The sequence below is a fragment of the Pseudomonas sp. SIMBA_041 genome, from assembly GCF_046535095.1.
Lineage (GTDB): Bacteria > Pseudomonadota > Gammaproteobacteria > Pseudomonadales > Pseudomonadaceae > Aquipseudomonas > Aquipseudomonas mucoides.
Genome location: NZ_JAWRXJ010000010.1, coordinates 115,343 through 173,013, shown reverse-complemented (window position 1 = coordinate 173,013; position 57,671 = coordinate 115,343). Strand labels below are relative to the sequence as shown.

At 58.8% G+C, this 57,671-nt stretch carries 49 protein-coding genes and 3 tRNA genes (2 of these 52 running past the window's edge); 21 read left to right on the top strand and 31 right to left on the bottom strand.

The window, feature by feature from the left end; genetic code table 11:
- The 6 genes from SB725_RS23525 to SB725_RS23500 all read left to right on the top strand — a co-directional run.
- Nucleotides 1–289, top strand: the final stretch of a protein-coding gene (locus SB725_RS23525) for an OprD family porin (protein ID WP_027924496.1). 1,124 nt of this gene lie to the left of the window's left edge; 289 of the gene's 1,413 nt are visible here — the last part of the coding sequence; the start codon falls outside the window, past its left edge; its stop codon occupies nt 287–289.
- Nucleotides 290–367: 78 nt separating this feature from the next.
- Nucleotides 368–1,963, top strand: a complete 1,596-nt coding sequence (locus tag SB725_RS23520) for an ABC transporter substrate-binding protein (protein ID WP_194940811.1) — start codon at nt 368–370, stop codon at nt 1,961–1,963.
- Between the two features lie 74 nt (nt 1,964–2,037).
- Entirely contained in the window at nt 2,038–3,048 is a 1,011-nt protein-coding gene (locus SB725_RS23515; RefSeq protein WP_027924494.1) for an ABC transporter permease subunit, read from the top strand.
- Nucleotides 3,049–3,058: 10 nt separating this feature from the next.
- The gene (locus SB725_RS23510; protein ID WP_027924493.1) at nt 3,059–3,982 is read left to right on the top strand and encodes an ABC transporter permease subunit; all 924 of its coding nucleotides are present in this window, start codon (nt 3,059–3,061) and stop codon (nt 3,980–3,982) included.
- Nucleotides 3,983–3,992: 10 nt separating this feature from the next.
- Nucleotides 3,993–4,961, top strand: coding sequence for an ABC transporter ATP-binding protein (locus tag SB725_RS23505; protein ID WP_027924492.1), 969 nt, complete (start codon nt 3,993–3,995; stop codon nt 4,959–4,961).
- Nucleotides 4,961–5,941 carry a peptide ABC transporter ATP-binding protein gene (locus SB725_RS23500; protein WP_059181621.1) on the top strand — a complete coding sequence of 327 codons (981 nt, stop codon included), beginning with the start codon at nt 4,961–4,963 and terminating at the stop codon, nt 5,939–5,941. The genes SB725_RS23505 and SB725_RS23500 overlap by 1 nt, the downstream gene beginning before the upstream one ends.
- 97 nt (nt 5,942–6,038) lie before the next feature.
- Here the strand turns inward: SB725_RS23500 and SB725_RS23495 are convergent, their stop codons facing one another.
- Nucleotides 6,039–6,293 carry a hypothetical protein gene (locus tag SB725_RS23495; protein ID WP_027924490.1) on the bottom strand — a complete coding sequence of 85 codons (255 nt, stop codon included), beginning with the start codon at nt 6,291–6,293 and terminating at the stop codon, nt 6,039–6,041.
- Nucleotides 6,294–6,541: 248 nt separating this feature from the next.
- Nucleotides 6,542–8,125 carry a peptide chain release factor 3 gene (locus SB725_RS23490; protein WP_027924489.1) on the bottom strand — a complete coding sequence of 528 codons (1,584 nt, stop codon included), beginning with the start codon at nt 8,123–8,125 and terminating at the stop codon, nt 6,542–6,544.
- A 490-nt stretch (nt 8,126–8,615) separates the two neighbouring features.
- On the opposite strand from SB725_RS23490, the gene SB725_RS23485 reads away from it, so the two are divergent.
- The 7 genes from SB725_RS23485 (at nt 8,616) to SB725_RS23455 (ending at nt 16,280) form a co-directional block, all read left to right on the top strand.
- Nucleotides 8,616–9,332, top strand: a complete 717-nt coding sequence (locus tag SB725_RS23485) for an ABC transporter permease (protein ID WP_027924488.1) — start codon at nt 8,616–8,618, stop codon at nt 9,330–9,332.
- Between the two features lie 20 nt (nt 9,333–9,352).
- Nucleotides 9,353–10,246, top strand: coding sequence for a glycine betaine ABC transporter substrate-binding protein (locus SB725_RS23480; protein ID WP_194940812.1), 894 nt, complete (start codon nt 9,353–9,355; stop codon nt 10,244–10,246).
- Nucleotides 10,247–10,258: 12 nt separating this feature from the next.
- Nucleotides 10,259–10,912 (top strand): ABC transporter permease, encoded by a 654-nt coding sequence (locus SB725_RS23475; RefSeq protein WP_007942812.1) that lies wholly within the window; start codon nt 10,259–10,261, stop codon nt 10,910–10,912.
- Nucleotides 10,909–12,066: a betaine/proline/choline family ABC transporter ATP-binding protein gene (locus tag SB725_RS23470; RefSeq protein ID WP_008148962.1), complete on the top strand. Its 1,158-nt coding sequence runs from the start codon at nt 10,909–10,911 to the stop codon at nt 12,064–12,066. The genes SB725_RS23475 and SB725_RS23470 overlap by 4 nt, the downstream gene beginning before the upstream one ends.
- Before the next feature lie 733 nt (nt 12,067–12,799).
- A complete protein-coding gene (locus tag SB725_RS23465) occupies nt 12,800–13,963 on the top strand; it encodes a type III PLP-dependent enzyme (RefSeq protein WP_027924486.1) in 1,164 nt (387 codons plus the stop codon).
- A 166-nt stretch (nt 13,964–14,129) separates the two neighbouring features.
- Nucleotides 14,130–15,239: an alpha-xenorhabdolysin family binary toxin subunit A gene (locus SB725_RS23460; protein ID WP_410922645.1), complete on the top strand. Its 1,110-nt coding sequence runs from the start codon at nt 14,130–14,132 to the stop codon at nt 15,237–15,239.
- Between the two features lie 39 nt (nt 15,240–15,278).
- Entirely contained in the window at nt 15,279–16,280 is a 1,002-nt protein-coding gene (locus SB725_RS23455) for an alpha-xenorhabdolysin family binary toxin subunit B (protein ID WP_410922644.1), read from the top strand.
- On the opposite strand, the gene SB725_RS23450 is transcribed toward SB725_RS23455, so the two are convergent.
- Together SB725_RS23450 and SB725_RS23445 are read right to left on the bottom strand one after the other, a co-directional pair.
- Nucleotides 16,277–17,038, bottom strand: a complete 762-nt coding sequence (locus SB725_RS23450) for a tetratricopeptide repeat protein (RefSeq protein ID WP_027924483.1) — start codon at nt 17,036–17,038, stop codon at nt 16,277–16,279. The genes SB725_RS23455 and SB725_RS23450 overlap by 4 nt on opposite strands.
- Nucleotides 17,035–17,715 carry a Fe2+-dependent dioxygenase gene (locus SB725_RS23445; RefSeq protein WP_027924482.1) on the bottom strand — a complete coding sequence of 227 codons (681 nt, stop codon included), beginning with the start codon at nt 17,713–17,715 and terminating at the stop codon, nt 17,035–17,037. Before SB725_RS23445 ends, SB725_RS23450 begins: the two co-directional genes overlap by 4 nt.
- Before the next feature lie 206 nt (nt 17,716–17,921).
- On the opposite strand from SB725_RS23445, the gene SB725_RS23440 reads away from it, so the two are divergent.
- A complete protein-coding gene (locus SB725_RS23440; protein WP_410922643.1) occupies nt 17,922–20,240 on the top strand; it encodes a TonB-dependent receptor in 2,319 nt (772 codons plus the stop codon).
- A 193-nt stretch (nt 20,241–20,433) separates the two neighbouring features.
- Complete coding sequence (locus SB725_RS23435; protein WP_027924480.1) at nt 20,434–22,962, top strand: PepSY domain-containing protein; 2,529 nt, start codon at nt 20,434–20,436, stop codon at nt 22,960–22,962.
- 126 nt (nt 22,963–23,088) lie between these two features.
- Here SB725_RS23435 and SB725_RS23430 read toward each other — a convergent pair whose 3' ends face one another.
- The 4 genes from SB725_RS23430 to ptsP all read right to left on the bottom strand — a co-directional run bounded on the left by SB725_RS23430 (nt 23,089) and on the right by ptsP (nt 30,286).
- Nucleotides 23,089–24,630, bottom strand: a complete 1,542-nt coding sequence (locus SB725_RS23430; RefSeq protein ID WP_194940814.1) for an alkaline phosphatase D family protein — start codon at nt 24,628–24,630, stop codon at nt 23,089–23,091.
- A 102-nt stretch (nt 24,631–24,732) separates the two neighbouring features.
- A complete protein-coding gene (locus SB725_RS23425) occupies nt 24,733–26,472 on the bottom strand; it encodes a PTS fructose-like transporter subunit IIB (RefSeq protein WP_059181629.1) in 1,740 nt (579 codons plus the stop codon).
- Between the two features lie 11 nt (nt 26,473–26,483).
- Nucleotides 26,484–27,425, bottom strand: a complete 942-nt coding sequence (gene pfkB / locus SB725_RS23420; RefSeq protein WP_410922642.1) for a 1-phosphofructokinase — start codon at nt 27,423–27,425, stop codon at nt 26,484–26,486.
- Nucleotides 27,425–30,286: a phosphoenolpyruvate--protein phosphotransferase gene (gene ptsP / locus SB725_RS23415; RefSeq protein ID WP_410922641.1), complete on the bottom strand. Its 2,862-nt coding sequence runs from the start codon at nt 30,284–30,286 to the stop codon at nt 27,425–27,427. The genes pfkB and ptsP overlap by 1 nt, the downstream gene beginning before the upstream one ends.
- Before the next feature lie 44 nt (nt 30,287–30,330).
- Between ptsP and SB725_RS23410 the strand changes: the two genes are divergently transcribed.
- The 3 genes from SB725_RS23410 to SB725_RS23400 all read left to right on the top strand — a co-directional run bounded on the left by SB725_RS23410 (nt 30,331) and on the right by SB725_RS23400 (nt 32,343).
- Nucleotides 30,331–30,474: a hypothetical protein gene (locus tag SB725_RS23410; protein ID WP_155953736.1), complete on the top strand. Its 144-nt coding sequence runs from the start codon at nt 30,331–30,333 to the stop codon at nt 30,472–30,474.
- 93 nt (nt 30,475–30,567) lie between these two features.
- Nucleotides 30,568–31,563 carry a catabolite repressor/activator gene (cra, locus tag SB725_RS23405; protein ID WP_027924475.1) on the top strand — a complete coding sequence of 332 codons (996 nt, stop codon included), beginning with the start codon at nt 30,568–30,570 and terminating at the stop codon, nt 31,561–31,563.
- Between the two features lie 3 nt (nt 31,564–31,566).
- Entirely contained in the window at nt 31,567–32,343 is a 777-nt protein-coding gene (locus SB725_RS23400; RefSeq protein ID WP_410922640.1) for a TatD family hydrolase, read from the top strand.
- Here SB725_RS23400 and SB725_RS23395 read toward each other — a convergent pair whose 3' ends face one another.
- The 5 genes from SB725_RS23395 to SB725_RS23375 form a co-directional block, all read right to left on the bottom strand.
- On the bottom strand, nt 32,344–32,733 hold the full coding sequence (locus SB725_RS23395) for a hypothetical protein (protein WP_027924473.1): 390 nt from the start codon (nt 32,731–32,733) through the stop codon (nt 32,344–32,346).
- Between the two features lie 228 nt (nt 32,734–32,961).
- Nucleotides 32,962–33,666 carry a methyl-accepting chemotaxis protein gene (locus tag SB725_RS23390; RefSeq protein ID WP_371258952.1) on the bottom strand — a complete coding sequence of 235 codons (705 nt, stop codon included), beginning with the start codon at nt 33,664–33,666 and terminating at the stop codon, nt 32,962–32,964.
- 1,621 nt (nt 33,667–35,287) lie between these two features.
- Complete coding sequence (ampE, locus tag SB725_RS23385; protein WP_027924471.1) at nt 35,288–36,124, bottom strand: regulatory signaling modulator protein AmpE; 837 nt, start codon at nt 36,122–36,124, stop codon at nt 35,288–35,290.
- Nucleotides 36,121–36,681, bottom strand: coding sequence for a 1,6-anhydro-N-acetylmuramyl-L-alanine amidase AmpD (ampD, locus tag SB725_RS23380; protein WP_410922639.1), 561 nt, complete (start codon nt 36,679–36,681; stop codon nt 36,121–36,123). Before ampD ends, ampE begins: the two co-directional genes overlap by 4 nt.
- Nucleotides 36,682–36,745: 64 nt before the next feature.
- On the bottom strand, nt 36,746–38,929 hold the full coding sequence (locus tag SB725_RS23375) for a DUF1631 domain-containing protein (RefSeq protein ID WP_410922638.1): 2,184 nt from the start codon (nt 38,927–38,929) through the stop codon (nt 36,746–36,748).
- Nucleotides 38,930–39,201: 272 nt separating this feature from the next.
- Between SB725_RS23375 and nadC the strand changes: the two genes are divergently transcribed.
- Nucleotides 39,202–40,050 (top strand): carboxylating nicotinate-nucleotide diphosphorylase, encoded by an 849-nt coding sequence (gene nadC / locus SB725_RS23370; RefSeq protein WP_027924468.1) that lies wholly within the window; start codon nt 39,202–39,204, stop codon nt 40,048–40,050.
- Nucleotides 40,051–40,133: 83 nt separating this feature from the next.
- Here the strand turns inward: nadC and SB725_RS23365 are convergent, their stop codons facing one another.
- Nucleotides 40,134–40,439 (bottom strand): DUF6388 family protein, encoded by a 306-nt coding sequence (locus tag SB725_RS23365; RefSeq protein ID WP_027924467.1) that lies wholly within the window; start codon nt 40,437–40,439, stop codon nt 40,134–40,136.
- Nucleotides 40,440–40,755: 316 nt separating this feature from the next.
- On the opposite strand from SB725_RS23365, the gene SB725_RS23360 reads away from it, so the two are divergent.
- Nucleotides 40,756–41,430 (top strand): hypothetical protein, encoded by a 675-nt coding sequence (locus SB725_RS23360; RefSeq protein ID WP_027924466.1) that lies wholly within the window; start codon nt 40,756–40,758, stop codon nt 41,428–41,430.
- Nucleotides 41,431–41,439: 9 nt separating this feature from the next.
- Here the strand turns inward: SB725_RS23360 and SB725_RS23355 are convergent.
- The 16 genes from SB725_RS23355 to rlmE all read right to left on the bottom strand — a co-directional run bounded on the left by SB725_RS23355 (nt 41,440) and on the right by rlmE (nt 56,946).
- A tRNA-Thr gene (locus SB725_RS23355) sits at nt 41,440–41,515 on the bottom strand.
- A gap of 131 nt (nt 41,516–41,646) precedes the next feature.
- Complete coding sequence (gene pnp, locus SB725_RS23350; RefSeq protein ID WP_027924465.1) at nt 41,647–43,752, bottom strand: polyribonucleotide nucleotidyltransferase; 2,106 nt, start codon at nt 43,750–43,752, stop codon at nt 41,647–41,649.
- Nucleotides 43,753–43,947: 195 nt separating this feature from the next.
- Nucleotides 43,948–44,217 (bottom strand): 30S ribosomal protein S15, encoded by a 270-nt coding sequence (gene rpsO / locus SB725_RS23345; protein ID WP_003176135.1) that lies wholly within the window; start codon nt 44,215–44,217, stop codon nt 43,948–43,950.
- A 117-nt stretch (nt 44,218–44,334) separates the two neighbouring features.
- On the bottom strand, nt 44,335–45,252 hold the full coding sequence (truB, locus tag SB725_RS23340) for a tRNA pseudouridine(55) synthase TruB (protein ID WP_027924464.1): 918 nt from the start codon (nt 45,250–45,252) through the stop codon (nt 44,335–44,337).
- Between the two features lie 3 nt (nt 45,253–45,255).
- A complete protein-coding gene (gene rbfA, locus SB725_RS23335; RefSeq protein ID WP_007942872.1) occupies nt 45,256–45,657 on the bottom strand; it encodes a 30S ribosome-binding factor RbfA in 402 nt (133 codons plus the stop codon).
- A 159-nt stretch (nt 45,658–45,816) separates the two neighbouring features.
- Complete coding sequence (gene infB, locus SB725_RS23330) at nt 45,817–48,345, bottom strand: translation initiation factor IF-2 (protein WP_027924463.1); 2,529 nt, start codon at nt 48,343–48,345, stop codon at nt 45,817–45,819.
- A gap of 27 nt (nt 48,346–48,372) precedes the next feature.
- Nucleotides 48,373–49,854 carry a transcription termination factor NusA gene (nusA, locus tag SB725_RS23325; RefSeq protein ID WP_007900474.1) on the bottom strand — a complete coding sequence of 494 codons (1,482 nt, stop codon included), beginning with the start codon at nt 49,852–49,854 and terminating at the stop codon, nt 48,373–48,375.
- Nucleotides 49,855–49,901: 47 nt separating this feature from the next.
- Complete coding sequence (gene rimP, locus SB725_RS23320; RefSeq protein WP_010463487.1) at nt 49,902–50,360, bottom strand: ribosome maturation factor RimP; 459 nt, start codon at nt 50,358–50,360, stop codon at nt 49,902–49,904.
- Nucleotides 50,361–50,498: 138 nt separating this feature from the next.
- Nucleotides 50,499–50,575, bottom strand: a tRNA-Met gene (locus tag SB725_RS23315).
- A 96-nt stretch (nt 50,576–50,671) separates the two neighbouring features.
- Nucleotides 50,672–50,757, bottom strand: a tRNA-Leu gene (locus SB725_RS23310).
- A gap of 22 nt (nt 50,758–50,779) precedes the next feature.
- Nucleotides 50,780–51,163 carry a preprotein translocase subunit SecG gene (secG, locus tag SB725_RS23305; protein WP_017336473.1) on the bottom strand — a complete coding sequence of 128 codons (384 nt, stop codon included), beginning with the start codon at nt 51,161–51,163 and terminating at the stop codon, nt 50,780–50,782.
- 4 nt (nt 51,164–51,167) lie between these two features.
- Complete coding sequence (gene tpiA / locus SB725_RS23300; RefSeq protein WP_027924462.1) at nt 51,168–51,923, bottom strand: triose-phosphate isomerase; 756 nt, start codon at nt 51,921–51,923, stop codon at nt 51,168–51,170.
- A gap of 66 nt (nt 51,924–51,989) precedes the next feature.
- Nucleotides 51,990–53,327 carry a phosphoglucosamine mutase gene (gene glmM, locus SB725_RS23295; RefSeq protein ID WP_027924461.1) on the bottom strand — a complete coding sequence of 446 codons (1,338 nt, stop codon included), beginning with the start codon at nt 53,325–53,327 and terminating at the stop codon, nt 51,990–51,992.
- Nucleotides 53,328–53,343: 16 nt separating this feature from the next.
- Nucleotides 53,344–54,195 (bottom strand): dihydropteroate synthase, encoded by an 852-nt coding sequence (gene folP, locus SB725_RS23290; RefSeq protein ID WP_059181636.1) that lies wholly within the window; start codon nt 54,193–54,195, stop codon nt 53,344–53,346.
- 8 nt (nt 54,196–54,203) lie between these two features.
- A complete protein-coding gene (gene ftsH, locus SB725_RS23285; protein ID WP_032833566.1) occupies nt 54,204–56,114 on the bottom strand; it encodes an ATP-dependent zinc metalloprotease FtsH in 1,911 nt (636 codons plus the stop codon).
- A gap of 202 nt (nt 56,115–56,316) precedes the next feature.
- Nucleotides 56,317–56,946: a 23S rRNA (uridine(2552)-2'-O)-methyltransferase RlmE gene (rlmE, locus tag SB725_RS23280; protein ID WP_027924458.1), complete on the bottom strand. Its 630-nt coding sequence runs from the start codon at nt 56,944–56,946 to the stop codon at nt 56,317–56,319.
- A gap of 101 nt (nt 56,947–57,047) precedes the next feature.
- Between rlmE and SB725_RS23275 the strand changes: the two genes are divergently transcribed.
- A complete protein-coding gene (locus tag SB725_RS23275; RefSeq protein WP_007942889.1) occupies nt 57,048–57,356 on the top strand; it encodes a YhbY family RNA-binding protein in 309 nt (102 codons plus the stop codon).
- Between the two features lie 9 nt (nt 57,357–57,365).
- On the opposite strand, the gene SB725_RS23270 is transcribed toward SB725_RS23275, so the two are convergent.
- Nucleotides 57,366–57,671: the 3' portion of an MFS transporter gene (locus tag SB725_RS23270; protein ID WP_410922660.1), read on the bottom strand. The gene runs 99 nt beyond the window's last position; only the last 306 of its 405 coding nucleotides appear in the window; its start codon lies beyond the right edge, outside the window; it ends in the stop codon at nt 57,366–57,368.

Genomic DNA, 57,671 nt, shown 5'->3' with positions numbered 1-57,671 from the left:
GAACATGGCTGAATACGGCGTGCCAGGCCTGAAGTTCAACATCTACCAGGCGCGTGGCTGGGGCATCGACGGTACTCACTACACCGGTACCGCCTATGACGTGAAAAACATGGACGGCGAAACCCACTACGAATACGGCATCGGTTCGACGTACGCCATTCAGAGCGGCCCACTCAAGGCCACCACTGTTCGCGCGACCTACACCGCTCACCGCGCCAGTGAAAACCAGGGCGATGGCAGCATCAACGAGTTCCGTCTCGTGACCACCATTCCGTTCAACATCCTGTAATGCACCTGCCTAACAGCTGATTCAGTGACGAATCAGCTGTTAGGCATTAGTCCTTTAACTGATTGCAGAGGGTTCTTGATGAAAATGCTTCCCCTACGTGCGGCCATCGCTGCCGCGTTGCTGAGTGTCGCTGTTGGCGTCGCTGCCAAACCCCTGGTGGTCTGCACCGAAGCCAGTCCGGAAGGCTTCGATATGGTCCAGTACACGACTGCAGTCACAGCCGACGCCGTGGCTGAAACCATCTTCAACCGTCTGGCGGACTTCAAGCCGGGCACCACTGAAGTGATTCCGGCACTGGCCGATTCCTGGGACATCAGCGAAGACGGTCTGAGCTACACGTTCCACCTGCGCAAAGGCGTCAAGTTTCACACCACCGATTACTTCAAGCCGACGCGCGACATGAACGCCGACGACGTGGTCTGGAGCTTCCAGCGTCAGCTGGACCCGAACCACCCATGGCACAAACTGTCCAGCGTGGGCTTCCCGTACTTTGAAAGCATGGGCTTCAAGGAACTGCTCAAAAGCGTCGAGAAAGTCGACGACAACACGGTCAAGTTCACCCTGACCCGTCGTGAAGCGCCGTTCCTGGCCGACATCGCCATGGCCTTCTCCTCGATCTACTCCGCCGAATACGCCGACCAGTTGCTCAAGGCGAACAAGGCCGGCGACTTGAACAACAAGCCAATTGGCACCGGTCCATTCGTGTTCCAGCGCTACAACAAGGACGCTCAGGTTCGCTTCAAGGCCAACCCGGAGTACTTCCGTGGCAAGCCACCGGCTGACGCGTTGATTCTGGCAATTGCCACCGACAACAACGTGCGCCTGCAAAAGCTCAAGGCCAACGAGTGCCAGATCGCGCTCTATCCGAAACCGGATGACATCCCGAGCATCAAGAAAGACACCAACCTCAAGGTTGATGAGATGAACGCGATGACCGTTTCGTACATCGCCATGAACACCTCGCACAAATACATGAGCGATGTGCGCGTGCGCAAAGCCATCGACATCGCGTTCGACAAGGCGGCCTATGTCAACGCGCTGTTCGGCAAAGGCAATGCGACTGTCGCGGTCAACCCGTACCCGGACACTCTGCTGGGCTACAACCACAAGCTGACCAACCCGCCGCGAGACCTGGACAAGGCCCGCGCCTTGCTCAAGGAAGCAGGCGTACCGGAAGGCACAACGTTTACACTGTTCACCCGTAACGGCGGCGGGCCGACCAACCCGAACCCGATGCTGGGCGCGCAGATGATGCAGGCTGACCTGGCCAAGGTCGGCATCAAGATCGACATTCGCGTCATGGAATGGGGCGAAATGCTCAAACGTGCGAAAAACGGCGAGCACGACATGGTTTCCGCCGGATGGGCGGGTGATAACGGCGATCCGGATAACTTCCTGACGCCTATGCTGAGTTGCGAAGCAGCCAAGAACGGCGAAAACTACGCGCGCTGGTGCAACGAGAAATTCCAGACGCTGATCGATGAAGCCCGAGCTAAAGTGAACCCGACGGAACGTGCGGCGCTCTACGAGCAAGCCCAGGAGGTTTTCAATCAGGACCAGCCATGGATCAGCATGGCGCACACCCGTATGTTTACTGCAATGCGCAACAACGTAGAGGGCTATCACATTAGCCCGCTTACCACGAATAACTTCGCCACCACCCAGGTGAAGTAAATAAGAAAACTCCCGGTGTCCCTGACTCCAGGGACACCAGGCACGCCTAACCGGCTGATGAGGTACACCACAAGATGTTTAGTTTTATTGCCCGCCGATTGGGGTTATTGATCCCCACGTTCTTCGGCATCACCTTGCTGACTTTCGCGTTGATTCGCATGATTCCAGGCGACCCCGTGGAAGTAATGATGGGCGAACGCCGAGTCGACCCCGAAATGCATGCTCAGGCAATGGAACGCCTTGGTCTGAACAAACCGCTGTATGCCCAATACCTGGACTACGTCGGCAAACTGGCTCACGGCGACCTCGGCGAATCGCTGCGTACCCGTGAAAGCGTGTGGAGCGAGTTCACCTCTCTATTCCCAGCGACCCTGGAACTGTCCATGGCCGCCCTGCTGTTCGCCGGCATCCTGGGCCTCCTGGCCGGGGTGATCGCGGCACTCAAGCGAGGATCCCTGTTCGACCATGGGGTGATGGGCATCTCCCTGGCGGGATATTCGATGCCGATCTTCTGGTGGGGCCTGATCCTGATCATGTTCTTCTCGGTGAGCCTGGGCTGGACCCCGGTGTCCGGGCGGATCGACTTGCTCTATGACATCGAGCCGCGCACCGGCTTCATGCTCATCGACACGCTGCTGGCCGATGACGTCGGTGCGTTCTTCGATGCCCTGCATCACCTGATCCTGCCGGCCATCGTGCTGGGTACCATCCCGCTGGCCGTTATTGCGCGGATGACCCGTTCTTCGATGCTCGAAGTACTGCGTGAAGACTACATCCGTACCGCCCGCGCCAAAGGCCTGTCGCCTTCTCGCGTGGTGTTCGTGCACGGCCTGCGCAACGCGCTGATTCCGGTCCTGACCGTGGTCGGCCTGCAAGTCGGCACATTGCTGGCCGGTGCGGTCCTGACCGAAACCATCTTCTCGTGGCCCGGCATCGGTAAATGGCTGATCGAAGCCATTGGCGCCCGAGACTATCCAGTCGTGCAAAACGGCATCCTGTTAATCGCCTGCCTGGTGATTCTGGTCAACTTCGTGGTGGACATCCTCTACGGCTTTGCCAACCCACGCATCCGTCACCAGCGCTGAGATCATGACCATGACCACTCCAGCTACAACGCCAAATCAAGCGGTAACAGTCGATCAAAGCCTGTTGTATCCGTCCCCGTACAAAGAATTCTGGCACGCGTTTTCCCGCAACAAGGGCGCCGTCGCCGGCCTGATGTTCATGATCCTGGTGATTTTCTGCGCGATCTTCGCGCCGTGGGTTGCCCCGCATAACCCGAGCGAGCAATACCGTGACTTCCTGCTGACCCCGCCAGCCTGGCTGGAAGGTGGGCAGATCCAGTTCCTGCTCGGCACCGATGAACTGGGTCGCGACCTGCTGTCGCGCCTGATCACCGGTTCGCGTCTGTCGTTGATGATCGGTTTGTCGTCGGTGGTGATGTCGCTGATTCCGGGGATCCTGCTGGGTCTGTTCGCCGGTTTCTTCCCGCGCTTGCTCGGCCCGACCATCATGCGTCTGATGGACATCATGCTGGCCCTGCCGTCCCTGCTGCTGGCCGTGGCGATTGTCGCCATCCTCGGCCCTGGCCTGATCAACACCGTGATCGCCATCGCCGTGGTGTCCCTGCCGTCCTATGTCCGTCTGACCCGCGCTGCGGTGATGGGCGAACTGAACCGCGACTACGTGACCGCTGCGCGCCTGGCCGGTGCCACGCTGCCCCGCCTGATGTTCATCACCGTGCTGCCTAACTGCATGGCGCCGCTGATCGTTCAGGCGACCTTGAGCTTCTCCTCGGCGATTCTCGATGCCGCCGCACTGGGCTTCCTCGGCCTTGGCGTACAACCGCCAACCCCTGAGTGGGGCACCATGCTGGCTTCGGCTCGCGACTACATCGAACGCGCCTGGTGGGTAGTCAGCCTGCCTGGCTTGACCATTTTGCTCAGCGTGCTGGCAATCAACTTGATGGGCGACGGCCTGCGCGATGCGCTGGACCCGAAACTCAAGAACGCCGCCTGAGGAGATTCAAATGTCACTGTTAGAAATCAAGAATCTCAACGTTCGCTTCGGCGACAAGAACGCCGTTCCGGTGGTCGACGGGCTCGACATCACCGTGGAAAAAGGCGAAGTCCTGGCCATCGTTGGCGAGTCGGGTTCGGGTAAATCCGTGACCATGATGGCGCTGATGGGCCTGATCGAGCATCCAGGGATCGTCACTGCCGACGCCCTGAATTTCGACGGCAAGAACATGCTCAAGCTCAGCAACCGTCAGCGTCGACAAATCGTCGGCAAAGACCTGGCCATGGTCTTCCAGGACCCGATGACCGCGCTGAACCCGAGCTACACCGTCGGTTTCCAGATCGAGGAAGTGCTGCGCCTGCACCTGAAAATGTCCGGCAAGCAAGCGCGCAAGCGTGCCATCGAACTATTGGAAAAAGTGGAAATCCCGGGCGCTGCCAGTCGTATGGACGCCTACCCGCACCAACTGTCCGGCGGTATGAGCCAGCGTGTTGCAATCGCCATGGCGATTGCCGGCGAACCGAAACTGCTGATCGCTGACGAACCGACTACGGCACTCGACGTCACGATTCAGGCGCAGATCATGGACCTGCTGCTGGCGTTGCAGAAAGAGCAGAACATGGGCCTGGTGCTGATCACTCACGACCTCGCGGTCGTGGCTGAAACCGCCCAGCGTGTGTGCGTGATGTACGCCGGCCAGGCGGTTGAGGTCGGTCAGGTGCCGCAGCTGTTCGACATTCCGGCGCACCCGTACAGCGAAGCGTTGCTCAAGGCGATTCCGGAACACAGCCTCGGCGCTACACGCCTGTCGACCCTGCCGGGCATCGTTCCCGGGCGCTACGACCGTCCGCAGGGTTGCCTGCTGTCGCCGCGTTGCCCGTATGTGCAAGACAGCTGCCGCGCCACGCGCCCGGCCCTGGACCCGAAAAGCCACAGCCTCGCCCGCTGCTTCTACCCGCTTAATCAGGAGGTGGCGTAATGGCCGTCGTACTTACCGCCCGCGACCTGACCCGTCACTACGAAGTGTCCCGCGGCCTGTTCAAGGGCCATGCGACCGTGCGCGCCCTCAACGGCGTGTCGTTTGAACTGCACGCCGGCAAGACCCTCGCCGTGGTTGGTGAATCGGGCTGCGGCAAATCCACCCTGGCCCGTGCGTTAACCCTGATCGAAGAGCCGTCCTCCGGCTCCTTGAAAATCGCCGGCCAGGAAGTCGCCGGTGCCGACAAGGCCCAGCGCAAGCAACTGCGCAAAGACGTGCAGATGGTGTTCCAGAGCCCGTACGCCTCGCTCAACCCACGGCAGAAAGTCGGTGACCAGCTCGGCGAACCGCTGCTGATCAACACCAACCTGTCGGCGGCCGAACGTCGCGAAAAAGTCCAGGCCATGATGAAGCAGGTGGGCTTGCGTCCCGAGCACTACCAGCGTTATCCGCACATGTTCTCCGGCGGTCAGCGCCAGCGGATCGCCTTGGCCCGCGCGATGATGCTGCAGCCTAAAGTGCTGGTAGCGGACGAACCGACCTCGGCGCTGGACGTGTCGATTCAGGCGCAGGTACTGAACCTGTTCATGGATTTGCAGCAAGAGTTCAACACCGCCTACGTGTTCATCTCCCACAACCTGGCCGTGGTGCAACACGTTGCCGATGACGTGATGGTGATGTACCTCGGTCGCCCGGTGGAAATGGGTCCGAAGAACGACATCTACGAGCGTCCGCTGCACCCTTACACCCAGGCGCTGTTGTCGGCCACACCGACCATTCACCCGGACCCGAACAAGCCGAAAATCAAGATCGTCGGCGAGTTGCCTAACCCGTTGAACCCGCCATCGGGTTGCGCTTTCCACAAGCGCTGCCCATACGCCACCGAGCGCTGCAGCACCGAAGAGCCAGCCCTGCGCCCTCTCGATAACCGCCAGGTGGCTTGCCACTACGCCGAGCAATTCCTCGACGGCGCGGCATAAAAATGTGGGAGCAGTTTTGCTCCCACAGCAATACCGGACCTCTTCTACAACGACTGCGCATCAGTTGGAGTAGAAGGGGTTTTCTTTTGCCTGCCGTTTAAGACTGGCTGTCGCCTTCATCCTCGTCGGTGTCGGGCTCTTCAGTGGTCGAGTCGTCATCGCCTTCACTACCGCCCTGATCTTTGTCCCCAGCCTCGGAGTCAGATTTGGCAATCATCATCCCGGCATGTATCACCTGCCCGCTCGACACCTGTTCGCCATGCTCCGGGCACTCCGCCCACGCCGCCGACATGCCCACGGACAACATCACTAAAACCTTAAGCAACAGCACAATACGTTGAACAATGCTCATAGCCGAATCCATCCTTTTTGGGGTGAAGCTTGGGTGCCTGACTGGCGCTGAATGAAATCTAGTTCCGATCAGTGTGGTTCACCAGACAGGACGCTAACGACGGGCTGGAAATGCCCGTGATCGGCAGATTGGTTTTGAATAACAGTTATCTCGAATCGTTATTGCTCGCCCCCACAAGGGGATTTGCGTCAGGCAATAAAAAACCCCGCTGCTTTCGCAACGGGGTTCTGTGGGTTTCGACTCAGCGCTTAGTGATGCTCGCGCGTCGCACGGAATTTCACGTCCGGCCAGCGCTCTTCCATCAGTGCCAGGTTGACCCGGGTCGGGGCCAGGTAGGTCAGGTGACCACCGCCGTCGATCGCGAGGTTTTCCACCGCCTTGTTGGAGAATTCCTCAAGCTTCTTCTTGTCGCTGCAATCGATCCAGCGCGCGGAATAAACGGTGATCGGCTCGTAAGAGCACTCAACCTTGTATTCCTCTTTCAAGCGGCTGGCGACCACATCGAACTGCAGCACACCGACGGCGCCGAGGATGATGTCGTTGCTGCGCTCGGGGAAGAACACCTGGGTCGCGCCCTCTTCCGCCAACTGCTGCAAGCCTTGACGCAGCTGCTTGGATTTCAACGGATCACGCAGGCGTACGCGACGGAACAGTTCCGGGGCGAAGTGCGGGATACCGGTGAAGCCCAGGGTTTCGCCTTCGGTGAAGGTGTCGCCGATCTGGATGGTGCCGTGGTTGTGCAAACCGATGATGTCGCCGGCAAACGCTTCTTCCAGCTGCTCACGCTCGGAGGAGAAGAAGGTCAGCGCGTCACCGATCCGCACATCCTTGCCGGTGCGTACGTGGCGCATCTTCATGCCTTTTTCGTACTTGCCGGAGCAAATGCGCATGAAGGCGATACGGTCGCGGTGTTTCGGGTCCATGTTCGCCTGGATCTTGAACACGAAACCGGTGAACTTCTCTTCAACCGGCTCGACGGTGCGCTCGTTGGCGACACGGGCCAATGGCTTCGGCGCCCAGTTGACCACGGCGTCGAGCACGTGATCGACACCGAAGTTGCCCAGTGCAGTACCGAAGAACACCGGCGTCAGTTGGCCGTCGAGGAATTCCTGCTGGTTGAACTCGTGGCAGGCGCCCTGCACCAGCTCCAGCTGATCGACGAAGCGATCGTACTCGTCGCCCAAATGCGCGCGCGCTTCATCGGAATCGAGCTTCTCGATGATTTTCACATCGGTACGCTCGTGGCCGTGACCGGCGGTGTACACGATGATGTAGTCGTCGGCGAGGTGATACACGCCCTTGAAATCGCGGTAGCAACCGATCGGCCAGGTGATCGGCGCGGCCTTGATCTTCAGGACCGCTTCGATCTCGTCGAGCAGTTCAATCGGGTCGCGGATGTCACGGTCGAGTTTGTTGATGAAGCTGACGATCGGCGTGTCACGCAGACGGCAAACGTCCATCAGCGCGATGGTCCGTGGCTCTACACCCTTACCGCCGTCGAGAACCATCAAGGCCGAGTCCACCGCCGTCAGGGTGCGGTAGGTGTCTTCGGAGAAGTCTTCGTGGCCCGGGGTGTCGAGCAGATTGATCATGTGGTCGCGATACGGGAACTGCATGACCGACGTGGTAATGGAAATACCCCGTTGTTTTTCCATTTCCATCCAGTCGGAGGTGGCATGGCGGTCGGACTTGCGAGACTTCACCGTGCCCGCAATCGCAATCGCCTTGCCCATCAGCAAGAGCTTCTCGGTAATGGTGGTTTTACCGGCATCGGGGTGGGAAATAATGGCGAAAGTGCGGCGTTTCGCGACTTCGGCGGCCTGTTTGGTCATGGGAAATCGCCTGGCAGGTGATTCAAAAAAGGGCGGCGAGTATAGCTTAAAAAGTAACCTATGGACCACCGTTCACCTGTAGCCGCTGCCGAGCCCGCGAGGCTGCGTCCGGCGGCGCAGCCGTCGTAAAACCGGACGCTGCGGTGTATCAGACACACCGCGACAGGTGAGTCGACGACGACTTCGTCGCCGAACGCAGCCTCGCGGGCTCGGCAGCGGCTACAGGGGTAATACAAGATGCGGGGTGGCTAATTGCTGCTAAATATGGAACCTTTTAAAAGGTGGAGGCGTCCACTCCCCTGTTACAGCTCTCGTAGCAGGGTTCGAAAAACCTGCAAGTTAGCCTGACGAGGCTGCGCTTATGGCTCGATCTCATGCGGTTCCATCAGCATGAAGAGCTGCTTCTCGCGAACGTTGATGACCCGGCAGCCAGCAATGGCATTGCCACTCGGGACTGCGTTCGCCGACAAAAGAAAAAAGGAGTCCGCCTGTGGCTATTCGCTATGGCAAAGGGCTGATAGGAGGTGCGGTTGTCGTCGCCCTTCTGGCCCTGCTGGTCCATTGGATTGGCATCAACACGATCGAACATTACCGCGACGATTTGTTGTTTTACCTGCAAGCTCATCTGATTCTCGTCCTTGTTTCCATGCTGGCCGCCCTCGTTGTGGGCATTCCCGCCGGTATCTTCCTCAGCCGTCCGTCCATGGTGGACCGAGCTGAGCGCTTCATGCAGCTCTTCAACATCGGCAACACCGTGCCGCCGCTCGCCGTACTGGCCATCGCCCTGGGGATTCTGGGCATCGGCAGCGGCCCCGCGATCTTCGCCCTGTTCCTCGCCTCGCTGTTGCCGATTGTGCGCAACACCTATGAAGGCCTGAAAAACGTTCAGGGTTCACTGAAAGAAGCCGCTGTCGGCATCGGCATGACCCCGACCCAAGTGCTGTGGCGGGTCGAACTGCCAAACGCCGTGCCGATCATCGTTGGTGGCGTTCGCGTGGCCCTGGCGATCAACGTCGGGACGGCTCCGCTGGCGTTCCTGATCGGCGCCAACAGCCTGGGCAGCCTGATTTTCCCCGGCATCGCCCTGAACAATCAGCCGCAACTGCTGCTCGGCGCGGCCTGCACCGCCCTGCTGGCCTTGCTGCTCGACGGTCTGGTGACACTCGCCAGCCGCCTCTGGCTCGAACGCGGCCTACGCCCGTCTTAAGCCTCGGCAAAGGAATCAATATGAAAAAAGTATGCTTATTTCTAGGCTGCGCCCTGCTGTTCGCAGGATTTGCCCACGCCGCTGAAAAACCGGTCATCCGCATCGGCGCCCGGGTGTTCACCGAACAAACCCTCCTCGCTGAAATCACCTCCCAATACCTGCGCACCAAGGGTTACGACACCCAGGTGACTGGCGGCCTGGGCAGCAACCTCGCTCGCAGCGCCCACGAAAGTGGCCAGCTGGATTTGATGTGGGAATACACCGGCGTGTCGCTGGTGGCTTACAACCACATCACGGAAAAACTCGACAGCGCCCAGTCCTACGCCAAGGTGAAAGAACTCGACGCGAAAAAAGGCCTCGTCTGGCTGACCCCGTCGAAATTCAGCAACACCTATGCCCTGGCCCTGCCGGAAACCACCGCGAAGGCTTACCCGCAGATCAACACCATCAGCGAGCTGAACACGGTGCTGCAAGCTGAGCAAAAGGACAATCATCTGGTCGCGCTGGACACCGAGTTCGCCAACCGTTCCGACGGGTTGAACGGCATGGTCGACCTCTACGGCATGAACCTGACGCGCAAAAACATCCGGCAGATGGATGCTGGTTTGGTCTACACCGCCCTGCGCAATGGCCAGGTATTTGCCGGTCTGGTCTACACCACCGACGGTCGTCTTAACGCCTTCAAGCTGAAACTGCTCGAAGACGACAAGCACTACTTCCCGGACTACACCGCCGCGCCGGTGGTACGTCAGGTGTACCTCGACGCCCATCCGAAACTCGCCGAAGAACTCAAGCCGCTGGCTGAACTGTTCGACGACGAAACCATGCGCCAGCTCAACGCGCGGGTCGATGTCGATCACGAAAGCCCATCATCCGTTGCCGCCGATTTCCTGCGCCAACATCCCATCAAATAAGGAGGAAAAGACATGGAATTTCTGAACGCCTTTTCCCATCTCGACTGGCCATTGGTGCTGCACCTGACCTGGCAGCACATCACCCTGGTCGGCATCGCCGTGACCCTGGCGATTCTGGTCGGCGTGCCGCTGGGCATTCTGATGACGCGCTTTCCGACGCTCGCCGGCCCGCTGCAAGCCAGCGCCACGGTGCTGCTGACCGTGCCGTCGATTGCGCTGTTCGGCCTGCTGCTGCCGTTTTACTCCAAATTCGGCCAGGGCCTCGGTCCGATGCCGGCGATCACGGCCGTGTTTCTGTACTCGCTGCTGCCGATCATGCGTAACACCTACTTGGCGCTGACCGGCGTCGAACCGGGCATTCGCGAAGCCGCCCGCGGCATCGGCATGACCTTCGGCCAGCGCCTGCGCATGGTCGAACTGCCCATCGCAGTGCCGGTGATCCTCGCCGGCGTACGCACTGCCGTGGTCATGAACATCGGTGTCATGACCATCGCCGCGACCATCGGCGCCGGTGGCCTCGGTGTACTCATTCTCGCTTCCATCAGCCGCAGCGACATGTCGATGCTGATCGTCGGCGCCGTGCTGGTCAGTCTCCTGGCCATCTTCGCCGACCTGCTTCTGCAATGGCTGCAACGCACGCTGACTCCAAAAGGACTGCTCAAATGATCGAACTTCAAAACCTCAGCAAGACCTTCCAAAGCAACGGCAAAGATGTGAAAGCCGTGGACTCGGTAAGCCTGACCGTCAATGAAGGCGAGATCTGTGTGTTCCTCGGACCATCGGGCTGCGGCAAAAGCACCACGCTGAAGATGATCAACCGCTTGATCAAGCCGACCTCGGGCAAGATCCTGATCAACGGCGAAGACACCACCGACCTCGACGCAGTGACCCTGCGCCGCAACATCGGTTATGTGATCCAGCAGATTGGTTTGTTCCCGAACATGACCATCGAGGAAAACATCACCATCGTTCCGCGCCTGCTGGGCTGGGACAAACAGAAATGCCACGACCGTGCCCGCGAGTTGATGAGCATGATCAAGCTGGAACCCAAGCAATACCTGAATCGCTATCCGCGCGAGTTGTCCGGCGGTCAGCAGCAGCGGATCGGTGTGATTCGGGCACTGGCGGCGGATGCGCCATTGTTGCTGATGGACGAACCCTTCGGCGCGGTCGACCCGATCAACCGCGAGATGATCCAGAACGAGTTCTTCGAGATGCAGCGCGCGCTGAACAAGACCGTGATCATGGTCAGCCACGACATCGACGAAGCCATCAAGCTGGGCGACAAGATTGCAATTTTCCGCGCCGGCAAACTGCTGCAGATCGATCACCCGGACACGCTGCTGGCGCACCCTGCGGATGATTTCGTCAGCAACTTCGTCGGCCAGGACAGCACGCTCAAGCGTCTGTTGCTGGTGAAAGCCGAGGACGCGGCGGACAACGCGCCGTCGGTGAGCCCGGAAACACCGGTGGCTGAAGCGCTGGAGTTGATGGATGAACTCGACCGTCGCTATGTCGTGGTCACCTGCGCCGATAACAAGGCTCTGGGCTACGTGCGTCGTCGCGATCTGCACCGTCAAACCGGGACTTGCGCGCAGTACTTGCGTGAGTTCAACGCCACGGCGGCGTTTGACGAGCATTTGCGCATCCTGCTGTCGCGCATGTACGAGTTCAACCGCTCGTGGTTGCCAGTGATGGATGCGGAGCGGGTGTTCCTGGGTGAAGTGACTCAGGAATCGATTGCCGAGTACTTGAGCTCAGGCAAGTCCCGTGGGGGCAAGACCAGCATTGTTTCGCCGGCCGAGACTGCTGTCGCCTGATCTGACGCCTCGCGGGCAAGCCCGCTCCCACGGGGTTCTTGGCGTACACAAGATTTGTGTACGACAGAAATCACTGTGGGAGCGGGCTTGTCCGCGATTGGGGGCACCACAACTACCCGCTGAATCCCCTCAAATATCCCTCCACAGGGAACATCACACTGTCATGCAGGTCGGTTACATCAGTAGCTATCCAGGACCGCACGACGGATGTGTGCAAAAACGCGACATTTTTTGTTGATCTCAAGCCCCTCACGCCCTAAAGTTCGCGCCGAACGTCCATGCTGGAAACGATCCATCCGGCTCAAGTACTGACGACGAGACAGCAAGGCCAAGGGAACGCACCGCTTCCCATGGCCTTTTTGCTTTCGGCGACATGCCTTGGGAAGTAGGCGAACCAAAGTGGGGATACGGAGGACGTTCAGGAGGGTGTGTCATCAATGAGTTCACGAGTGCGCCGGAGTCTGCTTTTGCGCAGGGCAAGGCGCGAGGACCGAAGTTTGGTTGTTCCAAATAAGGGACGAGTAACGCAGCCCTGCGCAAAAGCAGGCCCGGCCCTTCGGGTTGTGCCTGAGCGCGCGCCATGCTGCGTTGCAGGCCTTGCGAAGGGAATGACCATTAGCGGCGGCCTGCGCCTTGCCTGGCACGCGCTCAGGCGACAACGCACTCGCGAACTCATTGATGACACACCCTCGCACCCATTGATTAATCTAGTTTGCCAGTAGGAGTTCCCAGCATGTCGATCAACGTCGAAGACTATTTCGCGCGCGATACCTTCAACAAAATGAAGGCCTTCGCCGACAAACAAGAAACCCCGTTCGTGGTGATCGACACCGCGATGATCAGCCAGGCCTATGACGACCTGCGCGCCGGTTTCGAATTCGCCAAGGTCTACTACGCCGTCAAGGCCAACCCGGCCGTCGAAATCATCGACCTGCTCAAAGAAAAAGGTTCGAACTTCGACATCGCGTCGATCTACGAGCTCGACAAAGTGATGAACCAGGGCGTTGGCCCGGATCGCATCAGCTACGGCAACACCATCAAGAAATCCAAGGACATTCGCTACTTCTACGAGAAGGGCGTGCGTCTGTATGCCACCGACTCCGAAGCCGACCTGCGCAACATCGCCAAGGCTGCACCGGGTTCGAAAGTCTACGTGCGCATCCTCACCGAGGGCTCGACCACGGCTGACTGGCCTTTGTCGCGCAAATTCGGCTGCCAGACCGACATGGCCATGGACCTGCTGATCCTCGCCCGTGACCTGGGCCTGGTGCCGTACGGCATCTCGTTCCACGTCGGCTCGCAACAGCGCGACATCAGCGTCTGGGACGCGGCGATCGCCAAGGTCAAAGTGATCTTCGAACGCCTGAAGGAAGAAGACGGCATTCACCTCAAGCTGATCAACATGGGCGGTGGCTTCCCGGCCAACTACATCACCCGCACCAACAGCCTGGAAACCTACGCTGAAGAAATCATCCGTTTCCTCAAGGAAGACTTCGGTGATGACCTGCCGGAAATTATCCTCGAGCCGGGCCGTTCGCTGATCGCCAACGCCGGCATTCTGGTCAGCGAAGTGGTACTGGTCGCGCGTAAATCCCGCACGGCGGTAGAACGCTGGGTGTACACGGATGTGGGCAAGTTCTCCGGCCTGATCGAAACCATGGACGAAGCCATCAAGTTCCCGATCTGGACCGAGAAGAAAGGCGAGATGGAAGAAGTGGTCATCGCCGGCCCGACCTGCGACAGCGCCGACATCATGTACGAAAACTACAAGTACGGTTTGCCGCTGAACCTGGCCATCGGTGATCGTTTGTACTGGTTGTCGACCGGTGCGTACACCACCAGTTACAGCGCCGTTGAATTCAATGGCTTTCCGCCGCTGAAGTCGTTTTACGTCTAATTAGTAAAGACCCACAAAAAACCCGTGACTCTTCACGGGTTTTTTTATTTCTGCGCAAACTAAAACATACCATTTCCAACACCATAAATAGTTACAGACCAAATAATCACAGACCATTTAATTGAAGTTATGCTGCACGCTCACCCATTTGAAAAGGATTTCAAACATGCAGCTTAATCAACCAATACTATTCGATACCGCACCCAACAACAAAAGTGACGCCTTTAATGCATCTCCGCCGATTGTGACCAAAGGGGATATCACACGAATTAAAAAATACATTTCCGAAGCAAAGAAACTTCCGGTCAACATCGACGATATTAAAAAGCTGTTGAAAAGCGAAAACACCGGCATTGCAGGACTGGAGCCTTATGATATTGCAAATACCTATGCAAAAATCGTCACCAATGCCAATCGCTGGAACGACATCGAACTGTCGATGAAACGAGTCGGCGGGAGCCTCCAGGCATTCTCCGAAGACCTGCGGCATTTCGGAGAGGACATTATCACGACCATTAAAACAATGCCCGGCTACATAAATTACATTGGCACAATCGAAAGTATGACCGATGAGGAAATTGCCAAACTTCCCGAGCTTAAAATTGGACGAGATGAGACAAACAGATTTCCGTCCATCAAAGAATCTCTCCATTTCATTGCCAGTTCCATCGAACAAAAAAAAACCAGTAGCACTGACATCCAGCTCCGCCTGAAACATTTCAAAACCGAGCTGACGGATGTGGTTGCGGTGTTGATTGGAGAAAAGCTGAAACAGGCCGGCAACCACGAATTGAATGCCGAGATCACTCGACTCAATGCTGAGATTGATGAGGCTCAGCGTCTGATCGATGAAAAAACCAGGGAAAATGAGCCCAACTTCTTCGAGTACTTTATGGCTTTTACCGATCCGCTTGGCTCCCAGTATCTAAAAGTCAAAGCAATGATGCGGGACGCCCGTGTAGCGCCATTGATCCGACGTCGGGATGAACTCACCGAGCAAGTCCGCAAGAAAAACGTTCTGACGGGCACCTTATTGATCCTTCACAACCGTTTGCAAAGCGTCGACTCTTACATCATCGGAGCTACGGAGAGTACCGCCCTACTGGAAACCCTGTGGATCACAATTTCGGAATTCATCGACTCTTCAAAAAACAAAATTGATGGCATTCATGAATTCCTCACGCTCAGAACTTTTGTTTCGAGCCTGGACACCGTACTCAACAACTGGAAAAAAATCGAATCCAACGCCAAAACACTCACCCAAGCATTCGACTGACACTAAAGCCGACCTAAACCATTATAAATAAGGATATTTATGACAACGCCATCGTATATCGCGCCAGCTATGTCGCTTATTCGCGACAGCCGAGAAACCATTCGTTACCAAGCCATTATCGGCTCTGCTGACTTGTATATTGAATCACTGCGAAATGAACTGATACAGCTGAATGCCGAAATCACTGCTACAGACCTGACCGCTTCCAAAACATTAACTTCTGCGATTATCAGCCTTGAAACCACGGCACTCAATGAGACGCTGGAAGCGCTGGACATACTGTCAGCAGGCGAAAAAAACCCGCCCACCAGAATCGCCATTGAGTCCTATACCGAAATAGCCAGGAAGTTAATCTCCCTGTGCACTGACAAGCTGGATGAGGTTCAAGCAGAACTTAGCCACGCCATCTACAGTGTCAGGTACTCCTCCATCAGTAATAACCGGTTCAGGATTGCCGAACTGGTGGAAGCTCGCGAAGTGCTGGCTGCAGAACTGGAAAAAGAAAACCCCCCTGTGGATTCGCTTCTCGAAGATGAAAGGGTCTTGAATGAAGCAATCCGCCTGTTTGAAAGCCTCAGCTTCATTGACCGCCTGAAACCTCTTTTTGAGCAATTGACCGGGATGATCGGTAATCGACCTGAAACACCTCAAGCCGCTGCATTGAAGGCCGGTCTGGTGGTGGCGAACAAGTTTCTTGATGAGGCAAACGAACTGATCAAATACCAGGGTTTGATTAAAGCTCGAACCACGCTTCGTGTTCGTCTAAAAGATCGGCAAGGTCGCCTGGACTCGCTAGTCACCCAAATGAGCGACAACGACAAGAAAGTCAAACAGCTGACCGATACGACAAAGGTGATCGAACCCCGCAATACATATGCGGATGAAACGAGCAACATTGTCGAAGCGTTGAGGCTGTTTCTTGAGGCTATCACCGAGGATGCCCAGAGCGATGTCGTCAAAAAGGGCCGGAAGCTGATAGCGCAAGCCAAGCCTTTCAAGCGCTACCTGGAAAACCTTAAAGGCCAGTGGCTGCGCGGTTAACCCATTGGCTGAGCGAGTTGGGACGCTCGTTGGTGATATTCCTGAGCCATCGCTCGAATCCTGGGGTGTAGGGCGTTGCTCAGCGCCTCCCCACTCACCCGCAAAAAGTTCTGGTTACCGGCGGCCAATGCCCGACGTAGCCAGGACAACGATTCGTCAACATGCCCGTCATCGGCCAGCAGGGCCGCATAACTGAACTGCCCCCGAAAATCTCCGCCTTCGGCAGATCGGCGATACCAGATTCGCGCCGCGAGTGTATCGGCGATGCATGCCTCGCCGTCTTCCAGATAGCGCCCCAACAGGTTCATGGATTTGGCGTGGCCCAACTCGGCGGCTCGGCGATACAACGCCAATGCTTGCGCCTGATCTTCGGCGACGCCGCGCCCAGTCGCCAGCAGATTGGCGTAGTTGTACATCGCCCAATCCAGCCCGGCTTCGGCAGCGATTCGGTAATGCCGCGCGGCAACCGAGGCATCCGCCGCGCGCCCCCAGCCGTGTTCGTGACAACGGCCAAGCATGTTGCGCGCCATCAGGTGCCCGCCACGGGCGGCGATTTCGAACCAGCGCAATGCCAACGGCTGATCCTGCGCGATGCCGTTGCCGTCCAGCAGGATTTGCCCGAGCAGCGCCTGAGCATCGAGTACGCCTTCGCGAGCCGCGATCAAAATTGCCTGGGCCGCGCGCGCCGGACTTTGCGCCAGCATGGCCTTGAGCGAATCACCGTTGAGAACTTCCTCCCTGCGCAGTTGATAAGTCATACCTCGACCCAACGACGCAACAGGTTGTGATACGTGCCGGTGAGGCGGATCAGCGAGGGGTGATCGGGCATGTCCTGGGTCAGCTGCTGGATCGCGCCGTCCATCTCGAACAGCAAGGCGCGCTGACTGTCTTCGCGCACCAGGCTTTGCGTCCAGAAAAAAGAGGCGTAACGCGTGCCACGGGTGACCGCGTTGACCTTGTGCAGACTGGTACCAGGATACAAAACCATATCGCCGGCGGGCAGCTTCACCCGTTGTGTGCCGAAGGTGTCCTGGATTTCCAGCTCACCGCCGTCGTAGTCCTCAGGCTCGCTGAAAAACAGCGTTGCCGACAGATCAGTGCGCACGCGCTCGATGCTGTTTTTGGGCTGGCGCACCGCGTTATCGATATGGAAATCGAAACTGCCGCCGGCCGTGTAACAGTTCAGTAACGGAGGAAAAACCTTGTGCGGTAACGCCGCTGACATAAACAGCGGATTTTTCCACAGCCGTTCCAACATCGCCGCGCCGACTTCCATGGCCAGCGGATGGCCTTCAGGCAGCTGCAAATTGTGCTTGGCCTTGGCCGACTGATAGCCGGCGGTGATCTTGCCGTCCGCCCAATCGGCCTGGGCCAGAGCCTCGCGGATGCGCTGCACTTCTTCTTTCGCGAACAAGCCGGGAATGTGCAGCAGCATGGCAAAGGCACCTGGGACCAAAGGGGTGCTAATGGTATTGATTCTTATTGCCAATGTAAAACCTTAACGACGGACGAAACAGCAAAAACCGTAAGGTTAAATTGTAAAGAATGTAAATTCTTCGCGAATAATAACGTTTCGCAATTGATACAAATACGCGTCTACCCTATATTCCGCGTCCTCAAATCCTTGGGAGGGGAATTCAAATGTCACGTCAACAACCACACGTACCGGTCAGTTCACCACGTTTGCTCGCATCGGCCATTGGCATGGCGATTACTGCCGGCTCCGCGGGCCATATGGTTTTCGCGGCGGAAAAAGCCGACGAAAAAGCACCGGGTAATGTGATTTCGCTGGGCGCGACCGCCATCACTGGCGAGGCCCAGGACGAGACTTCCTACAACGTCGAAAAAGCCTCCTCGCCCAAGTACACCGCGCCGCTGGTAGACACCCCGCGCTCGATCACTGTCATTCCGCAACAAGTCCTCAAGGACACCGGCGCCCTCAACATGCAGGACGCGCTGCGCACCGTGCCGGGCATCACCTTCGGTGCCGGTGAAGGCGGCAACCCGCAGGGCGACCGTCCGTTCATTCGTGGCTTCGACGCCCAGGGCGACACTTACCTGGACGGCGTGCGCGACACCGGTTCGCAGAGCCGCGAGATCTTCGCCGTCGAATCGATTGAAGTCAGCAAAGGCCCGAACTCGGCCATTGGCGGCCGTGGCGCTGCCGGCGGCAGCATCAACCTGGTGAGCAAAAAAGCCCACTTGGGCGACTCGAATGACGCGGGTTTTACCTGGGGTTCGGACCAGACCCAGCGTTTCACCCTGGACAGCAACTACCAGTTCACCGACACCGCCGCCGGCCGTCTGAACCTGATGAGCCACGAGAGCAACGTCGCTGGCCGTGACAGCGTCGACTACGACCGCTGGGGCATCGCGCCGTCGCTGGCCTTCGGCCTGGGCACCGACACCCGCGTGAACCTCGACTATTACCATCTGGAAAGTAACGACACCCCGGACTCGGGCATTCCGTACACCATCCCGGTGGCCGGTTCGGCTGCGCGCACCAAGTCCAATCCGGACAAACCGAACGATGGCGGCGACAGCTCAAACTTCTACGGCCTGAACGACCGTGACTTCCGCAAGGGCCGCACCGACACCGCAACCTTCGCCATCGAACACGACCTGAACGACGCGCTGACCTTCAAGAACACCCTGCGTCACGGCACCAGCATGCAGGATTACATCCTCACCCAGCCGGACGACAGCAAGGGCAACGTCAACAATGGCAGCGTCTGGCGTCGGGCCAACACCCGTGTCAGCAACACCGAGACCACGACCAACCAGACCGATCTGTTTGGTGACCTGTACATCGCCGGGTTCAAGAACAGCTTCGCCACCGGTATCGAGTTCACCCACGAGGAAAACCAGAAGTCCTCGTACAACGTCAACACCGACACCACCCCGCGAACAGCCGCAGCCACCACCAACTGCTCCCCGGCATTGATCGGCGCGCCAAGTGGTTACAACTGCACCTCGCTGTCCAACCCGAACCCGAAAGATCCTTGGAACGGTGCGATCTCGCGTAACTACGCCGGCACCGACACCAAGGCCAACACCTATGCGCTGTATGTGTTCGACACCCTGGAATTGTCCCAGCAGTGGCTGGTGAACATGGGGCTGCGCTACGACCATTTCGACACCGATTACAAAACCTTCAACAGTTCCAGCGTGACCACGTCCAAGGGCGATGACACCAGCGAGTTCGTCACCGGTCAGTTCGGTGTGGTGTACAAACCGGCGGAAAATGGCAGCATCTATGCGTCCTTCGCGACGTCGGCCACGCCACCGGGCAACACCCTGGGCGAAGGTTCGGAAGGCAACCCGCTGGGCGGCACGCCGGATCGCAACGGCAACCTGCTGAAAAGCGACCTGGAACCGGAAACCACCAAGAACTACGAAATCGGTACCAAGTGGGACTTGATGAATGATCGCCTGTCCCTGACCGCCGACATCTTCCGCACCGAGAAAGACAACGCCCGCGTCCAGGTCGACACCACAAGCTATGAAAACGCCGGCAAAACCCGCGTGCAAGGTGTCGAACTGTCGGCCACCGGCAAGCTCACCGACAAATGGCAAGTGTTCGCCGGTTACGCCTACATGGACAGCGAGCAAGTCGACGGCGGCCCGCTGGGCGCCGCCAACGATGGCAACGAACTGCCTAACACACCGAAAAACAGCGCCAGCCTGTGGACGACCTATCAGGTCACACCGAAGCTGACCATCGGTGGCGGTGCGTTCTATGTCGACGATGTCTTCGGCAGCGTGGCCAACACCACCATGGTTGATTCCTACGTTCGTTACGACGCGATGGCGGCCTACAAGCTGAGCAAAAACGTCGATCTGCAACTGAACGTACAGAACCTGACCGACGAAACGTACTACGACAAGGCCTTCTCGACCCACTTCGCCAACCAGGCGGCGGGCCGTACGGCATTGCTGAGCACCAACTTCCACTTCTGATTGCAGTCACTACAACACCTGTAGGAGTGAGCCTGCTCGCGCCTACAGGAATGGCGGTGAAGACTGAAATCAGGGTGAGGCCCCGTTCATCTCCATGAACGGGGCTTTTGTGCGTAAAAAAGAATGTTTCTCGACAACCCACGGCATAATGCGCGCCGTGATGATAATTTTTTGAACGAACAAGGCGAGTGACGTGTTGAAGAAAACCCTGTTCCAGTTGCACTGGTTTTTCGGCATCAGCGCCGGGCTGGTCCTGGCCCTGATGGGCATCACCGGGGCGACGGTGTCGTTTCAGGATGAAATCCTGAACGTGCTCAACCCCTCCGTGTTGCAGGTCGAGAAGCAGGTCGCCGGCGTCCTGCCGCCCGTCGAACTGGTCGAGCGCATCGAAGCCGCGTCCGGCAAAAAAGTCTCGATGCTTTCCGTCGAGACCGACAGCGGCCATGCGGCCAAGGTGTTTTTCACCCCGCCACCGGGCCAGCGCCGCGGCGAAATGCGCTACGTCGACCCGTATACCGCCGAGCTCATGGGCGATGCCACCGGCCAGGACTTCTTCGGCTTCGTGCTGCAATTGCACCGCTTCCTGGCCATCGGCGACACCGGTCGCAACATCACTGGCGCGTGCACGCTGATCCTGGTGTTCTTCTGCCTGTCCGGCCTGTACCTGCGCTGGCCGCGCCAGTGGAACAAATGGCGGGCCTGGCTGACCCTGGACTGGAAGAAAAAAGGCCGCAGCTTCAACTGGGATTTGCACTCGGTAGCCGGCACCTGGTGCCTGGTGTTTTACCTCTTGGCGGCGCTGACCGGGTTGTCCTGGTCGTATGAGTGGTACAACAAAGGCCTGACCCGATTGCTCTCCGACGCCCCGCAAAACGAGCGCGTGCGCGGTGGTCGTGGCCCGGTGCCAAGCGGTCCGGCGCCCACCGCCGACTACGCGGCCATCTGGAGCAGCATCTACAGCGCCGCGGGCCCGGCACTCAGCGCCTACAACATCCGTATGCCGCCCGTGGCCGGCCAGCCGGCGACGGTGTTCTACCTGCTGAAAACCTCGCCCCACGACCGCGCCCTGAACCAGATCACCCTCGATCCGGCGACCGGCATCGTCAAGCAGCATGATCGCTACAGCGACAAGAGCCTCAAGGCGCAATTGCTGACCAGCATTTATGCACTGCATGTCGGCAGCTACTTCGGCATTGTCGGGCGCATCATCCTGACGATTACCGCACTGACCATGCCGTTGTTTTTCGTCACCGGCTGGATGCTGTACCTCGATCGTCGCCGCAAGAAAAAGCAGATCAAGGACGCGCGCAAAGGTCTCGAACAACCGGGTAGCGATGCACCGGCATGGCTGATCGGGTTCGCCAGCCAGAGTGGATTTGCAGAGCAATTGGCGTGGCAGACCGCCGGCCAATTGCAGGCCGCCGGCGTGCCGGTAAACGTGCAGCCGCTGGCGAGTGTCAGTGAACAGGATCTGTTGAATGCCACTAACGCGCTGTTCGTGGTCAGTACCTTCGGCGACGGTGAAGCACCGGACAGTGCGCGCGGGTTCGAACGCAAGGTGCTGGGGCGGGCATCAAACCTTGAGCGTTTGAACTACGCGGTGCTCGGCCTGGGTGATCGCCAGTATCAACACTTCTGCGGTTTCGCCCGACGCTTGCACACCTGGCTGGGCGAGCACGGCGGAAAAACCTTGTTCTCCCCGGTGGAAGTCGACAGCGGCGATCCGTACGCCTTGCGCCACTGGCAACAACAACTGGGCCTGTTGACCGGGCAAGCACCGGTCGACACCTGGCAGGCACTGAGCTACGACAATTGGACGCTGACCCGCCGCGAATTGATGAACCCCGACAGCATTGGCTCGCCGGTGTACTTGCTGGGCCTCGCCGCCCCATCCACCAGCAGTTGGCTGGCGGGTGATCTGGTGGAAGTGTTGCCTCGTAACTGCCCGTGGGCCATTGAGCACTTTCTTGATGGCCTGGGCATCGACGGGCGCGCTGCGGTTGCATTGGATGGCTTGTCACAACCGCTGGAGCAAGCCCTCGCCACGCGTCAGCTGCCGGAGAACCGAGCCCATCTGGTCGGCCTGCACGCTCAGGCACTGGTCGATGCGCTGGTGCCGTTGGCCATGCGCGAATACTCCATTGCTTCGATTGCGGCTGACGGCCTTCTGGAACTGATCGTGCGCCAGGAAATGCACGCCGATGGCAGCCTGGGCATCGGCTCCGGCTGGCTGACCGAACACGCTCCCGTGGGGGGCACCCTCAGCCTGCGAGTGCGGCGCAACAGCGGGTTCCATCTGCCGGCCGAGCCGGTGCCGATGATCCTGCTGGGCAACGGCACCGGTCTGGCCGGGCTGCGCAGTTTGCTCAAGGCGCGCATTGCCGACGGGCAACAACGGCACTGGCTGCTATTTGGCGAGCGCAATCGGGAACACGATTACCTGTGCCGCGATGAGTTGGAGGAGTGGTTGACTTCAGGCGACCTGGAGCGACTGGACCTGGCGTTCTCGCGAGATCAGGCCGAGAAGATTTATGTTCAGGATCGCCTGCGCGAGTCGGCGGATGAGTTGAAGCAATGGTTGGCTGATGGTGCCGTCATCTACATCTGCGGCAGCTTGCAAGGGATGGCGTCGGGTGTGGATCACGTGCTCAATGAAGTGCTCGGGATTGCTGAAGTCGATCGCCTGATCGAACAAGGCCGCTACCGTCGCGACGTCTACTGACACCACTAATCTCCTGTAAGAGTGAGCCTGCCGGCGATGACGGTTTAAACATTCAACATATCTGTTGGCTGTTGTACCGCAATCGCGAGCAGGCTCACTCCTACAGGGGGGGCAGGCGTGCAACCATTAGACCGGTTGCACCTTCTGTTCAAACACACTGACCCCATCCAGATCCCGCAACACCACGCTCATCTCCCCCGTCTGCCCATCAATATTCACCTCGCCAAAAAACTGAAACCCGGCAAACGGTGAAGTGTTCTGCGCCGGCGGCGCCTTCTCGAATACCACCTCCGGGCCGAACGTCTTATCCAGCGGATTCGGCCCAAAACTCCCGGCGTTCAGCGGCCCGGCGACAAACTCCCAGAACGGTTCAAAGTCCTGAAACGCGGCACGATCCGGGTGGTAGTGATGCGCTGCGCAGTAATGCACGTCCGCCGTCAAAAACACGAAGTTACGTACCTGCTGCGCCCGCAGGAAACCCAGCAACTCAGCGATTTCCAGTTCACGTCCCTGGGCCGGTCCCGGGTCGCCATTGGCGACCGCTTCCCAGCGCGCCACACCCGGGCTGACTTCACCGTCGGGCACGCCCAAACCAATCGGCATGTCGGCAGCGATGACTTTCCATTGGGCTTGCGAGCCTTTCAATGCCTGCTTGAGCCAGTCCAGTTGCTCGCGCCCGAGAAAGGGTTTTGCCGCGCCGAGGTTGTCGTCGTTGGCGCCGCGGTAACTGCGCATGTCGAGCACAAACACATCGAGCAGGGGCCCATAGCTGAGCTTGCGATAAATCCGCCCGCCGTGATCGGCGCTCTGCAAACGCATCGGAGCGTATTCGAGCCAGGCCTGTCGTGCGCGGCCGACCAGGTTGTGGATATCTTTCTCCTGATAGCGCGCGTCGAGTTGCTTGCCCGGCGACCAGTTGTTCACCACTTCATGGTCGTCCCATTGCCAGATCTGCGGAACCTCGGCGTTGAAGCGACGGATATTTTCGTCCATCAGGTTGTAGCGGTAGTTACCACGAAAATCGTCGAGGTTTTGCGCCACCTTGCTCTTGGCTTCGGTAGTAATGTTGCGCCACACCCGACCACTTTCAGTGGGCAGTTGCGCGGGCACCGGGCCGTCGGCGTAGATGGTGTCGCCGCTGTGGATAAAGAAGTCCGGCAGGCGCAATCGCATGGCTTCGTAGATGCGCATACCGCCGATGTCCGGGTTGATGCCGAAGCCCTGGCCGACGGTGTCGCCACTCCAGACAAAACGAATGTCGCGGCGGTTTTGCGGCACGCTGCGCAAATGGCCAAACCAGGGTTCGCTGGCGACACCGCTTTGGGCATCTTCGAAGGTCACGCGATAGAAAATCGCCTGATCGGCAGGCAGGCCGGTGAGTTCGACCCGCGCAGTGAAATCGCTGCGCCCATCCGCCAGTGGCGAGACAAACCGGCGCGGGTTGCTGAACAGGCTGCGGGTGTCCCATTCCACGACCATTCGCGCGGGGCGGTCGCTGCGGCTCCAGACCATCGCCCGGTCGCCCAGCAGGTCGCCGGACTGCACGCCGTCAGTGAGTTGTGGACGATCCTTGACCGAAGCGATCACAGCCGGCGCCAGCCCTGGCAACAACAGCCCGGCGCCCACCGCTTGCATGACCCGACGGCGACCGAGGTCGAATTCGCTCATGGTGTTCTCCCTGAAAAGGAAAACTAAAGCACATACCCATGACGCTGGTGTGAAAGGCAATCCCTGTGGGAGCGGGCTTGCCCGCTCCCACAGGGATTGGTATCAGGCGTTGGCGGGTTCCAGTGCCTGCTCCACCGTTTCAGGCCGTTTGAGCAGCGCATACGCCACCGCCGTCAGCAGGCTCCCGGCGACAATCGCCAGCAGGTACAACAGCGCATGATTGATCGCATTGGGGATCGCCAGCACAAACAAACCACCGTGCGGCGCCATCAGCTTGCAGCCGAAATACATCGACAACGCCCCGGTCAGTGCACCACCGGCAATGCTCGCCGGGATGACCCGCAGCGGGTCTTTCGCCGCAAACGGAATCGCGCCTTCAGAGATGAAGCACAACCCCAGCACCAACGCCGCTTTACCGGCTTCGCGCTCGGTCTGGGCAAACTTGCGCCGTGCGATGAACGTGGCGATGCCCAGGCCAATCGGCGGCACCATGCCGGCGGCCATGGTCGCGGCCATCGGTGCATAGCTCTGTGACGCCAACAGGCCCACCGAGAACGCGTAAGCCGCCTTGTTGATCGGCCCGCCAAGGTCCACGCACATCATGCCGCCCAGCAACACACCGAGCAGAATCGCGTTGGTGGTGCCCATGCTATCGAGGAAGTGGGTCAGCCCTTCGAGCATCCCGGCCACCGGTTTGCCGACCACGTAAATCATCACCAGGCCGGTGAACAGACTCGCCAGTAACGGGATGATCAGGATCGGTTTCAGCGCCTCGAGACTCTGCGGCAAACGCGCGTAGCGGTTGATCGCCTGCGCCGCATAACCGGCGATGAAACCGGCAATGATCCCGCCAATAAAACCGGCTCCGAGGGTACTCGCCAGTAGACCGCCAATCATCCCGGGCGCCAGGCCCGGCCGGTCGGCAATCGAGTAGGCGATGTAACCCGCCAGCAGCGGCACCATCAACTTGAACGCGGTCTCGCCGCCGATCTGCATCAGCGCCGCCGCCAACGTGCCCTGCTCCTTGAAGGCGGTGATGCCGAACACAAAGGACAACGCGATCATCAAGCCGCCCGCCACCACCATCGGCAGCATGAACGACACACCGGTCAACAGGTGTTTATAGACGCCGGTTTTCTCTTGCTTGACCGGGCCGTTGGCGCCGCTGGCAGCGCTTTCCTGCCGACCTTCGGCCAGCGCTTTATTCAGCGTCGCCTCGGCCTGTTTCAGCGCAATGCCGGTGCCGCAGCGGTAAATTTTCTTGCCAGCGAAACGCTCGGTGGCGACTTCGATATCACAGGCCAGCAGCACCACGTCGGCATCGGCAATCGCCGCCGCGCTCAACGGATTGCGCGCACCGACCGAGCCCTGGGTTTCCACTTGCAGGTCGTAACCCAGACGCTTGGCGGCTTGTTGCAGGGCTTCGGCGGCCATGAACGTGTGCGCGACGCCGGTCGGGCACGCGGTGATCGCGACCAGTCGAGGCGCGTTCTTAGTGAGGACGGCGGACTCGGCGACCGCGTCAGGGGCAACGTACACCTGAGCTTCTTCAGCACCGCGCCGCAGCACCGCTTCAACATCTTGCAGGGCTTGCGCCGGAGTGCACTGGAACACGCGTTTGCCGACGAATCGCGTCATGTCAACCGGCACGCTGGTCACCAGCAACACCCACTCCGCACCCTCGATCGTGGCCGCCGACAGCTGACGCTCCGGATGCGTCGCATCCACCACTTCAACGCACGTCATCCAGCCCTGACGCTGAGCCGCCGCATCGAGCAAACGGGCGCACAGCACACTGGTGACCATGCCGTTCGGACAGGCCGTAACAATGGCTAACTTCATCACAATCCCTCTTATTGTTCTGTCAGGGGGCGCACGCGCACGCCCTGTTCGAGCTGCGCCAATTGCGCGGCATCGCCGATGCCGAAACCGATCTGGGTGACCGCCATCGCGGCAATCGCCGTGGCGGTGCGCAGGGTCTGTTCAGGCGTGTCGGCGCTGAGCAAACCATGGAGCATGCCGGCCAGTAACGAATCGCCCGCGCCCACCGTGCTGGCGACGCTGACCTTGGGCGGCGTGGCATGCAGCGCCGAACCGACGCTGAACCAGTTCACGCCATCGGCACCGTGGGATATCACCACATGCTCAATGCCTTGAGCGTGCAAGCGACTCGCGGCTTCGGCTTGTGCCGCGACCGAAACAACCTCACAGCCGAGCGCATCGGCCAGCTCTTCGGTGTTCGGTTTGATCAGCCATGGGCCGGCCTTGAGTGCAGAACGCAACGCTTCACCGCTGGTGTCGAGGGCGACGTTCAACCCGAGTTTTTTCAAGCGCACGATCAACGCCTGCAACCAATGCGCACTGACGCCCAGCGGCAAGCTTCCGGCGACGACCACAGCATCATGGCCCGGTGCGATCTGCTCAAGACGATCGAGCAACGCCTGCTGCGCCGCTTCACTCACTCGCGGCCCCGGACCGTTGACGTCGGTGATGCGCCCGTCGCTTTCCGCCAGTTTGATGTTGCTGCGAATCTCGCCGGGAACGCGGATGAACGCGTCGACAAAACCACGTTTGGCAAACAGGGTTTCGAACGCCTGTAGATTGTCTTCCCCAAGGAAACCGCTGACGGTGAGCTGATGACCCAGGTCCGCCAACACTTGCGCCACGTTTATGCCTTTGCCGGCGGCGTGGGTGTGCATGGCGTCGCTGCGGTTGACCTGACCGGGTTCAAGGCGCGGCAACTGAACGGTCAGGTCCAGCGCCGGATTGAGGGTCAGGGTTAAAATCCGGGCCATTACAGAGCCTCCACTAATGCGCGCACTTCATTGGCGCTGCCCACGGCCAGGGCCTGTCGGGCGAGAATTTGCGTCTGGGCGAGGCTGAGTTCGCGAATGCGCGCCTTGACCTCGGCAATGCTGCGCCCCGACACGCTGAGTTCGTCCACCCCCAGACCGACCAGCACCGGCACCGCCAGCGGATCGGCCGCCAACTCGCCGCAGACGCCGACCCATTTGCCATGGGCATGCGCCGCACGCACGGTGATGTCGATCAGTTGCAGCACCGCCGGGTGCAAGCCGTCGGCCTGTGCGGACAAGGTCGGATGGCCACGGTCGATGGCCAGGGTGTATTGGGTCAGGTCGTTGGTGCCGACGCTGAAGAAGTCGACCTCTTTGGCCAGCACCGGTGCCAGCAATGCCGCCGACGGCACTTCGATCATGATCCCCAGTTGCAGGTCGGCGACCGGGATTTCCAGGCGCAAGCGCTCGGTCATGTCCCGCGCCTGACGCCATTCATCAACGCTGCCGACCATTGGAAACATGATCCGCAGCGGGCGGTTGTCGGCGGCCCGCAGCAGGGCGCGCAATTGCGCTTCCATGATTTTCGGGCGCTGCAGGGTCAGGCGAATACCGCGTACGCCGAGGAACGGGTTTTCTTCTTTGGCGATCGGCCAATACGGCAGCGGTTTGTCGCCACCGACGTCGAGGGTGCGCACCACCAGCGGCCGACCGGCCAGACCGTCGAGGACGCGACGGTATTCGACTTCCTGAGTGGCCTCGTCGGGCGCTTGCGGGTGAGCCATGAAAATCAGTTCGGTGCGCAACAGGCCAATACCTTCGGCGCCCTGCTCCACCGCGCTGGTGACACCGGCGCTCTCGCCAATGTTGGCGAACACTTCGACCGCGTGGCCATCGGTGGTCAGCGCCGGTTGATGACGTTGTTCAGCGGCCACTTTCAGGCGCTGTTCACGGGTGTCGCGTTCTTCGATGGCGCGTTGCAAGGTCAGTGCATCGGCGTCCACATGCAGGCGCCCGCGCTGGCCGTCAATCAGCAACGGCGTGCCCGGCGCCAACAGCAACACCGCCGCGCCAGCACCGACCAGCGCCGGAATTCCCAGCGCCCGGGCGACAATGGCGCTGTGCGCCGTGGCGCCGCCGCGAGCCGTGAGAATGCCGGCGACACGGGCCGGATCGAGACGCGCGACGTCGGACGGACCGACTTCGTCCATCACCAGAATGTAAGGCTGGTCCGGCTCGCTTGGCGTTTCGACGCCGCTCAGTTGCGCCAGCACGCGCCGGCCGATGTCGCGCAAGTCCGCCGCACGTTCGGCGAGCAACGCATCCTGCAACGATTCCTGCTGTCTTGCCGCCGCTTCGATCACCGCCATCCACGCCGCTTCGGCGCTTTCGCCTTGCTTGAGGCGGGTGTCGACTTCATCGGTCAGTTCCGGGTCGTCGAGCATTTCCTGATGAGTGATGAAAATCTCGCGGATCGCCTTGGAGGTGCTGCGCTCGATCAGGCCTTCGATGTCGCGACGTACCTGCGCCAGCGCCTGTTTGAGACGCTCGCGCTCGACGGCGGCCGACTCACCGCGCAGCGGGTATTCGATGGTTTGCAACACTTGAACATGCGCCGGGCCGATGGCAATGCCCGGCGCTGCGGCGATGGCTTGAATCAGGCTGCCGGACGCCGGGGCGAGCAGCACTTCGGCTATCTCGGCGATTTCTTCGCGTTGTTGACTCACGGCTGGCAACGGCTCGATTTCTTCGCCGAGGCCTTTTTCGATGGCGCCCAACAAGGCCGGCAAGGCATCGGCGGCGATGCTCGGCTCGGCAATGAATTCCAGCACCTGACCCCGACGGGCGCCGAGGCTGAGCAGTTTGCTCAAGCTCTTCACTGACACCGCGCTGTCCTGGCCGTCGACGATGCGCACGCGAATTTCGCCTTCAAAACTTTTCGCTAGCTGGGCGAGGATCTTCGCCGGGCGCGCGTGCAAGCCGTGGGCGTTGGCCAGTGCGATGCGCGCGCTCGGCCAGTCCGCCGGCAATTCACCGCCAAGGACTTCGAGCACTTTGCGGCTGCTGGTGGCGCGGCCCAGTTCGTGGCCACGGCCTTCAATCAGCAACGCACACAGACGTTCGAGCAAGGCCTGATGGGCTTCACCGAGGCTGGCCAGGCAGAACAGACCGCTGAGCGGCTGGCCAAGGTAGCGAATCGGTTTGTCCGGGGTGACGAAGGCCAGACCCGGGCGCTTGACCGTTTGTTCGCTGTGTAACCACCACAAGCCATCGCCCAGGGGCAACGCTTCGACCTGTTGCAACACGGCGGAGAAACCGTTGCTCACACAATCAGCCTGACGCAGCAACCGCGCGCCACGCCAGACCAGTTCTTCGAAGTCATCGGCCGACACACCCAAGCCGATCATCTGCGCATCCAGCGCCAATTCCTGCGGCGCGCCTTGCAGCAGTTTCAACAAGGCCTCGGCGGAGCTTGCGCGACGCAAGGCCTGGCCCAGGTCGGTTTCGCCGAGGGCGCGGGTCAACAGTTGCAGCAAGCGTAAATGTTCGTCGGACTTGGCCGCGATGCCGATCGCCAGGTACACGATCTGGCCGTCGCCCCAATCCACGCCTTCGGGAAACTGCATCAGCCGCACGCCAGTGGAAAACACCAGGTCGCGGGTTTGCGGTGTACCGTGAGGGATGGCAATACCTTGACCGAGAAAAGTCGAGCCCTGAGCCTCACGCGCCTGCAACCCGGCCAGGTACCCGTCGGCGACCAGGCCATCGGCAACCAGATGCTCGGCCAGTAGCTGCAACGCAGCGGATTTATCCACAGCCGACTGGTCCATGGATATCTGCTCTAGAGTGAGCTCGAGCATGCTTTCTCCTTTTTGGCGTCTGAGGGCGCCAGGTATTGTTTTGAATGAATCAGCTTAAGCGCTTAACCGTCACTTTTGGCGGTTTCACGGCAGAACCGGCCAAGGGTGCTTACAACCCTGAAAATACGCTTGCTGAAACGTTTAATCTAGAACACTTGGCACGTTACTCGATAATGCCTCATCCTTGAAGCCCAACTTGTCGGATGTGCGTGGACACTAGTCGCCTGCCGGATTCGGGTAGGATTGGCGGAAATGTCGGCCGAAAAACAAGGAAACCCGCGTTGAAACTCAGTGATATCGCACAGTTGGCCGGTGTGTCCGTAACCACCGCCAGTTATGTCATTAATGGCAAAGCCGAACAGCAACGCATCAGCAGTGCCACCGTCGAGCGCGTGCGCGCGGTCGTCGAACAGCATGGTTTTACACCCAATCCTCAAGCGGCCGGGTTGCGCAGCCGGCACACGCGCACCTTGGGTTTTATTCTGCCGGACCTGGAAAACCCCAGTTACGCACGAATCGCCAAACTGCTGGAACAAGGCGCCCGGGCGCGCGGCTATCAATTGCTGATCGCCAGCTCCGACGATGCGCCCGACAGCGAGCGGCAATTGCTCAAACTGTTCCGCGCCCGGCGCTGCGATGCGCTGATCGTCGCCAGTTGCCTGCCGACTGATGACGACAGCTATCGCCAGTTGCAGGCCAAAGGCATGCCGATCATCGCCATCGACCGGGTCATGGAGCCCGAGCACTTTTGCTCGGTCATCAGTGACGACCGCGAGGCCAGCCTGCAATTGACCCGCAGTCTACTGGACCCGCTGCCCAAGCAGATCGCCTTGATCGGCGCGCGCCCCGAGTTGAGCATCAGCCAGGAACGCGCTGCCGGCTTCAAAGAAGCGCTGCACGGGTTCGAAGGCCAGGTGCTGATCGAGCACGGCGAATCGTTCAGCCGCGAGTGCGGCAAGCAATTGATGGAAGAAATGCTCCAGCGTCTGGGGCATTTGCCAGACGCCCTGGTGACCACCTCCTACGTGTTGCTTCAGGGGGTGTTCGATGCCTTGCATGACTTCCCGCTGAAAACCCGTCCGTTGCGCCTGGGGACATTCGGTGACACCCAGCTGCTGGACTTCCTGCCGCTGCCGGTCAACGCCATGGCCCAGCAGCATCAGTTGATCGCCGATAAAGCCCTGGCGCTGGCACTGGCCGCCATCGAGCAGTCCGATTACCAACCCGGCGTGCAGGCCATCGCGCGGACCTTCAAGCAGCGTATTCACCGGGACTGAACCGTGGAGCTGATCGACACCCACACTCATCTGGATTTTCCGGATTTCGACGCGGATCGTCAGGCGTTGCTGGCCGAAAGCCGCGCCTTGGGCGTGCGTCGAATGGTGGTGTTGGGGGTGTATCAGGCGAATTGGCAGCGAGTCTGGGACCTGGTGCAAAGCGATCCCGACTTGCATGCTGCATTCGGTTTGCACCCGGTGTATCTGGAGGACCATCGACCTGAAGATCTACAGAAACTCGGTGACTGGCTGTCGCGCCTGGCCGGTCATCGGCAGTTGTGCGCCGTGGGCGAGATCGGTCTGGATTACTTCATCGAATCCCTGGACCGCGAGCGCCAGCAGGCGCTGTTCGCGGCGCAACTGCAACTGGCGGCGGACTTCAATCTGCCGGCGCTGATCCACGTGCGGCGCAGCCATGCGGCGGTGATTGCCACGCTGAAACGCTTTCGATTGAAACGCGCCGGAATCATCCACGCCTTCGCGGGCAGCAAAGAAGAGGCGCGGGAATACATCAAGCTCGGTTTCAAACTGGGTCTGGGCGGCGCGGCGACCTGGCCGCAGGCGCTGCGCATGCACCGTGTGCTTGCCGAATTGCCACTGGAATCCGTGGTACTGGAAACCGACTCACCGGACATGGCCCCGGCCATGTTTCCCGGTCAACGCAACAGCCCGGCGCACCTGCCGGCGATCTGCTCGGCGCTGGCGCAAATCATGGCGATCAGCCCTGAGCAATTGGCCAGCGCCAGCACGGCCAATGCCTGCGAGCTGTTCAACTGGTAATCAGTCGGCGTGGGCCTTGGCGGCTTCCAGAATCAGCGTGATGTGTTGCCGGTGATGGGCGAACTGTATGACGACGAAGTAGAACAAAATGGCGGCCAGCGAAAAATTCAGCTGCTCGACGACACTGAGCATGCCAATCCATTCCATGACCAACGCCACCAGGATCGCGGTGCACACCATCACCAGCGTGCTCGCCCGCAGCAAGCCCAGTGAATCGAGCGATTTGAAGCGTTTGATCTGTTTCGGGTCGCTCAATTGCAAGGCTTTGTGGCAGTGCGTACAGGCGAATGATTCGTTGATCGCAATCGCGTTGAGTTGCCAGGCTTCCAGCCGCAGGGTGCTCCCGCAGTGAGCGCAGTGCCCCTGAATTCCCAGTGTTGCAACAGACATTACCGCGCCTCCTCAGGGCTGGCCAGAGTGAATGATCTTCCTTCATTGAAGACGAAAAATCAGAGCACGGAGGAAAAGAGGACAAATCTCATCCGCAATGGAAACAAATATTACAGATTGTTCGCAGAACCTGTAGGAGTGAGCCTGCTTGCGATAGCGGTGTGACAGTCAACTAATTTGCTGAATGTTTGACCGTTATCGCGAGCAGGCTCACTCCTACAAGGGGCTTTACACCCGGAAGGCGCTGATCAGGTGCTTGAGTTCCACCACCTGGGCCGACAACGCGCGGCTGGCATCCTCGGTCTGGTGCGCCCCTTCGGCGGTACGCTCGCCTGCGCGATTGATCTCGACGATGTTCTGATCGATGTCGTGGGCGACGGCGGTCTGCTGCTCGACCGCTGCAGCAATCTGCTGGTTCTGGTCCACGATCATGCCGACGGCGCCGAGGATGTTTTCCAGTGCCTGCTGGACCTTTTCCGACTGACCGACCGTGCCATCGGCTACCTGATGGCTGATGCCCATGGCCTTCACCGCCGCGCCGACGCCGCTGTGAAGTTTGCTGATCATCTGCTCGATTTCTTCGGTCGATTGCTGAGTGCGCTTGGCCAGCGTGCGGACCTCATCGGCCACCACCGCAAACCCGCGCCCCTGCTCACCGGCCCGAGCGGCTTCAATGGCCGCATTGAGGGCCAGGAGATTGGTCTGTTCGGCGATGCTCTTGATCACTTCCAGCACGCGGCTGATGGACTGGCTGTCGCTGGCCAGTTGATTGATCACGATCACTGACTGATCGATCTCACTGGCCAATTGCGCGATGCTGCCTTGTTGGGACGCCACCAGACCGCGACCGCTGATGGTCTCGTCGTTGACGCTGTGGGCGCTGCTGACTGCGGCAGCGGCACTGCGCGCCACCTCAAGGGATGTGGCCGACATCTGGTTCATGGCCGTGGCGACCTGCTCGATCTGCGAACGTTGCCCGGCCACCGCCTGGTTGCTCTGGGTAGAAACGCTTTGCACCTGCCCGGCCTGGCGCTCGACCTCATTGACGGTCTTGCCGACGCGTTCGATCAGGTCATGAATTTTCTTCACCGTGCCGTTGAACACCTCGCCCAACTCGCCGAGCTCATCGCGACTTTCCGCGCGGAAGGTCACCGTCATGTCGCCCGCAGCAACCGTGTCCATCATGGCGCCAAGACGCTTGAGGGTGGTGCGGGTCGACGCATAAAAGCCGCCGTAAAGGTAGAAAATCAACACAAACACCACCGACAACGCCACAGCCTGCAAGACCATATGGGTGCGGTTCTGCTCCAGTCGCTGCTGCAACTGAGTACCGAGGAACTTCAGGGTGGCTTCGTTGAGTTGGTAAGTCTGGTCCATCAGGCCGGTGACCTGATCGTAAAAGCCCTGCCAGGGTGCATCGAGGGTGTCGGCCATCACCACTTGTTCTTCGAACAGCTCACTGGCTTTTTTCAGCGAGGCCTTGCTGCTGTCAGCTTGAGCGGCCAGGGTTTCACGCGCCGCTTTGCTGGAACCCAGTGCGTCCTGCAACTTCAGGCCGTACTCGCCCTGGAGCTTTTCGATCTGCGCCAACAGCTCATCGAATCGAGTACTCGACGCCGAGTTGAGAAAGCCTTGGCCGAGGGAAAAGGAACCCATCGCCCGGCCTTCGCCCAGCAGTTGGGTCACCGGTGGGGTGACGTTGGTAATCAGTTCGCTCAGTTGGCGCATGTCGCTTTGGCTGTCGCGACTGAGGCCGGCCTGGGTGGCGATGATCTGGCTGAAAATCTGCGCGTTGCCCAGCAGTTTGCCGATCATTCCGCTTTTACTTTGCAGGGAGGTTTCCGTTTGCTGGGCCTTGAACGCGGCGATCATTTCATCGCGTTTACCGTCGAAAACCGTGATCTGCTCAGGATCAGTGGTCATCGCGGTCAGCCCTTGCAGGCGCGCCAGAATGCTTTGCTCCAAGGTGCCGATCTTCGACTCGACGTTGCCGGCTTTGCCGGACTGGCCGAGCGTGACGTTGATCTGTACCAGATTGTTCAGGGTCTCCAGGTCACGCCGCAACGTCATACCGCTGCCCAGCAGGTCGAGGCTTTGCAGCTCGACTTGCGTGCCCTGAAATTCGCGATAGGAGTCGCGCACCAGATAAAAGTTGGTGACCAGCATGGGCACAAGGAACAGCACGCTGATCAAGCTGAACTTCATGCCGAAGCTCAGGCGGTTCATCAGTGCGACGGCGGGATAGAGCAAGCTCTTCACTGGAAGTCTCCCATTGCATTCTTATTTTTATTTGGCAGGCGCGGCTCAGCGGCAGATAGCCACTATTCAGCGCTATCCCTGTATATCTTAAATCGGCAGGGGGTTTTGTAACTTAAGGTTAACGAGGGGAAGCGCGGACCCGTAGCCGCTGGCGCAGCCTGCGTCCGGCTGCGTCCGGCTGCGAAACAGTCGTCATGAAGACACTGAGGCGTGACAGGTGTCATTGCGCCATTGGGATTGGCGACTGCTGCGCAGCCGGACGCAGGCTGCGCCAGCTGCTACAGGGATCGGTGGGTTAAGGGAGGACGGTCCACAGCGCAAAACCGGCGTACCAAAGCACTGCCGCGCGCAACAGTAGCTCCCAGATCCGGTCCAGGCTGTTGATGCCATCCGGTCCGACGACCGGTGCCGGGATTTCACCGGCCACCATGCCGACCTTCTCGATCAGTTGAGCGGCACTGATGTTCCAGTTCAGCAACTCATGCAACATCACCCGACCGACCGCCACAAAGTTGCCGACCAGGGCAAAACTTGCCGCCAGCAACCGCACGGGCACCCAATCAAAGGCGTGACGCAATTGTGCCGCGCGCTCGACCACGGCCGGGTTCTGTCCATGCTCTTCGGCCAGCGCCAGCAAGCGATAGCTTAGGGCGGCCACCGGACCCAGCAGGAAGTACCAGAAAATGACCGCAAAGAAACTCTGGTAAGCCTCCCAGAGGAGGTGCGCTTCGACCCGCTCCAGCAATTGTTCGCCGCTTTCGGCGCAAATATCCAGGTCTCGCTTGGCCACATGCGCGGCGGCTTGCAGGTCTTCCCGGCGCCAGGCATCGCGAAACGGCCCCAGCCCGGCCAGCAGATCGCCGCGTCCGAGGCTGTAAATCACCACCAGCAAATGCACCGGTAATGCCAGCAGACCGTAGGCCACCGGCTCCAGCACCACCAGCAGCAACCCCAGCAGCGCGACCGGCAACAACACCATAATGACCAAAATCAACCATGGCCGGTCGATCAGGCGTGGCATGACCTCAAGCTTGTTCAGCTCGCGCACCCAACCGCCATCACGCTGTACCCGATGGCGCAATGCCGAGAACTTCTCGATCCATACCGCCAACAGCAACACCAGAAAACTCATTGTCCTTCCTCTTTTACCAGGGCCGCGCGATAGCGTGCCCAGTCGAACGCCGGTCCTGGATCGGTCTTGCGCCCCGGGGCAATGTCGCTGTGCCCGCAAATGCGCTGTGCAGTGATGTCGGTGTAGGCGTTTTGCAGCTGTCGGGTCAAGGCCGTCAGCGCGTGATACTGAGCATCGGTGAACGGCAGATCATCCGTGCCTTCAAGCTCGATGCCCACGGAAAAATCGTTACAGGTTTCCCGGCCCTCGAAATTCGAGATGCCGGCGTGCCAGGCGCGCTCAAGACAAGAGACAAACTGAGTGACAGTGCCGTCACGCTCAATCAGAAAGTGCGCTGACACCCGCAAGTCAGCAATACCTTCAAAATAAGGATGCTCCGTGACATCCAGACGATTCTGGAAGAATTCCTGCACTTTGCCGGTCGCGAACTGCGCTGGCGGCAAGCTGATGTTGTGGATCACCAGCAGGGAAATTTCGCCCGAGGGGCGCGCATTGAAGTTGGGTGAGGGACATAAACGCACGTCCTGGCACCAACCGCTCGCGGGGTCCAACTGCATACAGGTTCCTTCAGCGACGACTGTGTTGGCCCCCAGTATGCCGCGATAGCCCACCGGGACGCGATCACTTGCCGCGATTGAGGCGGCGCAGGTTACCCAGCACCGAGGCCAGCGCCCGGTCAAACAGCAACGTATTGTCCAACGCCCGCACCGCGCCGCGACAAAATTCCAGAGCCAGGCCCGCACGGCTGCGCTCCAACACTTTCAGGCCGGTGCGATTGACGAAGATGTAGTTGCCGGTGGCTTCAATGATCGCGGCCAGTTTGCAGCGCAGGGTGTTTTCGTCGTCCTCCTGAAACTCCACCCAGCAGCCGGGATGCAGTTGATCCACTTGCAGCAGGCTGGCGTCATCCGCCGGCAAACGGGCGAATGACGTCTCGACCGGTCCTTCGTCTGCGGTTTTCAGGACGATTTCCTGCGTCATCCGGACCATCACCGGCGCCTCGAAAGACACGTCGTTTGCCTGCCCCGGATACGTGAACAGTTGAACGTGCAAGGTTTCCAGTTCGCTGAAAAACTCGCTGGTGGCGAAAGGATCGAATGCCGAACTGCTCAGCCCGTCACGCAATGACTTCAGTAGCCCAGGCACCAGCGCCAGCAGACGCTGGCTCGCTTCGGGCTCGTCGTGACGCTGCACACTCCAGATCAGTTGCTCCATGGTGTGGACGTCCGCACGCCATTCAGCCGACTGATCACTGTGTTTGAGGCAAGTCAGCAGCAGCACTTGGCTCCAGGCCTCCTGGACAAACACCACCACCGCTTGCGGCAGCACTTTGCCCAACAACGCCTGATTCAGCGCCTGCTCGACACGCTGGCGAGCCATTTCGGTCCTGGCACGGCCCTCCTCGGCGTCACGGGTGCGCTGCTCCAGTAATTCACTGCGACGGCGCTCATCACTGGTGAAGGCGAGAAAATCCGCCAGCAGCTCGGAAAAAATCGCCGGGTCGTCAGCAAAGTCGTTCAACAGATGCTGCACCACCTGTTCGATGCGCAGGTACAGGCTGTCGCGCTCATGGTCATCGCACTCCCCCCAGCCCATGGCCGCGGCGGCGATTTCGTTGAGCAAGCGTCGGGCCGGATGGCTGCTTCGGCTGAAGAAACTCTTGTCGAGCACCGCCACTTTCAGCATCGGGATCTGCAGGCGACCGATCAGCGCCTTGAGTGAATCCGGCAGGTTGCGGTCATCGAGCATGCATTCAAACAGCATGGCGATCAGGTTGATCACGTCCTCATCAGAGACCCCGACCACGCGCGACGTGCCGCTTTTGACGCTGCCCCGTGTCAGCAGTTGTTCGAGCTGGTTACGCAGATCGAAATCGTCCTGAGCCGTCAGGGCCGGCACGTGTTGCTGCAGGTGCGAGAGCATGCGCAACAAGTCCTGCGTGGAAATGGGTCGTGTCTCGGCGCTGGCCTCAAGGGTCGGCGCGACACTGCCGCGCACAGGCAGCAACAGTTCCTGCAAGGCAGCAAAAACCTCGTCGATCTGTGCCGTGTCCGAGTGGCTGTTCGCCTCAGAAGGCTGGTCATCCGCCCGAGACATCGTGCGATCTGCCGCACGCCGCGTGGGAGCTGGCTTGAGCTCGGGCAATACGCCGGTGGCGGCCAGTAATTGATTGGATTGAGCGTAGAGCTGATCGGCGCTACTGAGCACATAGCGCTCGAACAACTTGAGGATGATCAGCTTGACCTTGATTTCCACCCCCAGGTTGCGCCCGGCCTGCAAGAAATACTCGCACAACATCGCCGGCCCCATGGGATTGCGCTGACCGTCCAGCGGTTTACCGAGCAACACACCGAGCCGCGCGCTGAGCTGACCAAGGGCAACACCTTCACGGTTCAGCACTTTATTGACCATCGCCTCCACCGCGACGCTGCGCTCCATGTCGTCGGGGCGTTGTGTCGAGGTGCCAAGGGGCAAGGCAGCCTGAGTGGTGTTGTATTGAGTGAGGCTGACAAACGCCTCGAAGAAGTGCTCGAGGAACCCACGCTCGATGCTTTTGCGCTTGAGGCGCAAATCGCGCATGGCTTCAAAATAGAGGTTCTGCTCGACGTCATTGCGGGCCCGATCGGCCATTTCGAACAAGGTGTCGTCGGCATTATCGAACAGATCCTGCAACCCCTGCCGAAGCTGCAATGCAGCCTTGTCGCGAACCTGAAGCAGAATCACAGGCAAGCGGGCGAGCGGCGAGTGAGTCGCCTGATCAGTAGCGCCTTTGTGCAAAGGCACTACGTTCCCGTCGTTGTGCATCCAAGCCTCCTGAAAGGGTGATGTTTCGGATGTAAAACAATCCGAAAACACGTCAAAGCCATGACGTCAAAAGCAAGGCGGATTATCTTGCAAAAAGCACCTGCTGTGCCAGCAGACTCTTCATCCCCTTCAAATAGACGCAGCGGTCGGGCGCCGACTCAGGCGATAAATCGATCAAATGCAGGCTTCAGCACAAACGGAAAGCCTCTGACTCCTTGGGTTGGCTCATGCCATACCCCTATAATCGGACCACTTTGTTTGTGGAGTCCGTTATGCCGAACCTACGTCTCGCCGACTTGAACGCCGAAATCGAAGCCAACGTACGCCGTGCGTTGCTCGAAGACATCGGCAGCGGCGATATCACCGCACAGTTGATCCCGGCTGAACGCCTGGCAAAAGCCACCATCATCACGCGTGATGCCGCCGTCATTGCCGGCACGGCGTGGGTCGATGCAGTGTTCCGGCAACTGGACCCACGGGTCGCGGTGCATTGGCAGGTGCGTGATGGCGAACGGGTTCAACCCAATCAGGCGCTGTTTCACCTCGAAGGTCCGGCGCGCTCGCTGCTCACGGGCGAACGCAGTGCGCTGAACTTCCTGCAATTGCTGTCGGGCGTGGCCACGCGTGCGCAGCATCTGGCGGACTTCGTCGCCAGCACCCAGGTCAAGTTGCTCGACACCCGAAAAACCCTGCCGGGGCTGCGTCTGGCGCAAAAATACGCCGTGACGTGCGGCGGCTGCCACAACCACCGCATCGGCCTCTACGACGCCTTCCTGATCAAGGAAAACCACATCGCCGCCAGTGGTGGCATCCCTGAAGCCATTAATGCCGCGCACAAGATTGCCCCGGGCAAACCGGTAGAGATCGAAGTGGAAAGTCTCAAGGAACTCAAGGAAGCGCTGGCGGCGGGTGCCGACATCATCATGCTCGATGAGTTGAGCCTGGATGACATGCGTGAAGCGGTGCGCCTGAACGCGGGCAAGGCAAAACTGGAGGCCAGCGGCGGGATCAACGAAAGTACGCTGCTGCCGATCGCGGAAACCGGGGTGGATTACATTTCGATTGGCGCGATGACCAAAGACGTGAGGGCTGTGGACCTGTCGATGCGCCTCAGCCTCTAAAAAGCAGCTACGAGCGGCAAGCTCCAAGTTTCAAGCGGTTTTGCTTTTACTTGCAGCTTACCGCTTGAAACCTGAAGCTGCTCTCAGACCACCAGATTATTCATCTCGCAGTACTCTTCCCACTCCACGCCCAGCACCTCGGCTGCCTCCTTGTGCAGCGCCAGGCGCGCAGCCTCGAACTCTTCCGGGGTCGAGGTGTACTTGAGCGTCAATTCCCACGGCTGCAAGCCCTGTGACTCTGCCTCATCCTCGAACGCCCATTGAATCTGGTCTTTCTGATCGTCGGCCGGCAGGTCCTTGATCTCTTCGGCGAGCTGGGACGAATCCAGCAAGTACTTTTTGAGCGCTTCTTCGTGTCTGGCTTCTTGGGTCAATTCTTTAACGGTCATGTCGTTCTCGCTGATCGGAGGAATGGAAGATGGATCTGGATCATCAAGGATCTCTCTGACGCAAAAAACCGTGTGAAGCCCGGTTTGTCTGGCCTTCAGAACCATTCGGGGATCATCTGAAAACTGCAAGGTGATGCGTGTGCAGGCTCCGAATATAGGACGTTTGGTTGGCGATTTATATGGACTTTTACATCAAATCTACAAAAAAACGCGGAAGGGGCCTTTTTGAAAATATTGTCTCGCGTCGCCGGAACAACGCTATAACGGCAAAGTCATAGCGATGTGCCATATAGGCACTTCACAAGGAAGCCTAGTGATGTCCAGTCTTGCAAAGCGTTCATCTGCCCTTCTCGCAACCAGCACGGCGGCCCTTCTTCTCGGCAGCCTGGCACTGTCCAGTACCGCTCACGCCGGTTTGGAGTTCAGCACCAACAGTTCCAGCTCCAGCGACAAATTCCTCACCTTTCACAATTTGTACGGCAAAGATGTGATGACGAGGAGCGATATCAGTATCGACATGGTGACGCAATTACAGAGCACCGCTAAAACCAACACGACTGACATCGAAAACCTTGAGAAAACCGTCAAGGAGCAAACCAGACTCATCGAAGAACTCAAAAAGAACGCCGGGTCCAGTTCAAGCTCGAGTGCCAGCGAAACGGCTAACCTCAAGCGCACCGTCAGCGAACAGGACAACGCCCTGAAAAAGCTCGCCAGTCAAATGGACGAACTCAAACGCAGTAGCAGTTCGAATTCAGGCTCAAGTTCCAGCTCCAGCGAAGTGAGCGACCTCAAGCGTACGGTCAGTGCACAAGACAGCGAGCTGAAAAGGCTCGCCAGCCAGGTGGAAGACCTCAAGCGCAGTGCCGGATCGAGTTCCAGTTCAAGCTCCAGTGATCTGTCCAGCCTGAAGCGCGAAGTCAGCGATCAGGACAATCAGCTGGATCAGCTCAAACGTACCGTGGATGACCTGAGTAGAAAGGTGAAATAACAGCGGGGATGGTGCCCGAGACAGGAGTCGAACCTGCGACCTTCGCGTTACGAGTGCGCTGCTCTACCAACTGAGCTACACGGGCAGTGGGCTAAACCTAGCACCGGGTTCGAGGGCCAGCAACTTCACACCCTGTTTCGCAGACAAAAAAATGCCCCGCAGTGTTCACTGCGGGGCATTTTTTATAACGTTGAAGCGGTCAGGCGTGGGGAGTGATTAAACGCCCGAAGCCTTGGCGGCTGCTACGTCTTTGATGGACAGCTTGATACGGCCGCGGTTGTCCACGTCCAGTACCAGTACTTCCACTTCCTGGCCTTCTTTCAGGATGTCGGTCACTTTCTCAACGCGAGCGTCGCTCAACATGGAGATGTGAACCAGACCGTCCTTGCCAGGCAGGATGTTGACGAATGCGCCGAAGTCGACGATGCGCTCAACCTTACCCACGTAGATCTTGCCGATTTCAGCTTCTGCGGTGATGCCCAGAACGCGCTGACGTGCTGCTTCAGCCGCTTCTTTGGTTTCGCCGAAGATCTTGATCGAACCGTCGTCTTCGATGTCGATCGAAGCCTTGGTCTCTTCACAGATCGCACGGATGGTCGCGCCACCTTTACCGATGACATCACGGATTTTGTCGGTGTCGATTTTCATCGCGATCATGGTCGGAGCGTTTTCCGACAGTTCGGTACGCGACTGGCCAATGATCTGGTTCATCTGACCGAGGATGTTCAGGCGCGCTTCCAGGGCTTGGCCCAGAGCGATCTCCATGATTTCTTCGGTGATGCCTTTGATCTTGATGTCCATCTGCAGCGCGGTAACACCTTTGGCGGTACCCGCTACTTTGAAGTCCATGTCGCCGAGGTGGTCTTCGTCACCCAGGATGTCGGTCAGGACGGCGAACTTCTCGCCTTCTTTAACCAGACCCATGGCGATACCGGCAACCGGTGCCTTCATTGGAACGCCAGCGTCCATCAAGGCCAGGGAAGCGCCGCAGACCGAAGCCATGGAGCTCGAACCGTTGGACTCGGTGATTTCCGACACAACACGGATGGTGTACGGGAACACGTCGGCAGCAGGCAGCATGGCTGCAATCGAACGACGGGCCAGACGGCCGTGACCGATTTCGCGACGACCAGCGCCACCCATGCGACCACACTCACCTACCGAGAACGGAGGGAAGTTGTAGTGCAGCATGAACGGGTCTTTTTTCTCGCCTTCCAGGGTATCCAGCAGTTGTGCGTCACGGGCGGTGCCCAGTGTTGCAACGACCAGCGCCTGGGTCTCGCCACGGGTGAACAGAGCCGAACCGTGGGTCTTAGGCAGAACACCGACTTCGATGTTCAACGGACGTACGGTCTTGGTGTCGCGACCGTCGATACGTGGCTTGCCGTTTACGATGTTCTCGCGAACGGTGCGGTATTCGATTTCGCCGAATGCTGCTTTGACTTCGCTGGAAGAAGGCTGGCCTTCTTCACCGGACAGCTTGGCAACCACCTGGTCTTTCAGTTCGCCCAGGCGAGCGTAACGGTCGGCCTTGATAGTGATGGTGTAAGCCTGGGAGATCGCGTCGCCGAACTCGGCACGGATAGCGCCCAGCAGAGCGGTGGCTTCTGGCTGCGGAGCCCAGGTCCAGGTCGGCTTGGCAGCTTCAGCGGCCAGTTCTTTAACGGCTTGGATCACAACCTGGAACTCGTCGTGAGCAAACAGTACCGCGCCCAACATCTGGTCTTCGGTCAGCTCTTTGGCTTCCGATTCAACCATCAACACGGCTTCCGAAGTACCGGCAACGACCATGTCCAGGCTCGAAGCTTTCTGTTGTTCGTAAGTCGGGTTCAGCAGGTAACCGGTGCTTTCGTGGAACGCAACGCGGGCAGCGCCGATCGGGCCATCGAAAGGAATGCCGGAGATGGCCAGCGCAGCCGAGGTACCGATCATCGCTGCGATGTCCGGATCGGTCTTCTTGCTGGTGGAAACGACGGTGCAGACAACCTGCACTTCGTTCATGAAGCCTTCTGGGAACAGCGGACGGATCGGACGGTCGATCAGTCGGGAAGTCAGGGTTTCTTTCTCGGAAGGACGGCCTTCGCGCTTGAAGAAACCGCCAGGGATCTTACCGGCAGCGTAAGTCTTTTCCTGGTAGTGAACGGACAGAGGGAAGAAGCCCTTGCCTGGATCGGCTTGCTTGGCACCGACTACGGTCACCAATACGCTGACGTCGTCGTCAACGGTGACCAATACTGCGCCGGAGGCCTGACGGGCGATACGGCCAGTCTCGAGGGTAACGGTCGACTGACCGAACTGGAATTTTTTGATTACCGGGTTCACGGTGTCCTACCTTCTTTTGTGGCTCTTGGGGAACTTGTCTTCTTGCGAAATTCTTGGGCAATGTCGGGAATCGGCCCAACGCTTGTCCAGGGTAAAACGTGTGTCCAGATAAAACTTGAGGCTGGGAGCCTGCCATGCGCCAGCGGGACACCCGCTGACGTACGACAGACAACCAACCTCTAGCGCAATCGCTTATTAGCGACGCAGACCCAGGCGACCGATCAGAGCCTGATAACGACCCAGATCCTTGCCTTTCAGGTAGTCCAGCAGCTTACGACGCTGGTTTACCATGCGGATCAGACCACGACGGGAGTGGTGATCTTTACCGTTGGCCTTGAAGTGACCTTGCAGCTTGTTGATGTTGTGGGTCAGCAGTGCAACTTGCACTTCTGGCGAACCAGTGTCACCAACAGCTTGCTGGTAGTCAGCTACGATTTGAGCTTTTTCTTGAACGTCGAGAGCCATGAGGCAATCCTTTTATCAGGAAACTGTTTCAAAGAAACAGCTTCAACAGGCCAGGGACAAATCCCTGTATCTAAAAATGAGTAGTGACCGTGCCTGTTGACAGCCACCCTCGTCCGGTCATTCTGACCGAATCAGTCGACGTGGCGCGATGCGCCCGTCTTCGCTCACTTCACCGATACCGATGAAGCGACCATTGTGATCCTGTACCCGTACCATGCCGAACTTCGGTGCATCCGGGGCTCGTACCGGCTGGCCGTTAAGCCAGTAGAACGAGCTGTGCTCCGAGAACTGCAACAGCGGCCAATCCAGCAGACCGCTGTCCGATGGCATCAGGAAGCGATCAACCGCTTCATTGCCGCCTTCGGCATGTACCGCTTCCAACTCTTCCAGCGTGACCGTCTGCGCCAGCGTGAAAGGCCCGGCCTGGGTACGTCGCAATTCAGCAACGTAAGCGCCACAACCGAGTTTCTCACCGATATCCTCCACCAGGGTGCGGATATAGGTGCCTTTGCTGCAATCCACTGCAAGCCGCGCAGTATCACCTTCGAAGGCCAGCAATTCCAAGCGCGCAATAGTAACAGAACGCGGTTCGCGCTCCACTACTTCGCCAGCACGGGCCAGCTTGTACAGCGGCTGCCCGTCACGCTTGAGCGCCGAGTACATCGGCGGTATCTGACTGATTTGTCCGCGAAAACCGGGCAAAACAGCTTCGACATCGGCGCGACCAACGGTCACCGGGCGCTCCTGCAAAACTTCCCCCTCGGCATCGGCCGTGGTGGTGGTTTTGCCCAATTGCGCCAGGGTTTCGTAACCCTTGTCGGAGTCGAGCAGGTACTGCGAGAACTTGGTCGCCTCACCGAAGCACAACGGCAAAACGCCGGTGGCCAGCGGATCAAGACTGCCGGTGTGCCCGGCCTTCTCGGCGTTCAGCAACCAGCGAACCTTCTGCAACGCGGCGTTGGAGGTGAACCCCAGCGGCTTGTCGAGCAGGATAATGCCGCTGACGTTTCGACGGATACGTTTGACCTGAGCCACCGATTACTCCTTGGCGTCTTCGGGTTCAGCCGCTACAGGGTGCTGATTGTCTTCAGCCACCGCACGCTCGATCAGGGCCGACAGGTGCGCGCCACGCACGACGCTTTCGTCGTAGTGGAAGTGCAACTGAGGAACGCTGCGCAACTTCATTTCGCGAGCCAACTGCATACGCAGGAAACCGGCGGCGGAGTTGAGCACCTTGATGCTTTGTGCGATGTCTTCGGCATTGTCCTGCCCCATCACGGTGATGAAGATCTTGGCGTGACCGACGTCACGGCTGACTTCAACAGCAGTAATGGTGACCAGGCCGACGCGCGGGTCTTTGACTTCACGACGGATCAGCTGTGCCAGCTCACGCTGCATCTGATCGCCGATACGTTGGGTACGGCTGTATTCTTTTGCCATGTCTTGTTACCTGTTACTGCCCCACGGTGAAACCCGAGGGGTCTGAAAGCGGCAAACGCCCGGCCTGACAAAAGCCAGACCGGGCGTTGCGTTTAGAGTCCTGACGCGGTGCCGCGCATTTGCATGCGGCGGCTTGGCGTGGCCCTTGAAGTGCGCGAGTTAGAGGCTGCGAGCAACCTGAACCTTCTCGAAGACTTCGATCTTGTCACCGACTTTAACGTCGTTGTAGCTCTTCACGCCGATACCGCATTCCATGCCGGCACGTACTTCGGAAGCGTCATCCTTGAAGCGGCGCAGGGATTCCAGCTCGCCTTCGAAGATAACGATGTCTTCACGCAGTACACGGATTGGACGGTTACGGTGAACAACACCTTCGATAACCATGCAACCGGCGATCGCGCCAAACTTCGGCGAACGGAACACGTCACGCACTTCAGCGGTACCCAGGATGTTCTCGCGAACATCGCTGCCCAGCATACCGGTCAGGGCTTTCTTGACGTCTTCGATGATGTCGTAGATCACGTTGTAGTAACGCATATCCAGACCTTCCTGCTCGACGATCTTGCGAGCGCCGGCATCGGCACGCACGTTGAAGCCGAACAGTACAGCGTTGGAAGCCAGTGCCAGGTTGGCGTCGGACTCGGTGATACCACCCACGCCGCCGCCCACAACACGCACTTGCACTTCGTCGTTACCCAGGCCGTTCAAGGCACCGTTCAACGCTTCCAGCGAACCACGGACGTCGGATTTGAGGACGATGTTGAGCGTCTTCTTCTCTTCCTGACCCATGTTCTCGAAGATGTTTTCAAGCTTGCCGGCGTGAGCACGGGCCAGTTTGACTTCGCGGAACTTGCCTTGACGGAACAGAGCCACTTCACGGGCTTTCTTCTCGTCGGCAACCACGCTCATCTCGTCGCCAGCGTCCGGGGTACCGTCCAGGCCGAGGATCTCGACAGGGATGGAAGGACCGGCTTCCTTGATCGGCTTGCCGTTCTCGTCGAGCATGGCACGTACACGGCCATAGTTCGAACCGACCAGCACCATGTCGCCTTGACGCAGGGTACCGTCTTGAACCAGAACGGTTGCAACCGGGCCACGACCTTTGTCGAGACGCGATTCAACCACAACGCCACGGCCAGGAGCCGACGGAGTTGCTTTCAATTCCAGCACTTCGGCTTGCAGCAGAACAGCTTCGAGCAACTCGTCCACGCCAGTACCGACTTTCGCCGAAACCGACACGAACGGGGTGTCGCCGCCCCACTCTTCCGAGGTCACGCCGTGAACCGACAGTTCGCTACGGATGCGATCGAGATCGGCGCCCGGCTTGTCGATTTTGTTCACTGCAACAACCAGCGGAACACCGGCAGCCTTGGCGTGCTGAACGGCTTCAACGGTCTGCGGCATAACGCCGTCGTCCGCTGCAACCACCAGGATCACGATGTCGGTCGCCTTGGCACCACGAGCACGCATTGCGGTAAACGCGGCGTGACCCGGGGTGTCGAGGAAGGTGACCATGCCGCGTTCGGTTTCAACGTGGTATGCACCGATGTGCTGGGTGATACCGCCGGCTTCGCCTGCAGCTACCTTGGCACGACGGATGTAGTCGAGCAGCGAGGTCTTGCCGTGGTCAACGTGGCCCATGACGGTCACGACTGGTGCACGGGAGAACGCTTCACCTTCAAACTTCAGGGACTCGGCCAGGGAATCTTCCAGGGCTGTGTCGCTGACCAGGGTCACTTTGTGGCCCAGCTCTTCAGCAACCAGTTGGGCAGTTTCCTGATCCAGTACCTGGTTGATGGTCGCTGGAGTACCCAGTTTGAACATGAACTTGATGATTTCAGCAGCCTTGACCGACATCTGCTGGGCGAGATCGCCAACAGTGATGGTCTCGCCGATCTTCACTTCGCGCACAACAGGGCCGGTTGGGCTCTGGAAACCGTGGGCGTTGCGTTTCTTCAGCTTGGCCTTGCCGCGACCACCACGACGGAAGCCATCGCTTTCTTCGTCGGTAGTACGTGGCGCAACACGTGGAGCAGGCGCTTTCTCTTTGACCGAAGCACGATGCGGAGCGTTTTTGCGCTCGCCATCGCCACTGCCACGACGATTGTTATCGTCGGCACGTGGTTTGTCCGGACGGCGCTGTTCGTTCTGCTTATTGCGAACGTCAGCAGACGGTGCTGGTGCAGCCGCCACAACCGGCGCGCTTTCACGCACGGGTTCGGCAACTGCAGCAGGCGCTGCAACAGCGTCGGTCGTAGCGTTTTGCGCAGCAGCAGGCTGGCGACGCGCTTCTTCTTCGGCGCGACGCTTGGCTTCTTCTTCAGCCTTCTGACGGGCAGCGTTTTCTACTGCGCGACGTTCTTCCAGTTCGCGTTTGCGCTCGGCTTCGATTTCTTCCGGGCTGCGCTGTACGAAAACTTTCTTTTTGCGGACTTCAACGCTGATGCTTTTGCTGCCAGCAACACGCAGGGTGCTGGTGGTTTTACGCTGCAGCGTGATCTTGCGTGGTTCTTCCACTTTCGCCTTGTGACTGCTTTTCAAGTGAGTCAGCAACGATTGCTTCTCACTGTCAGTCACACTTTCTTCGGCGGCGGTGTGCGGCAGACCTGCCTCACGCATCTGCTGCAACAGGCGCTCTACCGGTGTTTTGACCTCATCGGCCAGTTGTTTCACCGTGACTTGCGTCATGCACTTCTCTCCTCAGGCCGCGCCTAATTACTCGAACCAGTGGGCTCGGGCGGCCATGATCAACTTGCCGGCACGATCATCGTCAATGCCGTCGATGTCGAGCAGGTCGTCAATAGACTGCTCGGCCAGGTCTTCGCGGGTAATTACGCCGCGCACCGCCAGTTCCATCGCCAAATCCTTGTCCATACCCTCAAGCGAGAGCAGGTCTTCGGCCGGATGGGCGTCTGCCAGCTTTTCCTCAGTAGCGATGGCTTTGGTCAACAAACGATCCTTGGCACGAGCGCGAAGCTCGTTGACGGTTTCTTCGTCAAAGCCGTCGATGTTGAGCATTTCTTCCAACGGTACGTAGGCAATCTCTTCCAGGCTGGTGAAGCCTTCATCTACCAGCACCTGTGCCAGGTCTTCGTCGACTTCCAGCTCGTCGATGAAGTTGCGCAGGATGTCGCCGGTTTCTGCTTGCTGCTTAGCCTGGATGTCCGATTCGGTCATCACGTTCAGGGTCCAGCCAGTCAATTGGCTAGCCAGACGCACGTTCTGACCACCACGACCGATGGCCTGAGCCAGATTGTCTGCGCCAACGGCGATGTCCATTGCATGGGCATCTTCGTCAACGATAATTGCTGCAACCTCTGCCGGGGACATGGCATTGATCACGAACTGAGCCGGGTTGTCGTCCCACAGGACGATGTCCACACGCTCACCGCCCAACTCACCCGACACTGCCTGGACGCGCGAACCGCGCATACCGATGCAAGCGCCCTGCGGGTCGATGCGTTTGTCCTTGGAGCGGACCGCGATCTTGGCGCGCGAACCCGGATCACGGGACGCAGCCATTACTTCGATCAGGCCTTCAGCGATTTCCGGCACTTCGATGCGGAACAACTCGATCAGCATTTCCGGCGCGGTACGCGACAGGATCAGCTGCGGGCCGCGGTTCTCGGTGCGGATTTCCTTGAGCAGCGCACGCAGACGCACGCCGACACGGAAGGTTTCGCGAGAGATGATGTCTTCACGAGCCAGCAACGCTTCAGCGTTGTTGCCCAGGTCGACGATCACGTTGTCGCGGGTCACTTTCTTCACGGTGCCGGAGATGATTTCCCCCAGGCGCTCGCGATAGGCGTCAACGACTTGAGCGCGCTCGGCTTCACGAACTTTCTGCACGATGACTTGCTTGGCAGTCTGTGCAGCGATACGGCCGAACTCGATGGATTCGATTTTTTCTTCGACTACATCGCCAACCTTGGCACCAGGATGCGTTTCGGCAACCTTGCTCGGCCAGGTTTCAATGGCCGGATCGTCCAGGTCTGCTTCTTCGACGACCGTCCAGCGACGGAATGTCTCGTAAGCACCGGTGTGGCGATTGATTTCCACACGCAGATCGACTTCGTCCTCAAAACGCTTTTTGGTAGCAGTGGCCAGGGCCAGCTCCAGCGCTTCAAAAATTACGTTTGCCGGTACGCCCTTTTCATTGGATACCGACTCAACAACCAGCAGTACTTCTTTGCTCATCGTACGCCTCGCCTTTCGCAAGCCATTGGATCCGCGGGATCCGCGTCTCAGTCAAAACTGGGAATAATGTTGGCCTTGTCGATCATATCGATCGGCAACAGGAACTCATGGTCTTCTACCTGCACCACGACGTCCTGCTCTTCTACACCGCGCAGAAGGCCCTGAAAGTTGCGTCGTCCTTCAAAAGGCGAGCGCAGCTTGATCTTCACTTGTTCACCGGCAAATTTTGCAAACTGCTCAATAGTGAACAGCGGGCGTTCCATGCCAGGCGAGGAAACTTCAAGGGTGTATTCAACGGCGATCGGATCTTCAACATCCAGGACACCGCTGATCTGACGGCTGACAATGGCGCAATCGTCCACCAGCACACCGCCCTCTTTATCGATATAAACGCGCAACATCGAGTGACGACCTTGAGCCGAAAACTCAATACCCCAGCATTCATAGCCCAGGGCCACGACCACCGGGGCCAACAAGGCCTGCAACTCTTCTAGCTTGCTCGACACCTGAACCCCCTCGTGCATGTATGTGCATGCTATGCAAAATAAAAAAATGGGCGAAACGCCCATCCTTGAAACGCCGTCGAACAGCGGCGTAGAAAGTGTCCAGCTAACAAAAAGCCCCTTAAAAGGGGCTCCTTAAACTGGTTGCGGGGGCCGGATTTGAACCGACGACCTTCGGGTTATGAGCCCGACGAGCTACCAGACTGCTCCACCCCGCGACAAAGCTGGGGCGGAAGTATACGACCGATCCCGAACAGGGTCAATGTAACCTTCCACCTACAAGAAAGCCCGCAACAGCGGGCTCTCCTGATAATTGGTACCGAGAAGGGGACTCGAACCCCTACACCCTATGGGCACAACCACCTCAAGGTTGCGTGTCTACCAATTCCACCACCTCGGCAATACTACGTTTGAAACCCTTCTTACTTTTGCTCTTGAGCTGGAGGTACGTCAGTCGCTGGAGTAGCCGACTTTTGCTCTTGAAGCACCGGTACATCATCAGAAGCCGGTTGTTGCTTTGGAACTTCCAACACCGCTGGGTTTGGCAAACCTACTTGAGTCAGCTGGTGAGCTTTCTCTTTAGCAAAGTAACCTAACCCTAAGCTGGTTATGAAGAAACCTGCGGCAAGTATAGCAGTAAACTTACTAAGAAAGGTAGAGGAACCTTGGCTTCCGAACACAGTATTTGAAGCACCTGCTCCGAAAGACGCGCCAGCATCCGCACCTTTACCCTGCTGCAGCAATACGAGAGCAACTACGCCCAATGCACCCAGCAGATGAAAAACGACTACGACTGTTTCCAGCATTTTTTCAGTTTCCCGCGGCGCGACAGATCGCACCGAACTCATCTGCATTCAGGGAAGCCCCACCAATCAGGCCCCCATCGATATCCGGCATGCCGAACAGTTCGACCGCATTGGCCGCCTTCACGCTGCCGCCGTATAGAAGCCGCACACCTTGTGCGACTTCAGAATTCTTTGCCGCCAACTGCGCGCGAATGGCTGCATGCACATCCTGCGCCTGTTGCGGCGAAGCAGTCAGCCCGGTGCCAATGGCCCAAACCGGCTCGTAAGCGATCACTGCTTTTGCAAATACACCGACACCCAGCTCATCGATGATGCTGTCCAGCTGAGCCGAGACAACTTCAATCGTTTTCCCGGCTTCGCGCTGCTCAAGGGTCTCCCCTATGCACAACACCGGGATCAAGCCAGATGCCTGTGCCGCTGCGAACTTGCGGATCAGCACTGCGTCCTGCTCACCCAATATCTGGCGGCGTTCGGAGTGCCCGACAAGTACCAGGGTACAACCTGCATCCACCAACTGACTCGGCGCAATTTCACCGGTCAATGCGCCTTGCATGGCTTCCACCGCAGAATTCTGCGCGCCGACCGAAATCGACTTGCCCTTCACGCCATCAATCACTTGATTGATGAACAAGCTAGGCGGGAATACCGCTACATCAACACCGCTCGGCAAGGCCAGATGACTAAGGCCGTTAATCAGCTCAGCGACGCTGGCGCGGGTACCGTGCATCTTCCAGTTACCAGCTACCATAGGGCGACGCATGCTGTACCTCGTCGGTCAAAGTGGGCGCAGATGTTACCCAACACAATCAAGGCTGGCAAGCCGAATTCAGGCAGAAACTTCAGTAACGAGTTTTGCCAGCTCTTCGGCGTAACCGCGAACCTGTGTTTCGTCCTCGCCTTCGACCATGACACGCACCAACGGCTCTGTCCCGGACTTGCGCAACAGCACCCGACCACGACCCGCCATCGCCGTGGTAACACGGTCACTGGCTTCCTTGACCGCAGGATGATCGAGCGGACTCGCACCACCGCCAAAACGGACATTGATCAGCACTTGAGGGCACTTTCGCAGCGCTTGACGGGCCTGAGCCAGCCCTTCGGAGCGAGTCTTCAACGCCATCAGCACCTGCAGTGCAGCAATGATCGCATCACCGGTCGTGGTGTGATTGAAGCAAACGATATGCCCCGAGTTCTCACCGCCCACCAGCCAGTTACGCTCAAGCAAGTCAGCGATGACATAGCGATCGCCAACGTTGGCACGCACAAATGGAATAGACAGATCCGCCAGGGCCAATTCCAGCCCCAGGTTACTCATCAACGTGCCGACCACACCGCCTTGCAGCTTGTCGCGCTCATGCAGATCGCGGGCGATGATGTAAAGCAGCTCGTCACCATCAACAATGGCGCCGGTGTGATCGACCATCAGGACACGATCACCGTCACCATCGAACGCGATACCCAGGTCGGCATGTTCGGCCAATACGGCAGCCTGCAACTGACCCATATGGGTAGAACCACAATTGTCGTTGATGTTCAGACCGTTCGGCTGCGCGGACAGCACCACAACGTCAGCACCCAACTCACGGAATACGCTTGGGGCAACCTTGTAGGTCGCACCGTGAGCGCAGTCGATCACGATCTTCAGGCCCGCGAAACTGGTGCCGGTCGGGACGCTGCTTTTGCAAAATTCGATGTAACGACCAGAAGCGTCATTGATGCGCGAGACTTTGCCGATCTTGCTCGACTCAACCACGGTCATCGGGGTGTCGAGCAACTCTTCAATCATCAGCTCGACTTCATCCGGCAGCTTGGTACCCTTTCCGGAGAAGAACTTGATGCCGTTGTCATCGTGAGGATTGTGCGAGGCACTGATCACGATACCGGCTTCAGCGTGAAAGGTACGCGTCAGGTAGGCGATCGCCGGGGTTGGCATCGGCCCCAGAAGCATGACATCAGCACCTGCCGACGTCAGCCCGGCCTCGAGTGCAGATTCAAACATGTAGCCCGAGATCCGGGTGTCCTTGCCGACCAATACCTTGCAAGCGCCCATTTTGCGGAACGCCATACCCGCTGCCCAGCCGAGCTTGAGCATGAAGTCAGGAGTAATCGGGTATTCACCGACACGACCACGAATACCGTCGGTACCAAAGTATTTTTTGCTCATAAGTGCTCCATCATTCTTATTCGGCTGATTCCACCGCGGCGATCATCCGCACTACGTCCACTGTTTCAGCTACATCATGGACGCGCAATATACGCGCCCCGTTGGCTGAAGCCAGCGCTGCGAGTGCAAGACCACCATAAAGTCGCTCACCAACCGGCCGATTCAAGGCCTGACCAATCATGCTCTTTCGCGAAACCCCGACCAACAGGGGCCGCCCCAAGGCATGCAAGGCTTCCATATGCTTAAACAAGCTTAGATTGTGCTGCAAGGTTTTCGCGAAGCCAAAACCCGGATCAAGAATAATCCGCTCCGGCGGAATGCCCGCCAACGCGCATTGAGCCATTCGCTCGGCGAGAAAATCGCCGACTTCCCTGGTGACGTCCTCGTAGTGCGGATTGTCCTGCATGTCGCCCGGCTCACCGAGCATATGCATCAGACACACGGGCAATCCGGTGGCTGCGGCCGCATCCAGGGCACCGTCTCGACGCAGCGAGCGCACATCGTTGATCAACCCCGCCCCCAACCGCGCAGTCTCGCGCATGACCGCTGGAGTGGAGGTATCGACGGAAATGATCACATCCAGTTCGCGATGAATGCGCTCAACGATAGGCGCTACTCGCTCCAACTCCTCAAGCGGCGAAACCGCCCGGGCGCCTGGGCGGGTTGATTCGCCACCAACATCAATCAGTGTCGCACCCGCCAATACCATCGACTCGGCGTGGCGCAGGGCCGCATCGAGCTGGCTGTATCGGCCGCCGTCGGAAAAGGAATCAGGAGTGACATTGAGAATGCCCATGACATGCGTCTGGGCCAAATCAAGAACCCGGTTGCCGCAAGGCAACCGGGTCGAGGACTGAACAGAAGTCATTTCAAACCTTATACGTCAGCAGCCGGACCGCCGATCGGTGTTTCCGGACGCTCGTCCTGCACCACCGGAGGTGTCCCGGAAGTACCGGTACCACCTGACCAGTCACGTGGCTCGCGAGGTGCACGACCGGCCATGATGTCATCGATCTGATCAGCATCGATCGTCTCGTACTTCATCAGGGCATCCGCCATGGCATCAAGCTTGTCGCGGTTGTCCGTGAGGATCTGCTTGGCCGTGCCGTAGCACTGATCAATGATGCTGCGCACTTCAGAGTCGATCAGCTTGGCTGTCTCACCAGAGAAGCTCGCACTCTGACCACCGCCGCCGCGACCGAGGAACACTTCGCCCTCTTCTTCGGCATACATCAACGGACCGAGTTTTTCCGACAGGCCCCACTTGGTCACCATGTTCCGCGCAATCTGACTGGCACGCATGATGTCGTTGGACGCACCGGTGGTGACGCCATCGAAGCCCAAGGTCATTTCTTCAGCGATACGGCCACCATAGAGCGAGCAGATCTGGCTGATCAATGCACGCTTGGACAGGCTGTAACGATCTTCTTCCGGCAGGAACATGGTCACACCCAGCGCACGACCACGCGGAATGATCGAGACCTTGTAGACCGGATCATGCTCTGGCACGACGCGCCCCACGATAGCGTGGCCGGCTTCGTGATAAGCAGTGTTCTGCTTTTCCTTCTCGGACATGACCATCGATTTGCGCTCGGCGCCCATCATGATCTTGTCTTTCGCCAGTTCGAACTCTTTCATTTCGACGATGCGCTTGCCAGCACGTGCGGCGAACAAGGAAGCTTCGTTCACCAGGTTGGCCAGGTCAGCACCGGAGAAACCAGGCGTGCCGCGAGCGATCACCGCTGGAGCAACATCGTCGCCCATTGGCACTTTGCGCATGTGAACTTTAAGAATCTGTTCGCGACCACGAATGTCTGGCAGACCGACCACAACCTGACGGTCAAAACGGCCTGGTCGCAGCAACGCAGGGTCCAAGACGTCCGGACGGTTGGTTGCAGCGATAACGATGATGCCGTCGTTCATTTCGAAGCCGTCCATCTCTACCAGCAACTGGTTGAGAGTCTGCTCGCGTTCATCGTGACCACCGCCCATGCCAGCGCCACGGTGGCGACCAACGGCGTCGATTTCATCGATGAAGATGATGCACGGCGCGTGCTTCTTGGCCTGTTCGAACATATCGCGAACACGGCTGGCACCGACACCGACGAACATCTCAACGAAATCGGAACCGGAGATAGTGAAGAACGGCACTTTCGCTTCGCCGGCAATCGCCTTGGCCAGCAAGGTTTTACCGGTACCCGGAGGACCGACCATCAGCACGCCGCGAGGAATACGACCCCCCAGGCGCTGGAACTTGCCCGGATCACGGAGGAACTCGACCAGTTCGCCGACTTCTTCCTTGGCTTCGTCGCAACCGGCAACGTCAGCCAATGTGGTTTTCACCTGGTCTTCGGAGAGCAGGCGCGCCTTGCTCTTGCCGAAGCTCATCGGCCCGCCCTTGCCGCCTGCACCGCCCTGCATCTGCCGCATGAAGAACATGAACACGGCGATGATCACGAGGATCGGGAAGCTTGCGACCAGGAGTTGAGTCCAGATGCTTTGCTGCTCAGGCTGCTTGCCTTCGACCACGACGTGGTTGTCCACGAGGTCGCCGATCAGACCGTTGTCCTGGATAGCCGGACGAATGGTCTTGAAGCTGTCGCCATCGTTGCGCTTACCGGTAATCACGTAGCCGTCAACCGCTACGCGCTCGACCTTGCCATCCTTGACCTGCTGGATGAAGTCGGAATAGTTGAGGGTCTGCGGCTCGTTAGGGCTGGAGAAGTTGTTCATCACCGTCACCAGGACAGCCGCGATGATCAACCACAGGATCAGATTCTTTGCCATATCGTTCAATTAACTACCCTCTGAAGCAAGCTCCGCTAATGGCGCGCGCTTCGCATGATATTCACCGGCCTAACTTACTACATTACCTACGGCTCTGGCAGGCGCCGTCTGTAACCCTTTGTGAAACACTTTCTACACAATATTCGCTAATGCTCACGGGGCGAAATACGAAAAACCTATCGCCCCGCCAAAAAACCTCGTTTTACTCACTCCGCCCGCGGTAACCCCAAGCCAGCATGTATTGCTCGCGGGAACTGCCTCGAGACGAGTCTGGCTTGATCATCTGGATCTTGTCGAATTTCCGACGAGTATCCTTCAGGTAAACATCAAACCCTTCGCCTTGAAAAATCTTGATCACGAAATTACCACCCGGCTTGAGTATCCGTTCCGCCAAATCAAGCGCCAGCTCGCAAAGGAACATGGCTTTTGGCATGTCCACTTCAGGCGTACCACTCATATTGGGGGCCATATCGGAAATCACAAGGTCCACCTGCGAATTACCCACGGCTTCAAGGATCCGCGCGAGCACTTCGTCCTCGGTGAAGTCACCCTGGATGAAAGTCACGTCCGGAATGCTGTCCATCTCCAGAATGTCCGAGGCGATCAGACGCCCCTCACCACCGATCAGACGGCTAGTCACCTGCGACCACCCCCCGGGCGCTGCACCCAGGTCGACCACGCTCATGCCGGGACGGATCAGCTTGTATTTCTCCTGGACCTCCAGAAGTTTGTAACTCGCACGCGAGCGGTAGCCATCCTTCTGCGCCTGCTTCACATAGGGATCGTTGACATGTCTTTTCAGCCAACCAAGGCTTGTCTTGGAACGCGCCATTGGGCACCTCGATGATAAGGGTCGTGATTAGTTGGGCGGATCCACGAGCCCTCGGGTAAAATGGCCGCCATTTTACAGAATCCAGACGAAAGGGTCAGATTATGCCGCTCACTCAAGAGCAGAAGAAACAGTACAAATCCATTGGCCACCATCTGAAACCAGTTTTGATTGTGGCTGACAACGGTTTGACTGAAGGTGTGTTAGCCGAACTTGAACGCGCTTTGGCGGATCACGAGCTGATTAAAATCAAGCTCAACATCCTCGATCGCGAATCGCGCCTGGCGTCCATTGCAGAACTCTGCAAGGTCGGCAAAGCGGATTTGGTTCAAGTCATCGGCAAGATGGCACTGATTTACCGCAAGAACTTCAGCGTCAACAAGCAGCTGTCGAACGTCCATCGCTTCAAGTGATGGCAAGGGTCAAGGGTGTGCTTCGCGCACCCTGCCACTCCATCCCGGCAACGGCTGCAACACCAGCACCAGCCCTGAAAAACCCAGAACCAGATAGCTGAACACCTGCCAACGTACCGCCTCCGGCCAACCAAGGCGCACCACGAAAAACATCGCGCACGCATACAGCGCCATCAGCAGCAGTTGCCCACGAATATCGCGCCACAGACTGGCAAGGCCATCGGCCTGTACCAGCACCAAAGCCTGAAAAATCACACACGCTGCGGCAAATCCCACCACCAGCGCATTCAGCATGCCTGCAATTTCGTCGATCAG

Coding starts and splice junctions, on each gene's coding strand:
- SB725_RS23515 (WP_027924494.1), top strand. CDS start 2,038: ATGTTTAGTTTTATTGCCCGCCGATTGGGGTTATTGATCCCCACGTTC.
- ampE (WP_027924471.1), bottom strand. CDS start 36,124: ATGAGTTTTCTGGTGTTGCTGTTGGCGGTATGGATCGAGAAGTTCTCG.
- tpiA (WP_027924462.1), bottom strand. CDS start 51,923: ATGCGTCGCCCTATGGTAGCTGGTAACTGGAAGATGCACGGTACCCGC.
- pfkB (WP_410922642.1), bottom strand. CDS start 27,425: ATGGCCCGGATTTTAACCCTGACCCTCAATCCGGCGCTGGACCTGACC.
- SB725_RS23390 (WP_371258952.1), bottom strand. CDS start 33,666: ATGTCGGCCACATCCCTTGAGGTGGCGCGCAGTGCCGCTGCCGCAGTC.
- SB725_RS23425 (WP_059181629.1), bottom strand. CDS start 26,472: ATGAAGTTAGCCATTGTTACGGCCTGTCCGAACGGCATGGTCACCAGT.
- SB725_RS23430 (WP_194940814.1), bottom strand. CDS start 24,630: ATGAGCGAATTCGACCTCGGTCGCCGTCGGGTCATGCAAGCGGTGGGC.
- SB725_RS23455 (WP_410922644.1), top strand. CDS start 15,279: ATGACAACGCCATCGTATATCGCGCCAGCTATGTCGCTTATTCGCGAC.
- rlmE (WP_027924458.1), bottom strand. CDS start 56,946: ATGGCGCGTTCCAAGACAAGCCTTGGTTGGCTGAAAAGACATGTCAAC.
- SB725_RS23510 (WP_027924493.1), top strand. CDS start 3,059: ATGACCACTCCAGCTACAACGCCAAATCAAGCGGTAACAGTCGATCAA.
- SB725_RS23445 (WP_027924482.1), bottom strand. CDS start 17,715: ATGCTGCTGCACATTCCCGGCTTGTTCGCGAAAGAAGAAGTGCAGCGC.
- ptsP (WP_410922641.1), bottom strand. CDS start 30,286: ATGCTCGAGCTCACTCTAGAGCAGATATCCATGGACCAGTCGGCTGTG.
- SB725_RS23375 (WP_410922638.1), bottom strand. CDS start 38,929: ATGCACAACGACGGGAACGTAGTGCCTTTGCACAAAGGCGCTACTGAT.
- SB725_RS23475 (WP_007942812.1), top strand. CDS start 10,259: ATGGAATTTCTGAACGCCTTTTCCCATCTCGACTGGCCATTGGTGCTG.
- nadC (WP_027924468.1), top strand. CDS start 39,202: ATGCCGAACCTACGTCTCGCCGACTTGAACGCCGAAATCGAAGCCAAC.
- rbfA (WP_007942872.1), bottom strand. CDS start 45,657: ATGGCAAAAGAATACAGCCGTACCCAACGTATCGGCGATCAGATGCAG.
- SB725_RS23410 (WP_155953736.1), top strand. CDS start 30,331: ATGAATCAGCTTAAGCGCTTAACCGTCACTTTTGGCGGTTTCACGGCA.
- SB725_RS23440 (WP_410922643.1), top strand. CDS start 17,922: ATGTCACGTCAACAACCACACGTACCGGTCAGTTCACCACGTTTGCTC.
- SB725_RS23480 (WP_194940812.1), top strand. CDS start 9,353: ATGAAAAAAGTATGCTTATTTCTAGGCTGCGCCCTGCTGTTCGCAGGA.
- nusA (WP_007900474.1), bottom strand. CDS start 49,854: ATGAGCAAAGAAGTACTGCTGGTTGTTGAGTCGGTATCCAATGAAAAG.
- SB725_RS23365 (WP_027924467.1), bottom strand. CDS start 40,439: ATGACCGTTAAAGAATTGACCCAAGAAGCCAGACACGAAGAAGCGCTC.
- SB725_RS23460 (WP_410922645.1), top strand. CDS start 14,130: ATGCAGCTTAATCAACCAATACTATTCGATACCGCACCCAACAACAAA.
- infB (WP_027924463.1), bottom strand. CDS start 48,345: ATGACGCAAGTCACGGTGAAACAACTGGCCGATGAGGTCAAAACACCG.
- SB725_RS23505 (WP_027924492.1), top strand. CDS start 3,993: ATGTCACTGTTAGAAATCAAGAATCTCAACGTTCGCTTCGGCGACAAG.
- SB725_RS23470 (WP_008148962.1), top strand. CDS start 10,909: ATGATCGAACTTCAAAACCTCAGCAAGACCTTCCAAAGCAACGGCAAA.
- SB725_RS23490 (WP_027924489.1), bottom strand. CDS start 8,125: ATGACCAAACAGGCCGCCGAAGTCGCGAAACGCCGCACTTTCGCCATT.
- glmM (WP_027924461.1), bottom strand. CDS start 53,327: ATGAGCAAAAAATACTTTGGTACCGACGGTATTCGTGGTCGTGTCGGT.
- SB725_RS23275 (WP_007942889.1), top strand. CDS start 57,048: ATGCCGCTCACTCAAGAGCAGAAGAAACAGTACAAATCCATTGGCCAC.
- SB725_RS23495 (WP_027924490.1), bottom strand. CDS start 6,293: ATGAGCATTGTTCAACGTATTGTGCTGTTGCTTAAGGTTTTAGTGATG.
- secG (WP_017336473.1), bottom strand. CDS start 51,163: ATGCTGGAAACAGTCGTAGTCGTTTTTCATCTGCTGGGTGCATTGGGC.
- rpsO (WP_003176135.1), bottom strand. CDS start 44,217: ATGGCTCTCGACGTTCAAGAAAAAGCTCAAATCGTAGCTGACTACCAG.
- folP (WP_059181636.1), bottom strand. CDS start 54,195: ATGACTTCTGTTCAGTCCTCGACCCGGTTGCCTTGCGGCAACCGGGTT.
- SB725_RS23395 (WP_027924473.1), bottom strand. CDS start 32,733: ATGTCTGTTGCAACACTGGGAATTCAGGGGCACTGCGCTCACTGCGGG.
- SB725_RS23520 (WP_194940811.1), top strand. CDS start 368: ATGAAAATGCTTCCCCTACGTGCGGCCATCGCTGCCGCGTTGCTGAGT.
- SB725_RS23450 (WP_027924483.1), bottom strand. CDS start 17,038: ATGACTTATCAACTGCGCAGGGAGGAAGTTCTCAACGGTGATTCGCTC.
- SB725_RS23465 (WP_027924486.1), top strand. CDS start 12,800: ATGTCGATCAACGTCGAAGACTATTTCGCGCGCGATACCTTCAACAAA.
- ampD (WP_410922639.1), bottom strand. CDS start 36,681: ATGCAGTTGGACCCCGCGAGCGGTTGGTGCCAGGACGTGCGTTTATGT.
- ftsH (WP_032833566.1), bottom strand. CDS start 56,114: ATGGCAAAGAATCTGATCCTGTGGTTGATCATCGCGGCTGTCCTGGTG.
- SB725_RS23500 (WP_059181621.1), top strand. CDS start 4,961: ATGGCCGTCGTACTTACCGCCCGCGACCTGACCCGTCACTACGAAGTG.
- SB725_RS23360 (WP_027924466.1), top strand. CDS start 40,756: ATGTCCAGTCTTGCAAAGCGTTCATCTGCCCTTCTCGCAACCAGCACG.